Here is a 57,671-nt window from a genome sequence, read left to right on the forward strand (position 1 = left end):
AATTAAAGTTGGAAAAAAAATAAATGCTAAATTTTTAAAAGTCAAATCAAAAATGATAAAACCAAAAAGCAAAATTAAAGCATTAATTAGAAGAATAATTGGTACTATTTTCTTTCGAAAGTACGTTGTTTTACTAGATATTTTTTTCATAATATTAAAATTTAACTCCTATTTTGAATCCTTTTTCGCTGCCTATAAAATAAACTGGATTGTTAAGTACGCAAACATAAGGAGAATTTCTTCTAGAAATCTCCGCTAATAGGTCAATATTCATCCATGTATCAGTGCTTAGACATAATTACGTGCTCCATAGTTATAAAACATTCAGCTTTAACTCCTCTTGCAGTTGCATTTAATAACCTTTTGCTCGTTAAATCTTGGACAATTCATACCATCACGAACTTTGGAACACCATGTCGGATTTTTACTCATTTTAGTTCATTTAAGGCAATATTAAACCAAAAAAGATGAGCATTACTGCTCATCTTTAAATTATTTATTTCTGAAATTTATTCAATTTCAAGAGGTTAGAATTCTAAAATCTCATATCACTAACTTTGAAACACTACCAATCAATTGAAAGATTTAAAAAATTCTATTTCTTCCTTTGATAACGGAGGTATATCTTTATATCTGGCTAATTGTAAAATATAACAATACTTCAATAATAAATAACCGCTTTCGTTTTCGGAATGTCCTTTCAGAATATCTCTAAAAAAACTAAACTCTTTTTTTGAATCGTTAGACTTTAAAAAGGGAACAAAATAATGCCCTTTACTAGATTTAATCTTCTCAATTATCCAATATGTACCAGTATTTGTTCTAAAAAATTCATCCAAATAAAGGCTAATTGAAAATAAATCTTTTTCATTAAGTTTTTCTAATCCATACAAGTGAATTTTCTCATCAAATTTATCTAATGTAGAAACATTTTTATAATCCAGTTTTATATCGAATTTATTTTCTAATTCCTCCACATATAACTTAACAGTATTTGAAATATCAGAGATTCGCTCTTGTTCCAATTCTCTAATGTCATCTATATTCATATTTCGGTTATTATTTTCTTGACTATATCCATAAAAAAAAGAAAAAAATAATATAGTTACGGATATTTTTTTGGTTAGCATCATAGCTTAACGGGTTTTTTAAATTCATATACTGCAGGATTTAGAGGACCTGTCTTATAACCAAAATCCACCTGCATGTTACCACCATTCATCCTATATTGTGATACCCAGTGTTGGATTTGAACACCTTTTGATTGTGCATATACATATACTTCTGGACTTACATTACTATTACTCGTTGTTACTAAACATAAATAAGCCGCTCCCGTTTTTGTTGCTGAATGCTTAAACTCCTCGTATATTCCATCGATAAATCCTTTTATCTGCTTATCTAGTGAAATATTTTTGTTTCTAGCTTTTACTTCCCTCCAAACTGATTTATTATATCTAACCAACATTAGTCTGCTAAAATTAAAATGTAAGCCATCTGAATATGCATCTGGTCGAGATAAAGTTGAACGACCTGTTGCACCTTCAAAGTTGGCATCTTCTTCAAAGTTTTTTTCTCCAAATTTTACAAATGCATTTTCAAATAATTTTCCAGCAAAGTCTCCAATTTGTTTATCAGATATACCATATTTATTTTGAACATAACTATTAAAAATGTTGGCCGTTAATGGATTCCATTCTGAACTACTCGCTCCGTCTTCATCTTCTGAAACATTCGCTGTTGCTCCGTTACTCGCTGTTGCAGTACCATTATTAAAAGTCCATTTCGTTTCCGCATTATTATCAGACTTATTCCATAAATCTTGAATCACAGATTGCGATAGCATTCCATCTGGGTCAACATTAATTACAGGATTATTATAAGCATAATTATAAGGCGTCCAGCGTCTCGATACTTCTGCCAAAGGGTCAACATTCATCCATCGACCAAGTGCAGAGTCATAGTTCCTCGCTCCATAGTCGTACATCCCAAGCCTCAGCTCGTCTTGGCGCTCTTTTCCATTGTACTTATACTTATTCTCAACGCCAGTTTTTACAGTATTATACCCTTCCTGCTTCAATCCAAAAGGATAATAATTATTTTCTTCTTTAATAGCAAGAGTTTTATCATAACTGATTCTAATGTTGCCCAGATGATCTTTGTATTGGTAAATATATCTATAAGAACTTCCAGATGGTTCAGCATAACCTTCTGCAGTTGGGAAAAATTTTAATACGCCATTTTCATACTGATAACCTCCCAGATAATCTGTAGTTATAGCTGTTTTCCCTGTTTCGCTTACAGTCTTCTGGACCTTTTGTCCCGCTGCATTGTAAAGGTACACAATATTCCCAGCAGTGCCAAAGGTAATTTTTAACGGCAGATTTAAATGGTTATAGGTTATTGCCGTTATGTTTTTATTGGCATCAGAGATCATATTTCCGTTTAGGTCATAAGTATAATCATCTCCTGTGTTGGTACCATCTATAAATCCTATTGTTTTATTGCTGCTGTCGGCAACTTTTACCAGCTGGTTGCTTTTATTGGTATTGGAATAGGTATAAACTAAATTATCAATTGGAGTTACCGTTTCGCTGTTTCCGTTACGGTAAATTTCTTTCTATATTCATTTTCGATCCTCATTGCATTCACGAGCAAGATGCTCGCACCAGCCAGGGATTTCCTTTGCGGACACGGAAAGAATTTCCGCGCGATCGTTGCGGATATTCGAGCGATCGGGTTGTTTTTGCTACATAAATGCGAGAACTTTTTCTTTTCAATTCAGATTTACGACAGGCATTTATGCAACAAAAACAAGCACACTTACCAAAGTTTAAAACACAAAAAAAACCGCCGATTGGCGAGGTTTTCTTTTTTATATCTTTATCGATGATCTTTGCGTTCACGGAAAAAATTTCCGCGCTATCGCTGTCGATAGATCTGCGCGATCGGGTCTAATAACTAAGATACAAATAAATTTGCGCGATCAATAATCTTCCATAAATTATTCGTCTTTTTAAAAATTATTAAATCCGCTCTTTTACTATGCCCTACCGATTTAATTAAAACTAACATAATTTTATTTTCATACATTTTGAAATTACAAAGCTCGATTTCACCTACGAAGTTTGGTTTTTCAATCGAAGAATCAGTATAAATATTATATTTACCAATTGATTTAGGAAAATGTGAAGTTAATTGAAAATTTTCATATTTCCCCTTTCTTAGAATTTCACCATATAATTTATCTAATTTGGAATTTTTACTAAATAAATCATTTATATCTCTACTGATAATTTTATCATAAACAATTGAATCTACCAAGTTAACAGAAAATGGAACTTTAGGAATTATCTGTTTTTTATTAGAATCAAATTTTTCTTCTTCTATGAATGGTACAGGTATAAATGTTCCTGTTTTATAGGCAAACGTATCTACTAATTGTATAAAATTATCAGCAATCACAGCTTCTTTATTTATACTTTCTTTTTTACAGCTAAGTAAAAAACAGAAAGTTATTGTCATATAAAATATGAGTATTCTGTTAATCTTTAAAAATCCAACCTTTTCCATATTTTTTAAGTAGTTTATATGCGTTCTCATTGTCAATCATTTCGTAGGGACTAAATATTTGTTGTTCAAAACCATCCCCATATTCATACGGTGATTCACTCAATTTATTTTTCATCCTACCATAGTGAACAAATTCATGTAAAATTGTAATTGCTACTAAAAATGATGTTGCTTGAAGCCTTTCATTATTTTTAACAATTTCTAGACCATTTGCCCATTTTAGATTAACTTTCATTGTACCATCTGGAGCTGTTGTGCCAAATTTCGCTTTGATTACTTCCGTTAATAGAGTCCCTCCTTTACCATATTCTAGTTCTTCTAATACTTCCATAGTAGAAAACCCCGAATAGCGAGCTAGCCAATCAAGTATATTCGAATTACTTTTGACATACGCTTTAAGTTGTTTAACAGTCTTTGTGAATCGTGGTCTTGTCTTCTCATAATCTGAACCCTTTGGAAATTTTATACTATATTCATTATTTGTATTAGAGTCGTTGCTACTTTCTTGAGATTCATTATTTTCAGATTTTTCACTTCCATTCGGATTAAGCCCATAGCTAGCCATTGCATCTTCAAAACTTATAGTTTCGTTCTTACTGTTTATATAAGTTCCTGTTTTTTCATCATAATGCTCTCCTGCCATTCCACTAGGGTCTGCCCAATAAACAGGATTTTCATTAAACGCGCTATATGGAGATTGATTATGATGAACAATTGGGTCGTGAACAAGCCATCTAGCAATTGCTGGGTCATACTGACGTGCATCCATATCGTACATATTCAATGATAGCTCGTCCTGAAGCTCCTTTCCATTGTACTTATACTTATTCTCTACACCAGTTTTCACAGTATTATACCCTTCCTGTTTTAACCCAAAAGGATAATAATTACTTTCTTCTTTAATAGCAAGAGTTTTATCATAACTGATTCTAATGTTGCCCAGATGATCTTTGTACTGGTAAATATATCTAAAAGAACTTCCAGAAGGTTCAATATATCCTTCTGTCATTGGAAAAAATTTCAATGCACTGTTGTCATACTGATAACCTCCAAGATAATCGGTAGTTACTGCTGTTTTTCCTGTTTCGCTTACAATCTTCTGCACCTTCTGTCCCGCTGTATTGTAAAGATACACAATATTCCCAGCGGCGCCAAAGGTGATTTTTAACGGCAGGTTTAAATGGTTGTAAGTTATTGCTGTTATGTTTTTGTTATTGTCTTTTGTCATGTTGCCGTCTGCATCATAGCTGTAATCATCAACCGTATTAGCAGCACTGTCTGTAAAACCTTTTGCTTTATAAGCTGCAGGAGCATTATCGACTACCTTTGCCAGCTGGTTGCTTTTATTACTGTTTTGGTAACTGTAGACTAAATTATCAATCTGCTGCAGGGCATTGTTTCCGTTACGAGCAATCGACATGATATTTCCGTTTTTATCGTACGTCAGGGTCTCATCAAAAAAGTTGTTTACAGTGCCGTTTTGTTTAGAGATCCCGGTCTTTAAACGGTTAAGATTATCGTATCTATACCCGTAGCCTCGTATGATGCCGTTGTCTGAGTTGGTTGCCCAATAAGTCTCTGCTATGTTCCCGTTGTATAAAGGATTCACACCAGCTGTTGTACTTGTATTGTAATTAATTTTAAAAGCAAAGAGATCTTTAGGATCTCCTGCTTTTGTAAGTGAAGTCACATCATTAATCCCCGTAAGCCATCCTCGGATGTTATAGGTGTAATTGATGTTCTGCACGGCACCGCCTGTTTTTTTAGAAATAAGCTGTCCTAATTCGTCATAGGTATTGGTAAATAAAACTTCCGGTGCAGCCACATCGTTTATCTGGTGTGTCTGGCTTATTAAACGATCCTGAGGCGAGTAGGTAAAAGTATCTTTTGTTTTCAGCTCGGTATCTCCTGCCAGTCTTTTATGTCTGGTTATCGTATATTCTGTTTTACCCGGAAAATCAAGTTTGGTGTCGGTATAGGTATAGCCTCCCAGATGGTTTATGGTATAAATACGAATCGGTCTGGCTTTATCATCATAAAATGTAGCGGTGGTTTCTCCCATAACAGCCGTGCTGGCTGAAGGCACTCTTGTCCATGAAGCCGTCTGAAGTCCTTTTACCTCACTGGCAGAGAGAACTTTTTGTGTTTCGATAATTGCAGGCACTGCAATTGCAGGAGTGCTCGGGAAGGTATAATTGTCATAATAATTCACCGACAGAAGTTTAAAACTAGTCGGCGAAACTGTATTGGAGTAATAAGCCGGGATGCCGTCAAGAGTTCCGCTGGTTAGTTTTGTTTCGTTCAGTACAGTCAGCGACGGACTGTTCTGCGCTGTCTGCAGGGTGATCCTTCCTGATGCCGTGGCCGGGGAAGCTGTCGACCAGCCGGTATAAACCGGACGGCTGAAGGCATCGTATTTGGTAATAATCCACCCAGCAGTATTTAAATCAGAAAACGGGGAATTGGCAGGTCCTGCGGCCACGACTCTGTCGAGTTTGTCATATACGATAAATTCCCATTGTTTTCCAGGGAGTTTCTTTTCAGCTAATCTGTTTCTGTGATCGTATTTATACTGGTAGCACAAATCGTCAAGGATAGCTTTATTGGCATCAATAACGGCACTGAAGGTGCTTCCTGCCTTGGCATGAAAACCGTCAAGGAGCCTGATGGAATTTGATGCTGTTAAATGCAGGGTGCCTGCCGGTTCTACTTTGGCTGTAGAGGTTACATCTGACTGTGTGCTTGAAGAACCTCCAATTAAATCCACCGCTTTTGGAGGGATTACATAGGTAAGGTTTCCATAAATATCATAAACATAATAGGTGTCGTGTTCTATACCCGCATCAAAGGTTCTTTTAAGCACGATTTGTCCTTCTTTGTTTTTAAACTCCTGTGTTCCGGCTTTTACGGCCGGAGCGGTATTTTCATCATAAGTAACGGTTTTATAAAGCTGGTTTGCTTCATAAAAGCCGTTATTGTTAAAAGAAATAGTATACAAGCCGGATACAGCATCCCAGGATGTACTGGCAGTAAACAGCCTGACTTCATCTTTGGCATTACTCTGGTAGCTGATTTTGATCTCATGTCCTGATCCTGATCTCCAGTCATTACCCGGAGCGGCCTGCATAAGCACACGGTTAAGAGGTGATGCTTCAAGTTCTTTTCGGCTGAAAGGGAAATCGGTAATATCCATGGCGGAGTTTCCGGTAACGGCTTCGGATGCGGTTTTGTAATAATTCATTACTTTAGCTTTTCCCGAAGGTTCAAAAGCCATATTGGTGGTTTCTGCCTTAAAAGGAAGATAGTCTTCAACCTGTCTTCCTAAGCTGTCGTATTCGATATGCGTTACGATATCTTTTCCGGATTTGGACTGCTGGCCGTCTATTTTCTGTATGGGTCTCCCGAGTCCGTCAAAATAGGTGGTGCTCTGTGATGCCTGCGAAATTGAAGGCGACACTATCTTCTGTGTAACCGGCACTTTGTAGGTAACGGTTTTAACATAGTTTTCACTCTGGGTCTGGCTCATTACCATAACAGGGAACAAAACCAAAAGGAATTTGATTAGATTTTTCATGGTGCTTTTGGTTTTTTTTATTGTTTGTAACGGTACTGGTTTTCTGAAAGGATATTGCCTTTGGCATCTTTTACAACATCAAGACGGCCAAAATCATCATAGGTATAGGTTGTAGTCTGGCCTTTAGGATCTGTAACGGTGCTTACCCCGACAAGCGGTTTATAAGTATAGGTTGTAATCATGGCATTTGGCAGTGCTGTTCTAAACAGACCGAGGGCTTCTTTTAGTTCGGTTTCTGTTTTTGTATCTGATTTATCCTGTAAATTAGCTGCGTAAGAAGCAGCCTGGCTGTAAAGCGCATTTTCTATCTTGGCAATAGGCTGGGTTTTATTATAGCCCCAGATTATCGATACAGGCGTGCCGTTCTCCGGAGTATATTCAAGGATATTGCCTTTTTCATCATATTTGCCAAAGGTGATTTTTTTCTCTAATGATGCTGCAGCTTTGGCTGTATAAATAAATTTTGGCAGTAACAAATCTGCTGTTGAGGCATCTTTGCCAAAAACTGTTTTTTGCTCAGACTGTTTTACAGTTCCTCTGTAGGTTTCTGTTTTCAGCGGGGTATCGATTCGGTTCCCTGCAATCATTTCTGATACAAAAGGCTCCGAAAGAAGATCATGAGGATAATAATATCGGGTTTCCAGATTCTCTTTTAAAGATGATTTGGTGCTCTGCGAAGTAAGCTGGATATGGCTTGGATTACCGTATTTATAAACCGTTTGGGTTTCAACAGGGTTTAATCCGTCAAGATCGTATTTTTTTGAGATTGAGGATTCTAAATAAAACCAATGTCCTAATGTTTTGTATTCAACCATACTCATATTATCTACAGTCTGTACATTTGGGCACAATTCCGTATAATTTTTCCTTACTCTATAGGCAATAACTTCTTTAGAGTAAGCAGGATCTTCTTTATACTTGTTTTCAGTTTCTGCTATTGTTATAAAAGGGCCATTGGGTGTTTTTTTCTTAAATATTTCTGACTTTAATTCCAATCCATTATCCCAACCGGAATTGGTAAGCGGCGCACCTTTGATATCAGTACTAAAAAGAGAACTTCCATGCTCATCTCTGTTTACAATAAATTCTTTCATTTCTCCTCCATTTTCGAAGTTGTCTCCTCCTTCGCTGGTGGTAACATATTTATAAAAACAGTTACTGCTGCCGGTATCAAACAACGAGACCAAACTGCTGGAACTCAACGTTAGATAATAATTATCTACAAAAGCACACAATCCAACCCCCCATTCTGATGTACACATCGATCTAATCATAGTCTGATCAATGTAATAAGGATTCCTGCCTTTATCGCCAGATGAGTGATTAAGATCATGCTTAGGCCCATAATAGAATCTTTTATAAACAGGAGCTGCTGCTGCAGATGCAAAATCTTTGGTCGATTTAATACGCACTCCACCCGTTTCTATATTTGTGTCTTCAGTCTTGGGAACATCTGCATAATAGTAAAAATTTATTCCGGCAGAAGTACGAATTCCATTTTTTGTAAGTGTAATTATATACGTCTGTCCTGCTTTTGCGTCAAAATAAAAAGGCTCTGTTGCCATTTCTACAATAACATGAGGATCTGCAGATACTTTTGAGCCAAATTGACTCATTGTATAAAATTTCAAATAATTTGTTGGTGAAGCAGCTTTAGCCACTCGAACTCTGGCAGTATAATTTCCTTTGTCAAGCGGATCACGTACAGGACCATTGCCTCCTTCATGTGGAGCCTCTAAATCTGCATAATCAACAAAGCCGGAAAATGTAATTGTCTGATCCATCGGAGAAGTTATCGTGATAGTTTTTCCATTTTTATAATCCTCTATATTGTCGCCATTTTCATCTTCAAAAATATGATCAATTCTAGCCTGTACTTTTGCTGGATATGTCGTTTTTGAGCCCCAATACGTATTGCTTTCATAATCAAATTGGGTATATCCTTTTGTTGGATAAGTAATTTTACTTAACAAACCTATTTTAGCAAAATCGCCATCCGGTTCTTTATTTGCCCCTTGGTAATCAAGATTGTTTAATCCGTATTCTGTTATATTTTTAGGTACCAGATTGATATTGCTTTTGCCGTTATAATACCCCCAGTGATCCTGACTTTTTGAAAGTCTATTTGGAAAACTATCAGGGGCTATATATTCAAAACTGTATTTTTTTGAAGGATCGTTATACGTTATATTCTGTAAAAAAACACGCGAATTACCTGTTTTAAGATAATTCAAATTCAATTTTTCAATAATAGCTCCTGTAATATTATATTGCGTTATCGATTCTATTTTACTGTTGCCGGTAACCTCTGCATTAACTCCGTTTGCATAATAAGCAATTGTTACATATCCATCAGAGCTGTTACTGCTGCTTATTTTGGTTATTCTTTTTCCAATAACTTTCATATTGTACGAAGAAATACCGCTTAATATTGGTGCTGTAAACGCAGGACCGCTGCACGACAACTGGACTCCGTTTGACAACATTAATCTTTGGGAATTTGAAGCCGTATACTCCAGGTTAACAGGCTCTGGTTCGTAAGTAAAAACAATTGCCGAATTATTTGGATGCGCAATTTTTGTAAGATACCAGGCCGTTACACTGCCGCTTATTACTGAATGTCCTTCCCCCTGATTTCTAAAAGTAGTAGTTTCTTTTTCTGTAAAAAAGTATTGAACACCATTGGCGGCTGTTAATTTAAAATCTTCACCGTTGAGACCAATTCTTTCTATTTTAATTTTTTGATTGTTTACCAATACCGGAACATTATTTTTATCGTAAACAAATTTTCCTGAAATACCATTACAGTTAAAAGAATAGATATCACGCTCTGTATCAGCAAAGTCTTGTCCTGCTGCTTTATAAAACTGAAGCTGTTGTTCTGGTGTTGCAGTATATAAATTCGGAATATCGATACTTTGGTTTGAATCATCATTAAGATCCCTTACGGTACGGGTAATAACACCTCCCACATTAAGGTTCCACCCCAAACCTACGTTTGAAGCTACTTCGTCGACTTTAATTCCGTTTGAACCATACGAAAGTGACAATGGCGATTCTAAATTTTTTGTCTTAAAAGTAAGCAGTGAAACTGAAAGATTGGCCGATCCCGTAAATAATCCTACAGGGACATTTCCAAATTTACCTAACTCTCCGGCAACAGGAGACGGAGGTATTATATTGGGCAGAAAACCGCCTTCAGTATTCTGGGCATTAGAGGAAGATACTATACAGAGAAAGAACAGAGAGAACAAAAATCTAAATGAACTCTTTACAATTAAATTAAACATAGGAACTAACATTTTTTGTAATAGATTTTAAAAGGTATTTTTATGAGGTGTATATCGAGAATTTTACTACAAACATACTCATTAAGATTTTGATTCTTTTACGGAATCCCACATTTATCTACTACTATTTCGTAAAAAGCAGTATTTAAAAAAGATATAAATTATTTAAAATGCAACTAAAATATTCTTTAATAATTTTCTTTCAAAATATAAAAATAAAAACAAACAAAACTCGCAAATTTAAAAAATAAGATATATTTTAGTTTTTAAGATATTTAATAATATGAAATCATAAATAAGCCATGTGTCAAAAATACATTTGCGTTAACAATGATACTAATTATCTTAGAAACTACAGTATGTAAGAGATTGAAAGATTTGTTTTTTTATCGAAGTTATTTTCTACAGAATCGAAACATTAAGATTTATCTAAAAAAATCAAAAAAAATAACAATCAATAAAAAAAGCCGTTTCGGCACTTTTACAGTACCAAAACGGCTTTTCAATTTTATTTTATTAGTTTAATCCTGCTTTATAAAAACCAAATCTTCATTATAATTCGCAATACTTACTAAAGCATTATAAATATATTTCGAAACCAAAGCGCCGCCTTCAAAATTAATTAAATCAATATCATCTTCCGGAGTGTGGTACTGCGGATGTCCGCCGGTGTGTAAACCAATTACAGAAATTCCAGATTTATAAAAAGTAACGTGATCCGAACCTCCTACTTCGCCGGCGTGAACAACAGGATTTAGTCCGCTGTTTTGCCCGAGGTTTTTCATAAGTTCAACTCCGTTTGGGAAAGTTCCTGCGCCGCCCATATAGATTTGTTTTTCAGAATTTAATCTTCCTACCATATCCATGTTGAGCATGACTTTTACAGCTTCTTTTTTTACGGGAAGATGGTTTACAAAATATTTTGATCCCAGTAATCCTTCTTCTTCCCCGCTGAAAGAAACAAAAATAATGCTTCGTTTGGGTTTTATTTTAAGTTTTGAAACTTCTTCAAGAATACATAACAAGGCCGAAACGCCCGAAGCATTATCATCGGCTCCGTTATGAATCGCAATGGTGTCTTTCTTCTTGCTTCCGGATCCTGTTCCGCCCCAGCCCCAATGATCATAATGTGCGCCTATAACGATAAACTCATTTTTTAGTTTTTCATCAGAACCTTCAATAAACCCGAAAACGTTTTGGGTCGAAACGCTGTCGGATTTCATTTTGTTGATCCCTTCTTTTACAAATACCTTAAAAGGCTGGTAATAACCGCTGCTAAATGGCTGTAATCTGTATTTCTTAAAATGTTTTTTAATGTAAGCTGCTGCATCGTTATTTCCTTTTGTTCCCACAAAACGTCCTTCCATTTTATCTGATGAAAGGTATTTATCGTGTTTGTAAAAAGTCTGTGCCATGTTATTTTTTTGAGCATTTGCCATAATACTCAAAAGCAGCAAGCTTAAAACAATGCTGAAGTTTTGCCTAAATTTCATATTTTCTTATCTAAAAAATTAGACGCTGATTTTACTAATTCGCTTTGCGAAGACACCAATAAAACGAATTTTAAATCTGACTGTTTTTAAAAATCTATAAAAGTGCTCCGCAAAGCGAATCAGTTAATCAGCGTGTAAATACAAACTTATTTCAGTTCAAAAATCTTATCCATTAAAATCCATTTTTCGCCGGATTTTGCCTGTGGCAGTGCTTTTTGGAATTTCCACATCAGGGTTTCCCATTCCTGCACTTTTGGATTTTCGGCGTCCATTTTTCCTTTTTCTTCAAATGAGAAAGTATCATTGGCTTCGATTATCATAAACAAACGATCGCCTACATTGTAAATCTCTAAATTGGAAATTCCGGAATCTTTGATGCTTTTCTGTATTTCAGGCCAGACATTTTTATGATACTCAATGTATTGGGCAATCAAATCGGGATCGTTGTTTAAATCTAAGGCTAGGCAGTACTTTTGCATAATTTTGTTTTTTATTGTAAATCGAATGTGGTGTGTTTGATATACTTACGGTTATAGGTATACAAAACGTGTATTTTATTGTCTGATGTCTGAATAATGGCCGGATAACTGAATTCGCCTTCCTTTTGTTTTTCGAGATCGAACAGTTTTTTCCAGTTTACACCATCGTTAGAATATTCTACATCGAGAACGTTTCGTCCGTTAAACCAGTCTTTCCCCATTTTTAAAGGATTGTTGACCAATAAAAATGATTTATCTGATAAAGTTACGGCATCTACTCCTGAATTCGAATTTACAACATTTATACTATCCGTTTTCTGCCAGGTTTGTCCGTTGTCTTCAGACCAGGACGAGATTAATTTGTTGTGTCGGCTTCGGGATAAAATCTGGATTTTTTTATCAGAATGCACCAAAAACGTCGGCTGGATAATGTCAAAGTTTTTCTTATCATTAATATCGGCAATCGTCCAGCTGTCTTTATTTTCATTATAAGTTTCGATAAAAACCCTCCATTTGTTGTCGTCTACACTTTCGGTGCTGCTGCCGCATAAAATAATTCCGGAAGAAGTTTCGATTGGTTTATTTCTAATTGGTCCTAAAATTCCTTTTGGCAGGTATTTTGCTTCGCTCCATGTTTTTCCGTCATCTTTAGAAACGATCATAGCGCCAAACCACTCTCTTGGATTTTTCCCGACTTTGTAAAACAAATACAAATTCTCGGCTTTGCTTTTAAACAACACCGGATTCCAGCATGGCAGTGTATCGCCGTCTTTGATTAAAGGTTCTATCAGCTCTTTTGGAGCCGACCATTTTTTGTTTTTGTAAGATGAAACATAAATACCAACATCTTTTGCACCTTCGTAGGTACCGCCAAACCACGCTGCCAGAAGTTCATTATTTTCTAATTCGACCAATGTCGAAGCATGACTTGCTGCGGTAACCGGTTTATCGGCAATATAATTTTGGGTAATGTTTACAGCTTTTGGATCTTCTTTAACTGAATTGCAGGAAACAAAAACCGAAACCAGTAAAGCAGCCGGATAATATTTTTTTAATTTCATAATTTGACTGTTATATAAAACAAAAGGAGAGTTACCTCTCCTTTTGCTGTTTATAAGTAACGAATCTCGTTTTCTTTACTTAGTATTATTTAGTATCCCACCAAAGTCTTGTTCCTCCTGAATCAGGACCTCCAAGTTTTTTAATGGCATCTTCAACTGCTTCACCATTTGCAGAATATTCGTTTGTAACGTAAATAACACGTTTCATTAAACTTTTACCTACTCCTGGCTCAAGATTATCTGTATTGATTGGCTCATAAATAACTTTAGCATCACTTCTTCTTAAATCAGCCCATGCTTCCCATGACTCAGGGAAAACAGCTAAATATTTCTGAACTGCAATTTGTGTACGCTGGTTAGCTTCAGAAGATGACCATGCAACAGGAAGAGTTACAGGAACATTTTGCAAACCAATAGTAGGATAAGCTGTTGCTGCGTTTGGTATAGATGGAACAGATGTTCCGGCGATATAATTTGAAATTTCAGCCGCATCTGTAATACCCCACTGTCTTAATGATAATGTGATACCCTGCTCGTATAAAGTTTGTGCTGTACCAATCATATTCCATCCGTTTAAAGCACCTTCGGCTCTGCTTAGATAGTTTTCTGAGGCCATGAAAATTTCAATATTTTTAGTATCCATAAGGGTTCCATTTGCACCGCTTCCTAATACATCATTATTAAACATTGAGAATTTAGTTGTTCCAAACTGACCTTGTAATCCTCCAACCGGTCTTCCTTGATAAACACCTGTATCGATAGGAGAAAACCATTTAGCTAATCTTGGATCATCGTATCCTACAAGAAGACTTTCCATAGAAGCTGTCATGAAATATCCCCAAGCATTTACAATCATATTCAGGTTGTTTGGTGTAATGTTACTTACTTTAAAAGTAGCACTTTGCTCGTTAGTTTCGATCACACCGGCTGCTACTGCAGCTTCTGCCTGAGCTTTTGCTTTAGCAGGATCAATATCTGAAATTCTTAATGCTAGACGTAATCTAAGACTGTTTCCAAATCTTTTCCAGCTTTGTACATTTCCTCCGTACACTCGGTCGTTTGGCTGTAATGTTCCCACTGTTGTTGCAGCTGTAGCATTAAGTGTTGCGTTTGCTTCGTCTAACAATTTAAAAAAGTCTTCGTAAATAGATTCTACACTATCGTAAGGAACTTTTTCTTTATTGTTTCCTGCTTCTGTATAAGGAATCGGACCGTAGCAGTCTACCATTTGGTTGTACATAAATACTTTCCAGATTTTTAGTACTGCAAGTGCGTCTGCATTTCCTTCAGATGCTTTAATTGCATTGTTTAATGCCGGTACAGCTACAGTATAAAAACGTAACCATCCACGACCTTCATAACCATTAACAAATGCATTTCTTTCTGTTCCGTATCCACAGCTTAAGTAATGAGTAAATGTAGAAGGCAAAATACCTGTTGCAATACCCCATGTTCCCTGATCATCTACAGGAGAAGAATATGAACCATTGTGAATACCTGCATATAATGCCGAAGCAAATGCCGGTCCTGCAAGAGTTGGATCAAGCTGGTCTTCTGTAAGTGTATTTTTGTTCGTGTTTATTTCGTCAAAATCCTGTGTACAGCTTGAAAAAACAGCGAGCATCGATACGACAACTCCTATTGTTTTAATTTTATAACTATTTTTCATTTTATCTCTTTTTTAAATTAAAATCCAAACTTCACGTTTACACCATATTCTCTGGTAGAAGGAATATTGAAAGATTCAATACCTTGTAAGTTTCCTGTTCCCGCTCCAGCTTCAGGGTCAAAATATTTAGCTTTATTCATAAAGAAGAACAAGTTTCTTCCCACAATTGAGAAATCGATATTTGCAAATCCAGAGTTTTGTAATATACGTTTTGGTAATGAATATCCAAAAACAAGCTCTCTCAATCTAATGTTAGTAGCGTCATAAATAAATGGTTCTGCTACCGGAGTTCTTTGTCCTACTGACGTCCAGTATTGTTCTGCAGTAATACTTGTAGTGTTTGGAAGGAAAGTTCCATCAACAACTCCAGGAACAATAATACCGCCTTCTCTACCAGCCAGAGTAACATCACTTACCCCTAAACCTGCTTGTCTTGCTTGTGTATAAGAAATAACCTCACCACCAATTCTAAAATCAACTAAGAAGCTTAAAGAAAAATCTTTATATCTGAAATTGTTTTTGAAACCTGCTGTCCAGTCTGGGTTAAAGTTTCCTGCACGTACTACAAAATCATCTGTTGCTAATGGTATACCTGCAGCGTTTACAACGATTTGTCCGTCAAGTGTTCTTGAAAATCCTTTAATGTATAAATCTCCGTATTCACCACCTTTAACTACTTTACTTCTTACCATACGTCCGTCACCAATAACTAATTCTTCTCTGTTATCATAAATAGACGTGATTTTTGATTTATAAGAAGCGTAGTTAGCTGTAATATCCCAAGAGAAATTTTCTGTCTGCACAGGAGTAGCTGTAAGAGTTAACTCGATACCTTTGTTTTCGATATCACCACCATTTAATACTGCTCTTGATTTTGAAGAAGATTCAGGTGTATTTATGTAGAAAATCTGATCTGAAGTTTTGGTCTGGAAATAAGTAAAATCTAATCCTAAACGGCTTTTGAAAAATCTAATATCAGCACCAAACTCAGTAGAGCTTGACATTTCAGGCTTTAAATTAGGGTTTGCAGCTGTTGTTTGAGAATACAACATACCACCATTACCACCAATGTAAGATAACTGAGAACTTGTCTGGTAAGGATCTGTATCGTTACCCACTTTAGCATAAGATCCTCTAACTTTTGCAAAACTGATAACTTCAGGTAAAGTAACCATGTCCGAAACAACTGCAGAAAGTCCTACAGATGGATAGAAGAAAGATCTGTTTTGTGATGGTAAAGCAGATGACCAGTCATTTCTTGCTGTGATATCAAGGAAAAGGTAATTTCTGAAACCAATCTGAGAGAATCCATAAACTGAATTAACTTGTTTTTCTGACATTGTAGAAGTTGACTGAACTGTCGTTACGTTGATCAAAGAAAAATAATTTCTTTTACTTAAAACACCGCCTGATGTTAAAGATGAACTAGATTGTTTTAACAAGTTAGCACCGGCATTAAGTCCAACTGTGAAATCACCAAATGTTTCTTTATAAGAAAGTAAAGCATCTGTATTAAATTCACTTACCGTTTCGTAAAATTCGCTGTACTGACCTAAGTTATTATTGAATGCTTTTGTTGCATATCTGTTTCTAACAGTAGTGTTTGTCATTTGATCAAGACCTGATCTTACCTGTAAGCTAACATTTTTTGAGATGTCGTACTTAAGAGACGCAAGACCAATAAATCTGTTTCTTTTATCATCACGAGCATCACTTCTTAATGCTGACCAATAAGGGTTTCCACCTGGAGAACCTGCCTCGTCAATAAAGTAATTTTGTTGTAATTGTCCAGAACCGTCTCTGTATTCGAAATCACGGTACTCATTAAATTTGATACTACGAGGAAGTAAATAAGCAGATGTACCTATAGATTCTTCTCCTGTTCTTAATAAGTTATCAATTTTTTGTACAATGTAGTTTGTTTTTACATCTAATGATAATTTGTCTGTAAGCTTACTTGTCAATCTTAAGTTAAGATTGTGTCTGTCTAAAGCATTCCCCTGAACAATACCTTCTGCTCTTGTGTTAGTGTAAGAAAAATATCCTTGTGCTTTTTCATTTCCTGTAGTGATAGATAATGTATTAGCAAGGTTGTATCCTGTTTTCCAGAAATCACGAACGTTATTTGGCTGTGAACTGTAATCTGTTGTAGCTGGTCCTGCATAGTTAGGATTAGTTGCTAACTGCCAAGCTGAAACCTGACGTCCGTCTAATTTTCCTCCCCAGCTTGAAACTGAAATCGGATTGTAAGCTCCGCCGTCTCCCTGACCATACTGATTTTGGAAATTAGTCAAGTTATAAGCTGAAGATGCCATAAAGTTAGACGAAACCGAGATTGAAGTTTTTCCGGCTTTACCAGATTTAGTAGTAATAATGATAACACCATTACTCGCTCTGTTTCCGTAAAGAGCCGCTGCAGATGGTCCTTTAAGAACGGTCATCGAAGCGATATCTTCAGGGTTGATGTTCGAAATACCATCCGGCTGTGTAGTTCCTCCTGTATCAACATCAGAGTTACCTGTTGTAGTTCCGTTGCTGATTGGCACACCATCTACTACATATAATGGCTGGTTGTTTCCGTTAAGCGATCTGTTACCACGTAATGTAATTCTAGAAGAAGACCCAACACCATTTGAAGTTGTAGAGTAATTAAGACCTGCAACCTTACCTGAAAGTGAGTTGGCAACGTTTAATGATCTTGCTTCTGAAATCTCATCTACTGCAATGTTTTGTGCAGAGTAAGTAACTGCTTTTTTCTCTCTTTTAATACCAAGAGCTGTAACAACTACCTCTCCTAATTGTTGTGTTGCTGCACCCAGAGCGGCATTAATTGTAGTCTGAGTTCCTACGGTTACTTCTTTTGGAGCTGAACCAACATAAGAGAAAACCAAAACTGCTGATTGATTTGGAACTGTAATCGTGTACTTACCATCAAAATCCGATGATGTACTTGTTTTTGTTCCCTTAACAACAACGTTTGCCCCAGGGATCGGAATTCCGCTTTGAGCATCTGTTATCGTTCCTTTTACTGTTGTTTGTGCTTGTAGATTTTGGAATCCAAATAAGCATATCACAAACAGTAATTTTAGTACGTTCTTGATCATATTTAGTTGTTTTTTGAGTTAATAACATGTTAAACTTAAGAATACATTCTGTTAACAAAATATAATTTCGACAAATGACAATTTTGGAAAGGTGTTGGTATTACATTTATCTTTTTAGGGTACGAAAACGTTTTAAGTTGTAAGCTTAATCCTCTTTATTTACTGGACTCGCGCCGAATTAATCTAAACGTTTTATCCGTTCTTTGACACTATTCGTTTTAATACCCTAAAAACGTTAAAAATATTCTTAAATTAAACTTAAATTAGTTCGAAACTTTAAAATTGGTTTTTAGTAAATCTGTCGAATTTCCTCCTACCATTACTTCAAAATCGCCGGGCTCTACAACCCTTTTCATTTGTCTGTTCCAGATAGATAATTCATCTTGTGTAAGCGTGAATTCTACATTTTTAGTTTCTCCTTTTTTGATGTTTAGTCTTTTAAAGCCTTTTAATGTTTTTTCCGGCGTAGTTACAGAACTGTATACATCATTAATGTATAGCTGCACCACTTCGTCACCATCAAGGTTTCCTGTATTCTTAACATCAACAGAAACTTTAATTTCTCCGTTTGGTTTAATTTCTTTTGTATTTAACTTCAAATTTGAATAAGCAAAGGTTGTATAACTCAAACCGTGACCGAATGAATATAACGGGTGTTCACTTTCTGCCACGTATTTATGAATAGCAGATGGTTTTTGATTATAATATATAGGTAACTGTCCTACTGATTTTGGAACCGTGATTGGCAGTCTTCCACCCGGATTGTAATCTCCAAATAAAACATCAGCTACAGCTCTTCCTCCAAATTCTCCCGGGAACCAGCCTTCAATTACTGCCGGAATATTTTCGGCAATCCAGTTTGTAGAAAGCGGACGACCATTTAATAACACACAAACTACCGGAGTTCCTGTTTTTTGAATCGCTTCAATAAATTCCTGCTGCATTCCGTGTAAATTCAAATCAGCAACATCTCTGTTTTCTTCAACCAATTCATTTGATTCTCCTAAAACTACAATGGCAACATCTGCTTTTTTAGCTGCTTCGATTGCCGGCTGCATATCTACTTTTTCTAAGTTCCAACGCAAGTGAGCTCTGGCTCCCCAGCCTCCTTCCCACATTTCTATGCGGACTTTGTATTTTTTACCTGCTTCAATATTTTTTGGAGTAGTCACAATACTTGTTGCTCCTTTTGTCCAGTTGTCTATAACCAATTGATCATCGATCCACATTCTGATTCCGTCATCTGAACTTAAACCTAACCAGCCATCAAATGATTTATCTGACTGAATATAACCTGTCCAGCGAATAGAAAAATCATCCACATTCACACCATCTCCAGGTGCCCAAGGCCAGTCAAATTCTAATTGGCTGTCAATACGGGTTAAAGCCGGAGCTCCTTCTAAATTTCTGTTATTGAAATATTCTCCTTTTAATCCGTTTTGAGATCCGTCTGAAATAAATAAATATTTCGATGGGATAGCCTGTCCTTTTACAATCAGCGGTACACCTTCTTCATAAACCACATTAGCCGTTTTTCCCATTACTTGCTGTACGCCTTCAAAAACGGTTACTCCAACACTATTTTTAGGAGAATAACCTCCAAGCCTTGAAGCATTTGCATTTGGTCCGATAACAGCAATGTTTTTAAGATTTTTGCTTAATGGTAAAATATTGTTATCATTTTTCAGTAAAACCATTGATTTTTGAGCCGCTTCTAAAGCTACTGCCTGGTTTTCTTTGGTATGAAATCGCTCTTTAATCAGGTTTTTTTCTGTAAACGGATTTTCAAATAATCCTAATAAGAATTTCAAACGTAAAACGCCTCCCGCAGCACGGTCGATGTTTTCCATTGTCAGTTTCTTTTCGTTTACCAATTCAATGATGGTATTTTGCCAAAATTCATTTGAAAAATCATAAAACTGCATATCAACGCCCGAAGAAACCGCTTCTCTGATACTTTCTTTTGGAGAATCAGAAACTTTATGAGTTGTTTGAATGTATTTTATAGCTCCTAAATCTGAAACCACAATTCCTTTAAAACCCCATTCTTTTCTTAAAACATCTGTTAATAACCAGCTGTTTGCAGCACAAGGAATTCCGTCTAATTCTGAGTATGCACACATAGTTCCTAACGCACCGCCTTTTCTGAATGCTTTTTCGAATGAAGGAAGGTGATCTTCACGGGCCGAACGTTCCCCCACTAAAATTGGAGAAGAATTTCCTCCCGCTTGTGGAATACCGTGAACTGCAAAGTGTTTTGGTTCTGCAATAATAGAACGATCTGATTTTAAATCGTCTCCCTGCAATCCTTTGATGAATGCCAAACCTATTTCACTGTTTAAGAAAGCATCTTCTCCAAAAGTTTCAGCAACTCTTCCCCATCTTGGTTCGCGTCCTAAATCTAAGTTTGGTCCAAAACCAAAATGCACTCCATGCGCTCTGGCTTCCATACCAATTACTTTTCCTACTTTATCTAAAACAGAAGTATCCCAAGTCGCACCAAGTCCAATGTTCATTGGGAAAGTGGTACTTCCTTCGTCTAAATATCCGTGAAGCATTTCACACATAATCAAAGCCGGAATTCCCCAACGGTTTCCTTTAATAACGTTTGTTTGAAGGTCGTTGATCATTTTTGCCGAACGCGGATAAAGATCATGAATCGCTCCAATTCCTAATTTTCCAATTTTTTCAGCTGATTTACCTTTAGCAAAATCTTCTTTTTCTTTAAAAAAATCACCTCTGTACATATCCATCTGACGCACTTTTTCTTCAAGTGTCATACGGCTTAACAAGTCTTTTACTCTGTCTTCAACAGGCGCTTGCGCATCTTGATACAGATACTTTTTCTGGGCGTGGGTCTGGTTTAAAAAACCAACAGCCATTACAAAAATAATGGCCGTTTTTCTCATTCTTAATTGTAACATAGTTGTGTTTGTTTAGTTTTGAATCACTTTAAGCTTTGTTCCATTCACAAAATCATCGTGCGAAATAAAAAAGCTGTTAAGTGATTTTCCGTTTAGCTCAATCGAATTGATTTTTCCATCATTATTGATTTGTCTTTCAATTACAATGCTTTCTTTTTTATAATATCTTGGATCTAATTTGATCGTAATTCTATGAAACATTGGTGCTGTAATCGTGTAAACCGGATCTCCCGGAGAAATTGGGTAAATTCCCATCATCGAATACACTAACCAAGCCGACATTGTTCCGGTGTCGTCATTTCCTGGTAATCCTTTTGGTTCATTTTTGAAATGTTCTCTAACCAATCTTTTCACATGTTCTTGTGCTTTATATTCATCACCTTTCACATAATTAAACAAAAACGGATTGGCGATGTCTGGTTCATTTGCCATATCAAATTGATTAATGTCGAAGATTTTCTGCAATTGGGCTGAAAAAGCTTTTTCACCGCCCATTAATTTCATTAATCCTTTAATATCATGCGGAACCATAAAATTATACTGCCAGGCATTTCCTTCGATAAAACCAACATTTTCTTCAAAATTAGCCCCGGAAGCAGGATCAAAAGGTTCGTACCAATTTCCGTTTGCAATTCTTGGGCGAAGTAAATTTAGATTCTTATCAAATAATTTTCTGTAGGATAACGAACGTTCTTTAAAACGTTTTACATTGTCTTTGTCTCCAAATTCGTTGGCCATAAGCGAAATAGCATAATCTGAAATATTGTATTCCTGAGTCGTAGAAACGGGACCTTTGTTGTCAGTTGTCAAATATCCTTTTTTGATATAATCTTTCAATCCCGGACGAAGCGGATTATTTTCAATATTATCGGCGCCTTTCAACATCGCATAGTACGCTTTATTAACATCATAATCACGAATTCCTCTCATGTAAGTATCTGTAATAACAATACTTGCCGGATCTCCAACCATGGTAAAAGTTTCAGTCGAATTTAATTCCCATTTTGGTAACCAGCCGTTTTCATCAAACATCTCCAACATACTTTTTACCATATCAGATTGTTGTTTTGGATAAACCAATGACATTAACTGATGCACATTTCTGTAGGTATCCCACAATGAAAATACGGTATAACGAGTATCTTTGGTTTTAGCAATTTTACTTCTTTTGATTACCGGATATTCTCCGTTAATATCATTTAAAGTGTTCGGATGGATTAGTGTATGATACAAAGCCGTATAGAAAATCGTATTGTCATCTTTTGAACCTCCTTCAACCAAAATTTTAGATAATTCTTCGTTCCATTCGTTGTAGGTTTCTTTATAAATTGCGTCAAAAGATCTGTTACCCACTTCTTTTGCTAAGTTTTCACGGGCATTCTCGATACTTACGTACGAAATTCCGATCTTTACTTCAACCGTTTCTTGTTTGTCGAATTTATACGTAAAATAACTTCCAATACTATCACCTACAACAGTCTTAATGGTATTATCCATCATTCTTGCTTTTCCGTTGTAACCCATCCATTGCGCTTCAACACCGTTGTATTTCGCAGGCTTTTTCCAAACTCCGAATTTATCGGCAGGTTTAGAAAATTGAGCCACAAAATAAACTGGGTAAGCATCTTCCGGGCTGTTGTAACAAAACGAGCCAACCGAACGCATTCCTTCAATTTCTGTCGATGACACTACTTTTATCATTGCACCTTCTTCATTTGTTAAACCTAAACCAAGATTTAATAAAATATTAGACTGCCCTTTCGGGAAAGTGAATCTGCTGATCCCAACTCGTTTTGAAGCCGTGAATTCGCCTTTTACTTTGTACTTATCGATGTTTACACTGTAATAAGCCGCTTTTGCAACTTCATTAGAATAAGTAGAACCGTATTTTAAATGATCGATTTCTACTGCTCCAGTCGTTGGCATCAATAAAATTACGCCCAATTCCGGACAGCCAACTCCGCTTAAATTCACTTGGCTAAATCCAGTCAAAAAAGTATTTTCATTCACATACGGATTAGAAAGCCATTGACTGTCTTTTTCCATAGGAGTATTTTTTACTCCGGCCACATTAAACGGACTAATACTAGCCATTCCGCGCGGTGCAATTGGACCCGGAAAAGCAGCACCATAATTAGAAGTTCCAATAAGCGGATTAACAAAATCTGCAGGCTCCTGCGCAAAAATAGTGATGCTAAAAAACAGCATGTATAAAATACATGCTGTCTTAAATTTATATTTAGTATTTAAAACCATAGGTTTCCTTCTTATCTGTTGATCGCTTCAATTTTTAAAGTCCACGCTTCTTTTGCAGGAAGGTTGTTTCTTAAACTTTCTGGAATAATTACTTTAAATCCATTTCCTTCTTTTGTCCATTTTAAAGAAGTTTTAGAACCTAACATCGTAATTTTTGTTCCTTTTTTAGGGCTGATAGATTTTACTATAACTTCTGCAGGAATTTTATCTTCTCCTTCTTTAGCTAAATAAAATGCGAATACATTTCCTGCTTTATTTTGTGTAAAACAAATGTTTTCTTCTTTATAAGGCTCGATTGGTTTTGTGTTGTAAATCGCTGTACTGTTTACTTTCATCCAGTCTCCGTATGCTTGTAATAAATCGTAAGCGCCTTTATCCCATTCTCCTTCAGGGCTTGGAGCCACGTTTAATAACAAGTTTCCGCCTTTTGCCACAATATCAACTAACATGTGAATTCCTTGTCTTCCAGTCATGTACTCAGCTCCCGGAGAATAAGACCATCCTCCTCCGGCTGGAATACAAGATTCCCATGGGTAAGGCAAAGTTTTAGCAGGAACGCGTCCTTCCGGCGTTAAGTAGTTTTGGTTTTTACCATGAACTGCTCTGTCTACTACAATTAATCCTGGTTGTTTTTGACGTGCTTTTACAACCAATTCATCCATTTTCGGATCCTGATCTACCACTCTGTGTTTAATGAAACCGTTTTTAGATTCGTTTTCTGTAAACTTCTCATCGTAGTTTTCTTTTAGATTTTGCTGATCTCTTTTTCTAACCCATCCTCCATCTAACCATAAGATGTCTACTTTTCCGTAGTTCGTTAAGATTTCTAAGATTTGGTTGTGAGTAAAATCAACATATTTCTGCCATTTTTCAGGATATAAAGCAGGATCGTAGTTTACGTTTCTGTCGAATGGAGGAAAATACGGATCCCAGTAATTTTCGTTATGCCAGTCTGGTTTAGAGAAATAAGCTCCGGTTGAAATACCTTCACCTCTAAAAGAGTTGAAAATTTCTTTTAAAACGTCTGCTTTTGGATTTGTACTAAAAGGAACGTCTTTGTTCGTTATTTTATAATCAGAATATTTAGTATCATACATATTAAATCCGTCATGGTGTTTTGTTGTAAAAACCATGTATTTCATTCCGGCATATTTAGCAGCTTTTGCCCATTTAGCAGGATCGAATTTCACAGGATTAAATGTTTTTCTCAATCCTTCATAATCGGCAATATATTGATTGTAATTAGCAGGATTACTTCCTTTTTTACGCTCACACCAACCGTAATCTTCTGGACAGATTGACCAAGATTCTACAATTCCCCATTGGCTGTACGTTCCCCAGTGCATTAACAAACCAAATTTTTTGCCCTGCCACTCGTCTAAGTTTTTCAACACTAACGGATCTGTCTCTGGTACATAGCGCTCATCTTCATAAATGGCCTGCGAAAACATCTGAACCGAAAATAACATCGCGATTATGAATATTCCTTTTTTCATCTTTATTCTATTTATAGTTTTTGTTTTTGTTCTTTCTATTTAATTGTAAAACTTACATTTAACGAGTTGGACGTTTTGAGCCCAAATTCTCCTCATTTTTGTCATTTCGACGTAAGGAGAAATCTTCGTAAGTAACTCCTCAATCTTTGTCAATTCCCGAGTTTGATTTGCTTCGCTTATTCGCTATCGCCCGGGTCTCGTTCCTCTTAATTACAAACCGGGCGTAAAACTTTGACAAAGTTCATGCGGTATAATTAGTTCACGACAATCTCATCCACAAACAGCCATGAACTTTCTCCTTTAGGGCTTTTCTTTAAGTTGCCTGCAATTACTTTTACAAATCGTGCATTTTGTTTTTGAAAACTGATTTTAAAATCTTTCAATTCCGGAAGGGGATTTACAGCATACGGACGTGTAATTTTTCCAACCTGTTTGTATTTTATTCCGTCATTAGAAACCAATACTTTTACTTCAACCGGAAAATTAACTCCTGCTCCCTGACTTTCTAAAGTTCCTACTAAAACTTGTTCTACGCTTTCCTGTTTTTGAAAATCAATTACCAGTTCCATATCGTTTACAAGCCATGCCTGCCACTGTCCGTCATGGAAATTTTTACTTCCTCTAATTGTGTTTACCATTGTATTGGCATCACCTTTATAACTCTGATTAAAAGGAGTTAAATATTTTACTTTACTGGCAACTGCTTTATGGAAAATAATGGTATCGGTAAAGGTTTTTCCAACCGGTTTATCATCCTGAAACAAAGATGCTTTTAAGATTGTCGTTTCTGTAAACTCAATTGGACTTGTATATTTTACAGCGTGATGATCAATGTTTTTATCTCCTAAAACGTAACGGATATCCGGATTTGGAAACTCGTTTTTCAGCTCAACTTTGATTTTCTTATTTGCTAAATCAGCAGTTGAAGAAGCGGTTACCAAATACGCACTTTTTGCATAATTGATTCCTAAATAATCGTAACGTTTTAGTAATGAAAACAATCTTGTTGTAAAATCATCCCAGTTACGTTTTTCTTTCGGGCTCCATAACGTTTCTGATAAAGCGGCCAGTCTTGGAAAAATCATATATTCAGAATCTTTTGGCAAGGCTAAATGTTCTGCCCATAAATTGGCTTGTCCTCCTAATATGTGCGCTGCTTCCTGAGGCGACATAGTTGGAACCACAGGATCAAATTTATACACTTCGTTTAACGGATTATAAGCATCAAAAGCCAATGGTTCCTCGTTTTGCGGACCCTGATAAAAGTTGAAATAACAAGGAGATTCCGGAGTCATAATAACGTCATGTCCCTGATCTGCTGCTTCGATTCCGCCTTTCGTTCCTCTCCAGCTCATTACTGTTGCATCCGGAGCAAGACCGCCTTCTAAAATTTCATCCCAGCCAATAACTTTTTTACCTTTTGAGTTAATGTACTTTTCCATGCGTTTTACAAAGTAGCTTTGTAATTCTTCTACGCTTTTAAGGTTATTGTCTTTGATTCTTTTCTGGCAGTGCGGACATTTTGCCCAATTGGTTTTCGTAGCTTCATCACCTCCAATGTGAATGTATTTGGAAGGAAATATGGTCATTACCTCGTCTAACACATTCTGCAGAAACTCAAACGTAGTTTCCTTTCCTGCACAATAGATATCAGTAATAGGCCATAATCCTCCTGATGGCACTCCAATACGCTGATCAAAACAAGCCAGTTCAGGATACGATGCAATAGCACTGCTTACGTGTGCCGGCATTTCGATTTCCGGAATTACTTCGATGTTTTTTGATGCGGCATATTTTACGATTTCTTTTAATTCTTCCTGAGTAAAAAAGCCTCCGTACGTTCCTTTTTGATCTGCCGTTACAGGAAGCCTGGCGTTCCAGGATAAGTTTTCCTGATCGACTCTCCAGGCACCTACTTCTGTTAGTTTTGGGTATTTTTTAATTTCGATTCTCCAGCCCTGATCGTCTACTAAATGCAGGTGCAAAACATTCATTTTGTGCATCGCCAAACGATCAATTGTGGCCAGAATATAATTTTTATCGAAGAAATGACGCGATAAATCGAGCATTAAACCTCTCCATTTAAAACGCGGTTCATCGTTAATCGTTAAACTTGGAATCTGCCATTTTGCAGATGAAACAGTATACGTACTTTCGATGGCTTCGGGAAGTAATTGTCTAATACTTTCCAAACCATACATAAATCCGGTATTGCTTTTTGCCGAAATAACAATATTTGTTGGATTTACATCCAGAATATATGCTTCATTTTTTAGATTCGGATCTACTTTAAACTGAACAAAATTACTTGCAGGAGCTTTTGCTGTAATTTCCGGTTTCCATCCGGCTGCAATTTCAAATTTAGAAGCCAGAGCATTTGCCGCTTCTTTCTGAAAATCGCCGTTAACTACAAATTTTGTATTTTTTGTAAATTCAAAAACACCTGTTTTTATAAAAGTCTGAGTTGGTTTTGGGATGATGCGAATGTCTTTTTCCGTAAACACTTTCTGAGCATACGAAGAAGTTACAAGAGCAAGAAAACCAATTATCAAATAAGATTTTATAATTCTCATATCGTAATTATTTTAATGATGGTGTTATTTTAAATTTATAGTAATAATCTTTATCTCTTAAAAGGTATTTTTCCATTGGCCATGCCTGCCAGCTGTCAATTCCTCCTACTCCCATTTGTTTCGAATCGATTTTTAAACTTGTTAAATCTCTCTCTTTCAATTCGGCAGCGTGTCGCTGATCTTTTTCTAAACCATCATCTAAATCTTCGTTTAAATAATGTAAAGCGGTAATGGCTAATAAATTATCTGATGTTACGGTTAATTTCAATTTATCGCTTACTAATTCCAGGAAACGAACATCGGTTTTATTTCCGGTTTCCTGCGGACGGATGTACGGATAATATTGTTCGGCAACCGTTTGATTATACAATCCTACTTGTGAACTGTAATTTCTGTCGATATAATTTTCGTGCGGGCCTCTTCCGTAATAGGTTAAATTACTGAATTCTTTCGGAACAATTACTTCCATTCCAAATCTTGGCAGCATTGGCTGTTCTTTCGTTTTATCAATATTTAAAACTTCTTTTACGGCTAATTCTCCATTGCTGTTAAATTCGTAATTCAGCTCTAAAGTCGAATTTACCTGAGGCAGACTATACGTTGCTTTAACTGTAATTTTATTGTCTTTTGCCGGAACAAAAGTCCAGTTTACCAATGTTGGGTTTTCTGTTGCTTCTTTCCAGGCAGCTAAATTTTTCTGAAAGTTTGCTCCAAAATCATTGTCGTTTGGTGCTCTCCAGAAGTTAGGACGTAACTGATATCCTTCTTTTATAATTGGTAAATTATTGAATGAATAGCTGTTAATGAATCCTGTTTTTTTATCGAAAGTAATTTCGGCTTTATCGCTTTTGAAAACAGTCGCATTTGCTTTTTTCTCAACTGTAATTTTTCCTGCACCTTTTACCGTAATATCATTTTTCCATTCGCCTTTATAAGCCAATTGATCTGATGCGATTTCGAAACCTTTTGGTAAAAACGGTTCTTCTTCTTTTAGATGATAGGTTACATTGATAAAAGCTTCCTGAAATGGTTTGTCTCCCAGTTTAACCGGAAGTGTATAGGTTTTTGACTGATTTGGATCCACTGCCAAATAATCGATAACGCCTGTTGCTTCTGTAACGCCGTCCAGAACTAATTTCCAGTGAAGGGTTACGTTGCTTAAATCTTTAAACGAAAATTCGTTGTAAACTTTAATCGTTGCTGTTGCTGCATTTTCCCATGAAGTCAAAATATTCTGATGTACATTTTTTACTTCAAATGCATGCGGATTTGGTTTTCTGTCAACCGTGAAAACACCGTTGTTTACAAAGTTGTTATCACTTTTTACGTCTTTTGGTCCAAAATCTCCTCCATACGCTAAAATTGTAGTTCCATTGTCTAATTTCTTATAGACTGATTGATCGATCATATCCCAAATAAATCCTCCCTGAAAGTTTGGATATTTACGAATAACATCCCAATAATCTTTGAAATTCCCCATTGAGTTCCCCATTGCGTGTGCATATTCACACTGAATGTAAGGTCTCGAAGGATTTGGATTTGCCAGAATGTATTCTTCCATTTTATTTGGTGAACTGTACATTGGATCGATGATGTCAGAATCCCATTCGAATTTTAAATCTTTCCCGTCCCAGGCTCCTGCAGTTGCTCTTTCGTACTGAATTGGTCTTGATTTATCACGGTTTTTAATCCATAAATAACCTCTGTAGAAATTATAACCGTTTCCGGCTTCGTTACCCATACTCCAGATGATAATAGATGTGTGGTTTTTATCTCTTTCGATCATACGCTGCATACGCTGAATGTGCGCCAGTTCCCAGTCTGGTTTATTACCAAGGGTTTTGGTAATATCGTACCCCATTCCGTGCGATTCGATATTGGCTTCGTCCACAACATAAATTCCGTATTTATCACATAATTCATAGAAATATTCGTCGTTTGGATAATGCGACATTCTTACCGCATTGATATTAAACTCTTTCATTAGTTTAATATCCTGCTCCATTCTTTCTCTGGAAATCGTTTGTCCTGTAATTGGATCCACTTCGTGGCGGTTTACACCTTTTATGTAAATCGCTTTTCCGTTTACTAAAAGCTGTCCGCCCTTAATTTCAACTTTCCTGAAACCAACGTTGTGATTGATTACTTCAACAATACTTCCTTTTTTATCTTTTAAAATAAAACTTACCTGATATAAATTCGGGATTTCGGCACTCCATTTCTTCGGATTGTTTATTGCGAAATCAAAAGTTAATTTTTTAGCATCGCCTAAATTTGCTTTTTTAGTTTCGATAACTTTTCCGTTGTCTTTTAACTGTACTTCAAATGTATAAGCCTCTTTTTTATTTATATCCGAAAATTCAGTTGAAATTTTCAATGTTCCGTCTACATATTTTGCATCTAAATCCGGTATGATTTCGAAGTCTTTTAAATGCGCTTTGTTTCTGGCAACCAGGTAAGAATCCCTGGTAATACCACTCATTCTCCACATATCCTGACATTCCAGGTACGAACCGTCGTTCCATTTCATTACCTGCAAAACGATAAGGTTTTTTCCTGTTTTTACGTATTTGTTCAGATTGAATTCAGAAGGCAGTTTTCCGTCTTCTCCATATCCTACATAAACACCGTTTACCCAAACCGTTAAGTTTGATTTTGCTGTACCAATGTGAAGAAAAATGTCTTTTCCTTCCCAGGATTTATCGATCGTTACTTCTCTTCTGTAAACTCCTGTCGGGTTGTAATTTGTGGGTACAAACGGCGGATTTGGAGCCATTAAATAATCAAAATCATACGAAGTGTTTACATAAATTGGATATCCATATCCGTTTACGTCCCAGCTTGCCGGGATTTTGAAGTTATCCCATGATTTATCGTTAAAAGTGCTTTTTTCAAATTCTTTTGGAAGATCAGCCGGTTTTTCAACGTATTTGAATTTCCATGCTCCGTTGATATCTAAATAGTTTTTAGATTCTCTCCAGTTGTTTTTAACAGCAGCAGTTTCATTTTCAAAAACATAATAGGCAGCGTGCATAGGCTCTCTATTCTCTTCATTGATTTTTTCATTCTGCCAGAACGGAACTTTTTCCTGAGCATTAACAGATACTATCGAGGCGATCAGCAGGGATAATATGGATATTGTTTTTTTCATTCTTTGTTTTTGTTTGAACACATAGCCCCGATGAACATCGGGATAGATTGTGAGAGAAAAATCTATATTTCTATGTGTTTATTTTTTTTGTTTTTAGTTTGTCATTTCGGCCGAAGGGAAAAATCGCGCTAGAAACTCCTCTGTCAATTCGTAAATCTTTGTCGATTAACTTGTGTGATTTGCTTCGCCTGTTCGCTATCGTCCGGGCTCCTTACGTCGAAATAACAATATTGCGTAATCTATTTATCCCACGACATTTTAAATTTGGCATCTTCCATACGGTGTCCTTTTTCTTCGTCTGAAACAGCGAAATTGAAACCAGATCTCAGACTGTAACCTGCGTGTTCACCATTTTTGTTCAACGCAATAAAACCAACCTGAAGATATTCCATGTCTTTGTGGTTTTTGTGTTTTTTGTAAATACGTTCTGTGATTTCCTTACAGGCATCGTAAGGCGATTTTCCCTGACGCATTAATTCGACTACCATAGCACTTCCGGCAGTTCTGATTACGGCTTCGCCCAATCCTGTTGCCGCTGCAGCACCTACTTCGTTATCAAGAAAAAGACCCGCGCCGATTATTGGGGAGTCACCGACGCGGCCATGCATCTTCCAGGCAGCACCACTAGTGGTACACCCTCCCGAAAGATTTCCGTCTTTATCCAACATTAGCATGCTTATGGTATCGTGATTTTCTATATTAATAACCGGTTTGTATTTTGAATCTTCCAGCCATTTCTTCCAGTCTTTTTCAGACTCGGGAGTTAGTAAATTTTCTTCTTTAAAGCCTTCTGATAAGGCAAATTGCAAAGCGCCTTGCCCGGCTAACATAACGTGAGGCGTATTTTCAAGGACTCTTTTAGCAACCGAAATAGGGTGTTTGATTCCCTGAAGAAAACAAACAGAACCGCAGTTGCTGTTATGATCCATAATACAGGCGTCAAGCGTTACTTTTCCTTCGCGATCCGGATATCCTCCATAACCAACACTGCGGACATTCGGATCTGCTTCAGGAATTTTCATACCGGCTTCTATTGCTTCAAGAGCAGATTTTCCGGCTTGTAATTGTTTCCAGGTTTCCTGATTCGCGGGTAAGCCGTGATTCCATGTCGAAATTACGATTGGTTTTTTAACTTTTTTTGAAGGAATTTCTAATGCTTCTCCTTTTTCATCTTCTCTGTCTTTCGCAAATCCGCTAAAGCCAACAGAACTTACGGCTGCTGCGCCTAAAGCTGCTTTTTTGATAAAATCTCTTCTATTTGACATGCTGCTTACTTTTTAAATGGAATTCTGAGATTATTCTTTGTCTTGAATATTTCAACACGCAGTGACATAGTTTTTGAAATGGTAAAGTGTTTAGCTTTTATCAACAAACATGACTGTGTGTGGAAATTTGCTTATTCTTTTTCAACCTATAAAAACCTATTTTCTATGTGTTGAAAATACTATTTTAAACTGGCTTTTGTTTCTTTGATGGTTTTTAAATTGCTTTCTGTTAAAGCATTTCCGTCAAAGAAAGAAACTCCGACAGCTCCGTTTTCTTTTGCTTCTAAAATCGCCTGCTTTAGTTCTGCGTCGTTTTTAAGGCCCGGAATATAAATTCCTGTAATGATTTTTGTCTTTTTGTCTTCTAAATCATCAACGCCTTGTTTTGTTGCATAGCCAACCCAGTCAATTTCTTCATTGTAAAAACTGTGGTAAATCATTGGATAAACTTCGTCGATATTCCATTTATCCCAACGCTGACGTACCATGTGGTCTGACATTTCAGGATAAGGAAATACAGCTGCCGTTAATTGTTTGTTGTGTTTATGAACAATATCATAAGCATCATTAACCACGGCTTTTATGGCATTTAAACGGAAGTTTTTCCATTCCATGTCGATAGAAGTATTGTGGCTTTCTTTTGGATTTTTGTGGTGGATTTTTTCGAATGCTTTTACACATTCATCGCAGTAACAAAAGTCGAATTGAGGTAATTCTACATCCTGAACTAAGTTGTATTTAGGCAGAAGGCTGATTGGTAAAAAGATGTCCGGGAAACGAATGTAATCTAAATGTACACTTTCGATTCCTTCTACTTTTGCCAGTTCTTCAACTAAGGCCAAAACGTGTTCTCTTGATTCTTTTCTGGTTGGACATAACCATTGGTAGTAATCTACATACGGGCGGTGGTCAAAACAAGATTTTCCTTCTTTGCTTACCTGATACCACTCCGGATGCTGTAATGCGATTGAATCGCCAGGTCTGTTCATTGCCATAATCCAGGCATGCACTTTTAGACCTTCTTTTGTAGCCAGAGGCACTAATCTTTTTAAAAGCTTTGGGTCTGTGATGGTATTAATTAATACTTCATCGATACCGCCGTCTTTGTATTTTTTGAATTCTGCTGTGTAATCTGCATCCGATTTTTTTGGGTCGGCAGTTGTCCAGACACCAAATTTAAATGCAGTAGTTTTTTCTTCTTCTTTCTTCGCACATGAAAAAATGCTTAGTGCCAGTAAAATAAGGAGTAGTTTTGGTAGTTTCATAGTGGTTTATTTTGATATTATTTTGCCGTCCTGCCTTATAATCAACGTTTGGTTTGAAAAAGGGCTTTTTACAGAAATATTGTATCCGGAGGCATGATTTTCTAACACTGGTTTCAAAATTTTACCATCAACTTTGATCGGTTCTTTTGTGAGATCGGCCAATGATTTTGCCCAGCTTTTATTTTTTTGATTGTATTCTTTTTGAGCGCGGTACAAATTGTACAGTTCCCATCGCACTTTTTCGTCCTGCGGAATGGTAAAGGTATCTTTTCCTTCTTTTGTAGAAAAATAAACATAACCCCATTTTTCAGGTTCGTGCATATTGATTACGCCCATTGGCGACCAAACCCAGTTGTACTCAGGCAGAAACTTGCCGTCAGTTCCTTTTTTGCGTTCGTATTTGCCGTTTACAATAGAGTGATCCCAGTTTACTCTTGAGAAATTAACTCTCCAGAATTTATCGGCGGGAACGTTCTGATCGTAATAAGACGTTTTGTAAGCTTCCCAGGGAAGTGCCATTTCTAAAACCCATCCCTGATCGATATCGTCAGGATTATTAAGGGTTCCGTGAATTTTTACTGCTGATTTTAAACCCGGAATATTCCAGTCGTTTAAAACCACCAGGTCTTCTCTGTAAGGCTTTGATAAAAATAGATCCCAAGCAGTGTTCAAGGCGTTTATTTCTAATTCGTAATAGTTAAAAGTATCGCTGTCGGGATCTATAAAAACTTCAAAATCGTTATTATAAAAAATAATGGTGTCGCGTTGTTTTAGATTGGCCCAAACATGGGGTTCATCAATTTTTGCTAAAATATAAAAATTGGTTTCATCCCACAGCATTTTAACTTTTGTTGCATATTTTGGCTTAACGTCGTTTTCGATATCCTCAAAAAGGTCAGTCCATTCTGCTTTCTGCCAGGCTGGATCAGACTCATCGCCGTCAATTGTAATTGCTTTTGTAGTTTTTGTCGCTGTATAGGTTTTAGGCACAATAGTATTTTTCTTCGATTGTGAAAAAACAGCAATCGAAGAAAAAACTAAAACAATTGTTAACCATTGATTTTTTAAAAACATGCTTGTATTATAAACTGTTATCTTTTGTAAACTGAATTACTTCACTTAGTTTTCCAAATGCAATAGCAACTGCTGTATCTGCTGCACCATAATAAACTGCCAGTTTATCTTCTTCTGTATCGTGTAAAGCTGCGCAAGGGAAAACTACGTTTGGCACATCTCCAACCATTTCATAAATCTCTGCAGGTCCTAATAAATAAGGCTGTGTTCTGTATTTTACTTTATCCGGTGAGTCTACATCTAAAAGTGCAGATCCCATTGCGTAACGGAAACCGTTGCAGGTATTGATAACCCCGTGGTAGATCATTAACCAGCCTTCGTTAGTTAAAATCGGGATTGGTCCTGCTCCTACTTTTGTACACTGCCATGCGCTTTGTTCAAACGGACTTGGTTTCATTACTAATCTGTGTTCTCCCCAATATTTCATATCGGGGCTGTAGCTGATCCAGATATCTCCAAATGGTGTATGTCCGTTATCACTTGGACGGCTTAACATGGCGTATTTACCGTTTATTTTCTGCGGGAATAAAACTCCGTTTCTGTTGAATGGTAAAAAGGCATTTTCGCATTGGAAAAACTCTTTAAAATCAAAAGTATATCCAATTCCAATTGTTGGTCCGTTATACCCGTTACACCACGTAATCCAGTAACGGTCTTCGATAAAAACCACACGTGGATCGTATTTATAAGCAGATTCAATCATTTCTGTATTTCCGGATTTCATCTCAATTGGTTCATGGTTGATGTCCCAATTGATGCCATCTTTACTGAAACCAGCAAAAATATTCATTTGAACCGCTTTGTTATCACATCTGAAAACACCTGCATATCCGTCGCCAAAAGGCACAACTGCACTGTTAAAAATACTGTTTGAAGACGGAATCGCATATCTGTCGATAATTGGATTCTCAGAATATCTCCACATTACATCTTTACTGTTTTCGGGTCTGTCTTGCCAAGGAATACTGCTCATTTTTTTTATTTTTTGTTTACTGTTTTTATTTTTAAAGCTTTGCCAAAGTTTAAAACTTTGACAAAGCGAATTCAACTTTTTAAACACATAGAAACATAGTTTTTAAAATTTAAAAAAAGGGCATCAGTTTAATCCAAAAGGCATTGCTATATGTGTGGAACCTGTTTCTTTTTTTTATTACTGTATTTCTAAACATAAAAACTTATGTCTCTATGTGTTTGTTTTTTTGCACAATCTTGTCATTTCGACAAACTGCGGTGTTATTTTACTTAATCTGCTATTTTGCGAACTTTATCAAGCCACGTGAATTTTAATACTGTTGTGGTTACTAAAAACACGATTAATGCTGCAACTGCTTTTGGATAATCTCTGATGATGAAAAATATCGGAAGCAGAATCATACTCGACTGCCAGATAATTCCAATCGCACAGTTCATCATATCTATCCAGAAATCATTATTTTTTTCAAAAGCCTGATCTTCGGCTTTTAATTCTTTATAAACCGGATTCCAGAATCCCCAAGGTCTTACGTTTGAGTAGAAAGATTTTAAAACTTCCATTTCTGTCGGTTTGCTTAGGTAAGTCCCTAATAAACATCCTAAAATCGAGAATCCAAATATTAACGGGAACAAGTAAATGGCCTGAACTTGTGATAAATCGTATAAGAAAGAACCTTCGGTTAAATTTGCTTTGTTCATTCCTAAAATGAATTGTAACGAAGCGATGATTAATCCGGCAAACATTCCCCAGAAATACCCCCAGCCGTTAAAACGCCACCAGATCCATTTTAGGAAATTCGCGGCTACGTAACCTCCGTACAAAGCACTTGTAATCCATAAAGTCAAAGAATTAATAGAATCTGCAAAGAATCCCATGAAAACGCCTAATCCCACTACAAGGAAAGACGAAATCTGGCTTACCTTAATATAATGTGCATTTGAAGCAACTGGTTTGAAATATTTTTTATAAATATCATTTACAATATAAGCCGGACCAGCGTTTACGAATGCTGAAAATCCCGACATAAAAGCGGCCAATAAACCGGCTAAAAGGATTCCTTTAATTCCTACCGGAATATATAAATTCACCACTTTTGGCATTAATAATTCTAAATCGGCTCCTGTTAAACCTACGTTTGCATTTAATTCAGGTGCGAGGTTCACCAATGCAATTACCACGATTCCGGTAATTAATAAATATCTTGGAATAAACAAAATCAGGTTGGTAAAACCACTCATATATGCGGCTTCTTTTACTGATTTAGTCGAAAGAACTCTTTGTAAATCGTAACTTGGCGTTGGTCCTGCCACACTCGCAAAGAAACCTTTGAATAAAGTCATTCCAATAAAAGCGCCAAACATTTTGTAGCCTTCAGTATCAATTAAATTATTAAAGGTCTGGAATTTATCACTCCACTGGGTTTCAAACTGCCAGCCAAAGAAAACATTTTTCCATTCTTCGGTAATAACCGAATTAATCTGAATATCGGTATAATTGATAAAAGCGTAACCCGCAATTAAAACTCCGGCTACAATCATAATTAAATACTGCACCACTTCTGTCGCTACTACAGAGAACATACCGCCTTTTACGGTATAAATTGTAGTTAAGAAAATGATTAACAAAGCATAAGAACGCTCTGATGTTAATAATATCATATCGCCGTAGTGAAGCGTTAAATCCCACGGAAGAATAATGGTTACAAATTTCCCGATTCCTTCGAAGAAATAGGCGATAAAACCAATTGTTGAGATAATGGCAAAAATAGCTACAATAATATGAGATGCTTTTCCGGCTTTATCGCTCCCAAATCGCGTCAGGATCCATTCAGAACCTGTCATTACTTTGGATCTTCTAATCCAGACTGCGAGGAACATCATAACGAAAATCTGGTTCCATATCGGCCACAGCCACATAAACATGAAACTTTTTACTCCGTATAAAAACAGAACCCCAATCATCCAGGAAGTTCCTGAAACATCGAACATTCCGGATCCGTTACTTAGACCCAAAAAATACCATTTGATTGTTTTTCCTCCAAGAAAATAGTCATCAAGTCCTTTTTTTGCTTTTCTTGAAATCCAGATTCCGATACTTACCGAGAGCAGAATGTATGCTACGATTATCGATACGTCAATAATATCCATTTAATTTTTTGTTTGTTAGGTTTGTTAGTTACGTTTTTGTTTTTGTTTGTTTTTGTGATTTATTTTTTCGTCCCCCAGTTTTTATTTGGCTGCGGTCCCATTACAAAATGTAAAGTCCCTCCTTTTAAAATCTGTTGGTGCGTGATTGCTGTCTGGTTAAACTCAACTCCGTTTAATGTTACCGATTGTATGTAATAGTTTTTATCTGAAACATTTTCGGCTTCGATTACAAACGTTTTGCCGCCTTCAAGATTGATGGTTGCTTTTTCGAAAATCGGGCTTCCAATTTCATATTCGCCTGAAGCCGGGTTCATTGGATATAATCCCATTGAACTGAAAACGTACCATGCCGACATTTGACCGCAGTCTTCGTTTCCGCTTAATCCGTTCGGTGTTGTATTGTATTGTGTGTCTAAAATATGACGAACCCAATATTGTGTTCTCCAAGGCTGTCCCGCATGATTGAACATATAGGCAATGTGGTGGCTTGGTTCGTTTCCGTGTGCGTACTGCCCGATTAATCCTGAAATATCAGCCGAAACATTGTTTCCTGTAATTTCTGAACTTTCTGTAAACAACTGCTCTAAACGTTTGGTAAATAATTCGTTACTTCCGTGAAGTTTAATAAAATCGTTTACATCATGAGGTACAAACCAGCTGTGCTGCCAAGCATTTCCTTCGGTATAATCAGTGTGTTCTCTGTGATTTGAATGTTTGGGATCAAAGGGCTCATTCCATGATTTTCCATCTTCTGATTTTCCTCTCATAAATCCGGTTTTCGGATCAAATAAATGCTGGTAAGCCTGAGAACGTTTTAAGAAAAACTGGTAATCTTCTGTTTTTCCTAATGCTTTTGCCATTTGTGCCACACACCAGTCATCATAAGCATATTCTAAAGTTATGGTAACTGATTCGTCTAATAAGTTATAAGGAATATAGCCGTATTTTTTATAGAAGTTCAGTCCTCTTTCGTCCTGCATCATAGTGGTTTTCATGGCCTGATACGCTTTTTCGGCATCAAAACCTTTAATACCTTTTAAATACGCATCGACAATTACAGGAATAGAGTGATATCCTGTCATGGTATTGGTTTCATTAGCATACAATGTCCAGACCGGAAGTATTTTTTTAACGTCGTAGTAGGCCAGCATTGAGCTTACAATGTCTGAAGCTTTGTCCGGAGCCAGTAAAGTCAGCAAAGGATTTTCGGCTCTAAAAGTATCCCAAAGCGATAATGTCGAGTAGGCTGTGTAATTACCTGCTGTAACTATCTCATCGTTTTCTTGTCTAAACTGACCGTTTTTATCGCTGTACGTTACAGGCGCAACCTGAGCGTGATACAATGCAGTATAAAAAATCGTTTTTAACGAATCTATCGGTGTTTCAACTTTTATTTTGCTTAAAGCTTCATTCCAGATTGATGAGGCTTGTTTTTTAGTTTCGTCAAAATTGACTTTTGGATCGTCTAAATTTCCTTTTGCATTAGCCACACTTACAGACGAAAGCGCCACTTTTACAAATAATTCATTTGAGTTTTTGGCATCAAAAAAGAATTGTGCCGAAGTATTTTCTCCGTCGGTTTTCTTACCATTAACAATTTGTTTATCAGCAATTAAAACAGACTCTGAAATAGGTTTTGAGAATTTGGCAACGAAATATACTTTTTGATTTGGCGCCCAGCCTTTACTATATCGATAACCACTAATAGTATATTCATCTTCGATTGTAATGCCTGTTTTTAACGCTTTATCCCAGTTAATGGCAAATCCTAAATCGACCACAACAGATTGTTTGTCGTTTTTGGCAAATGTATATTTGTGGTAAGCTGTTCTTTGTGAAGAAGTTAATTCTACATTGATTTTAGGATCCTTAAGAAAAACCTGGTAAGAACCCGGTGCTGCTTTTTCGTTAACATGACTGTATGATGATTTATAAGGTAATTGATCGCGTGATGTTGTTTTGGTCGTTAAGTCGACTTTTTTATTGATTGGCATGAATAAAATATCTGCCAAATCTCCAATTCCGGTTCCGCTGAGATGTAAATGACTGAAACCAGACACAATAGAATCCGAATAATGATAACCGGAACACCAGTCCCAGCTCGAAATTCCGTTATCAGGACTCACCTGAAGCATCCCAAAAGGCACTGTAGCTCCCGGATACGTATGTCCATGTCCGCCAGTTCCAATAAAAGGATCTACATGGCTCACAAAAATATCTTTGTGATTCGTATTTTTGTTTACTTTTATTTTACAACTTGTAACCAGAATTACAAATAAAAGAGGCAGAAAAAATTTCTTCATATAATACAACCTTAATTTAACTTTAAATTTAAATAAACTGACTTTTTATTAAAACTTATTTAGACGGATAACATATAAACTTAGATAAACATCAAAAAAAGTCACAAAACACCCTCGGATTATGAATTTCAATTCTAGCAAATTATACCGTGTCCCATTGCATTATCATATTATTTTTTGGCTGACTTATTTCTTATTTAATACTTTTAGATGGGGAAGCTATTTTAATGATTATCTCTATTCGCTTAAGACAAATTTGATAGGTTTTCCTATTCACATGAGCTTGTGTTACCTGAATATCCTGATTTTTATGCCGTATCTGGTATACCGAAAAAAATATGTTTTGTATGTACTTTCGGTACTCTCCGTCATTTTTATAATGGTGGTGCTGAAATTCAATCTTACCTATTTATTTATTACGCACGAGGTCTGGCCGGAAGGTCCTGAAACAATCGACAAGCTGACTCTGAATTATACTATAGATATGATGATGGGCGAATTGTATGTTATAACTTTTGTAACTGCCATTAAAATCACACTGGATTTCCTGAAGGAACAAAAACGTGTTACGGATCTTGAAAAATCGCAGTTGGAAACCGAACTTCTTTTCCTGAAATCCCAGATTTCACCTCATTTTTTCTTTAACACCTTAAATAATATCTATTCGCTTTCTGTCGAAAAATCGAATAAGACACCAAAAATAGTCCTGAAACTTTCCGAATTAATGCGTTATATGCTTTATGACACAAGCGGAAAGAAACAGACTCTTGAAAATGAGATACTCTGCATTCAGAACTATCTGGATCTGGAACGTATTCGAAATGATGAAAGACTGGAGGTAAATATGGAAATTTCGGGAGATATTCACGATAAGGAAATCTCTCCGGTTATCCTGCTCACTTTTATCGAAAATGCTTTTAAGCATGGTGTAAACAAGAATACAGGAAAAGTAACCATCGATATAAGCTTTAAAGTAAAGGGTGATTACCTGCATTTTTCGATCTCAAATCCAACGCCAGAAATTACGCAGCATACCGATTATTTTAACAAGTCAAGTGGTATAGGTATCGAGAATGTCAAAAAAAGACTGGAATTGGGCTATAATAAAAATGACTACAGGCTTTCTTTTAAAAATAAAAAGAATATTTTTGTCGTGAAGCTTGTGATTAAAGTCACGTAATATATCCTGCTCCCTATTTAATTTTACCTACGAAATTTATTTCGCTCAAAAATAACTAAGATTAAAGAAATGAAAATAAAATGTTTGATTATAGATGATGAGCCATTGGCAATCAACGTTATAAAAAGTTACTTAGAACCGCTTGAGAATTTTGAGGTAATAGACACTTTCAGCAATCCTATCGAGGGACTGAATTTCCTAAAAAACAATACAGTCGATGTTATTTTCCTGGATATTAACATGCCGGTTCTGGACGGAATCAATTTTATAAAAAGCCTTGAAAATCCGCCTTTACTAGTTATTACAAGTGCTTACAGCCAGTTTGCTCTTGAGACTTATGAATTGGACGTTTTGGATTATCTGGTAAAACCAATTGAGTTTCCAAGGTTAATGAAAACGTTGAATAAAATAAGTAAAAGGCTTGAAAACAAAGGCAGTTCGCCTCAGGAAAACAGCGCCGACAATCCTTTTATCTTTGTAAAGATTGACAAAAAGAGAATGAAGAAGATTTTCTTCAACGAAATTTTGGTGATCGAAAGCTTAAAAGATTATTTAAAAATCAACACCACAACCGGTAAATACATAATACACAGCACTTTGTCTGACTTTACAGATTTACTGCCGGAAAAAAACTTTTTAAGAATCCACAGATCGTACACAATCGCGATTGACAAAATCGATGCTGTTGAAGGAAACAGTATCGAGATTGAAGGTTTGCGTTATGTGATAGGCAGATCGTATATCGATCATGTGAAACAACGAATTTTGAATTCTTCTATATAGTATTTAACCGCTAAGAGCGCTAAGATTTACGCAAGGTTCGCAAAGTTTTATTCACAAAGCTTTGCGAACTTTTTTTTAAAAGACCAAGCAAAAAAACTTTGCGAACCTTGCGGTTAAAATTCTTAACCGCCAAAAAATAAAGCACAAAAAAATGCAGCCAACCACGGCTGCATTTCAAAACTTGGTAACTAACCAAATAAACCACATGAAATAGTTTATTATATTTTAAAGATTTTCTTAAAAGAAATATCTCTTGAAAGCTTCGATTGCCGAATAGTCAGCAAGACCTAAAGCGTGATATTTTTCTGCAGTTAATCTGTTTCTGTCTTCTGCTCTAATCCAGAATTCTCTACTGTCATCGCCCTGGAACATTACACCGTCTTTTTGTGACTGGTGAAAGAAAATTGCATGACGTTTTTTAAGAACCTGATCCGGACTCATAGGAACTGCCATTTCAATTTGGTAAGGTTCCCATTCGTGCCAAGCCCCTCTGTACAACCAAACCCAGCAGTCATCCATAAATGATTTGTGTTTTAATCTTTTTAAAGCTTCAAACAAACTGTCCAGACAAACTTTGTGTGTTCCGTGCGGATCTGCTAAATCTCCGGCTGCATAAATCTGGTGCGGTTTGATTCTTTCGATAATGTCGCACATAATCTGGATATCAGCTTCGCCAAGATTATTTTTCTTAACGGTTCCTGTTTCGTAAAACGGCAGGTCAAGAAAATTTACATTCGAATCCGGCACGCTTAAATATCGTGTTGCTCCTAAAGATTCGCTTCTTCTGATCAAACCTTTCAGTTTTCTCACTTCCAGCAAATCGATATCGTTGCTTTTTTTATTTTTTAAGAAGTTGATAATAGTATCCGCTTCTGCTGATTCAGGATTTAAGGCTTTTGTAATTTCAGCAAATTTTAAAGTTTCTTCATTCGAAACTGCAATATTTCCCGAAGTCTGATACGCGATATGCACATCATGCCCCTGCTCTACTAATCTGTCAAAAGTTCCTCCCATTGAGATAACGTCATCATCAGGGTGCGGACTAAAGATGATGATTCTCTTTTTCTCCGGAGTTGCACGTTCCGGTCTGTAGGTATCATCAGCATTTGGTTTTCCGCCCGGCCATCCTGTAATGGTTTGCTGCATTTTGTTGAACATTTTAATATTCAAGTCGTATGCGGTTCCTTCTTCAGACAAAACGCTTGACATTCCGTTATCGTTGTAATCTTTATCCGTTAATTTCAGGAAAGGTTTTTTCGTTAACTCGCTTAACCAAACCACTGCTTTCAATTTTAACTCTTCTGTCCAGATTACTGATTTTACTAACCAAGGTGTTTTTACTCTCGTTAATTCTGATGAAGCTTCTGTATCTAAAACAAACGTTGTGTTGCTGTGCTGTTGTAAATACGTAGCCGGAACTCTCGATGAAATTTCACCTTCGATTGTTTTCTTTATAATAGACGCTTTGCTGATTCCCCATCCAAGAAGTACAATTCTTTTGGCATTTTTTACAGTACCAATTCCCATTGTAATGGCTTTTCTAGGCACATTATCAATTCCTAAGAAAGATGATGCCGCATCAACACGCGTTAAATGATCTAACGTAATACTTCTGGTCCCTGAATTAACGTGAGATCCCGGTTCGTTGAAACCGATGTGTCCTGTTCTTCCAATTCCAAGAAGCTGAAAATCCAATCCGCCGTATGCTTTGATTTTCATTTCATAATCGATACAATATTGCTGAAGATCTTCACTGCTTACGTTTCCGTCAGGAATATTAATATTTTGAGGCAGAATGTCAACATGATTAAAAAGATGCTCGTGCATGAAGTACCAGTAACTCTGAATATCGTTTTTATCCATTGGATAATACTCATCTAAGTTAAACGTAACAACATTTGCAAAGCTCAATCCTTCTTCTTTATGAAGGCGGACTAATTCTTCGTATACTTTTATAGGAGAAGATCCGGTTGCCAGACCTAAAACGCAAGGCTCGTTCAATTCTTCTTTTCGCTGAATGATGTTGGCGATTTCCTGAGCGACTAAAACCGAAGCTTCTTTAGATGAATCGAAAATTACATTATGTATCTTTTCAAAACGCGTTTCCTCGAACTTTCCTGCTTCTTTAAAATTTATACTTTCTTTAATCATTTGCCTGTTGTTCTAATTATTTAGTATAAAATTAAATATTAGATAATGTAAATAATCAAAAATTCGACTAATAACCTGTAAGCTTCGCTATAAGACAAGATTTGAAACTTTAAGCAAAATCATTCCAGATTTTAAAGTCTGTTTATGGCGTTTCGATTACATTAATTTCTGCGATAGAAACCGTCGATTCCTTTGCCACTGCTGACGTCGCTCTGAAACGAATATATCTTGCCTTAACTTTTTTAAAGGTTTTAACCTGCTCGATCGGGTTGTGTTTTATATTCGAAAATTCGCCTTTTGACTCCAGTTTCCATTTCACATTATCAGGGCTGGTGTAAAACTCATAATTGGAAATTAAGTTCAAATTATGACCAACTTGCTGCGGTAAATACGTAAATCCGTTTATAGTTAAAAAAGCCCCCATATCAATTATGATTTCCTGTGGTAATTTATTTTGATCATTACCAAAAGCCCATTCCGTATTTGGATTTCCGTCGATGATTCGATCCGCTGATTTTATATCACCGCTTGACACTTTAATGATTTTCCAGTTTTCTTTTGAAGCACCATATTTTGCCGTTTTTACAGCGCTTCTTATTTTTTCTGAATCGTTAAAAGCAATTGCTTTTATCTGAACGGCTTTATTGTATCTAAAAACTCCTTTATATAAAGTGCTTTTTTCTGTTGGATTGGTTCCGTCGACAGTATAATAAACAGGGTTTCCTTCTTCTGATTTAATAGTTACATCGCCGTTTTTATCACGGCTGATTTCCGGCATACGCACAAAAGTGGGCGCATTGTAAGCCTGGATATTCGAGATTACAATACTCGCTTTCGAATCTGTAATATTGATTCTGATGGCTGATGCTTCAACTCTTTCGATTCTTAGGATTCTTTTGTAACCAATTGTCGTTTCTGTTGCAGCGGTTTTCCATTTTCCATCCACTTTAACCTCAACATTAAACGCTTTTACTCTTTGTCCAAGAGCAATATTTTCTTGTAACAAAATTCGATCTACAGCGGTTGGTTTATCAAATTCAAAAGTAATAGAAGCTGTTTTGACATTATCATCTGTTGCCCAGTACGTTTTTTTATTTCCGTCGGTTACATTTTTTGCAGCAAATTCTAAGCTGTTTCCTCTAACATTATCGGCAGAAATTTTAGTTCCGGCTAATAACTCGGTTTTAAAATCGGCTTTTATGGTTGAAACCAGTTCTTTTAATCGGGCTTCATCATTTTCATGAACCAGACCTCTTCTGTCAACCGGAAGGTTCAGTAATAAAGTGGCATTTCGTCCAATTGATTCATAATAAATATCGACCATTTCATCCAGCGGACGTACTTTATCGTCTTCTGCAGCATGATAAAACCATCCCGGTCGTATTGAAACATCGGCTTCGCCCGGAACCCATTTTTCGCCATCTTCATGCCCCGACATAAATTCGGTATAATGCACTTTTCCGGCTAATTCATCTTTTTGGCGTAAAAGCGACCAGTTTGTTTTTCCGGCGCGTCCTTCTTCGTTTCCAATCCATCTTGCTTCTGATGGGCCGACTCCCCAAACCAACGTTTTAGGTGCGGTTTGGTAAATTAGTTTATAAGTTTCATCCCAATTGTAATATTCAAGTGTATTGATTTTTCTGGTTTCGTTTGCTCCGCCATAATAACCGTCTCCGCCATTCGCGCCGTCAAACCACATTTCGAAAACATCTCCGTAATTTGAAAGCAGTTCTTTCAACTGGTTTCTGAAATACGTTATATATTCCGGTCTTCCGTATTCAGCATGGTTTCTGTCCCATGGAGAAAGGTATAAACCCAATTTTAAATCATATTCTTTACAGGCTTCTGCCAGTTCTTTTACCACGTCGCCTTTACCGTTTTTCCAAGGTGAATTTTTCACAGAACGCTCTGTATACGCCGATGGCCATAAACAGAATCCGTCGTGGTGTTTGGCAACGAGAATTATTCCTTTCATTCCGGCCGCTTTTACAATGCGCGCCCACTGACGAACATCTAAATTCGTCGGGTTAAATAAGGCCGGAGATTCATCGCCATAACCCCATTCTTTATTGGTGAAAGTGTTTAATGAAAAATGCACAAAAGCATAAAATTCCATTTCCTGCCAGTCAAGCTGTTTCTGCGTAGGAAGCGGTCCAAAAGGCTCCGGAGCTTTTACAATCTTTTGACTATTCATAGAAAATATGATGCAGAACAAACACAAATAAAGAAAAATATTTTTCATCGCACGGTGATTAATAACATATTATTAAAATAGGAACAACACAATATTAAGGTAAATTACTATTTTAATTGTCATTATTTCGACCAACAACGGGTTTTAATTGTTGATTGTAAGATGAGGAAAGTTTCAGGTTTCAGGTTTCAGGTTTCATGTTTCAGGTTTAAAGTTTAAAGTTTCAGGTTTCAGGTTTCAGGTTCTGGGTGGCAACTTGAAACCTGAAACTTGAAACAAAAAAAACTATTTCACATTCAGAAACTGAAAACTGGCCGGATCTGCCACAATTTTTCCATTTTTGAATTCTATTGAAATCATTCCGGCTTTTCTTGGAGAAACACCGCTTGTGCTGTAATGAGTATGCAGTACATAATGCATTTTATTATTTTTATCCCAGAAAACATCGCCGTGTCCTATTCCGTTTTGATTGGTATTTTTTCTGCTGATGATTGGGCTGTCTGTCGCTTTTTCCCAAGGTCCAAGCGGACTTTTACTTGTAGCATAACCAACAGCATAATCAATATTCCTGAAATCATTAGCCGAATAAATCATGTAATACAAACCATTGTGTTTTATAACCGTTGGTCCTTCTGTAACCGGCCAGCTTACGTTTTGTGTGTTTTCCCAAGGCTGAGTTCCCGAAATACATTCGGTTAAAGTTTCCGATTTTATGCTTTGAAAATCGTCGTTTATTTCTACTGCAAAAATTCGGTTTCCGTTTGTTAAACGAACATAATACAGGTATTTTTTTCCGTCTTCATCAATAAATATAAAAGGATCGATCTGGTTTCCGGTTTTGATAATCGGTTCTTTTGATTCGTTTTTAAATGGTCCTAACGGACTATTACTCGTTGCGAAAGCAATGTTTTCATTCGCCGTATAAATCATGTAAAATTTATTTTGATACTGAAGAATCTGCGGCGCCCAGAAACCTTTGTCTCCAAAAGCATCTCCTTTTTTTAAAGCCAGCCCGCTTTGTGCTCCCACAGGTCCCTTCCAGTCTTTTAAATCTGATGAGGTATATACCTGAAATCCTTCGCCGTTTGGGAAATCGCCGCTTGTCGTTCCGTATAAATAATACAATCCGTTGTTGTAGAAGATTGTTGGATCTGCTAACAAAATTGTACTGGCTTTTGCTTCTTTTGGTTTGTCTGTGCTTTTTTCCTGAGAACAGGCAGCGAAAACACAAAGTAATGTTATTAAGGATAGTGTTTTTTTCATTTTTTATTGATTTTGATGGTGTGTTTTTTAACCGCAAAGAGCGCAATGGTTTCGCAAAGAGCCCAAGGATTAATTCTTTAGCGTCCTTTGCGTTCCCGATAGCTATCGGGATTGCGTGCTTTGTGGTTAAACTCGTTAAACTATTACTTTTTCACAGAAAACTGATAATACGAAACCGTATGGTATTTCTCTCCTGGTTTTAAAACAATCGGAGCGAATTTTGGCTGATTTATCGCATCCGGAAAATGCTGCGTTTCTAAAGCAAAGGCTGTTCTGAAATCGTCTTTTGCACCACTTTTAAAAGTGTTTTTAGACTGCATGAAATTACCGCTGTAAAATTGCAATCCCGGTTCTTGAGTATAAATATCCAAAGTGATTCCTGATTTATCTCCTGAAATCGTTGCGGCATGATTTAGTCCGTTTTTCTTGGTTCCGTTTAGAGCGTAATTGTGATCGTAACCTTTTCCGAATGTTAATTGCTCATCTTTGGTTTCGATTCTTTCACCAATAGTATGTTTTGAAGTAAAATCAAATACGGTGTTTTTTACCGGTTTTAATTCACCGCTCGGAATCAAGCCTTCATCAACCGGAGTAAATTCATTGGCATAAATTTGTAATTCGTGGTTTAAGATCGTACCGCTTCCTTCTCCGTTTAAATTAAAAAAGGCGTGATTGGTTAAATTGACAATCGTAGTTTTATCGGTTGTCGCTTCGTATTCCATTTTAACCGAATTATCATCAGTAAGCGTATAGGTTACTTTTACCGATAAATTCCCCGGAAAACCTTGTTCACCGTCTGGTGAAACATACGTAAATACTAATGTTTTCTCATCGGTTTTTTCGGCATTCCAAACCACATCCTGAAAGCCTTTTATGCCACCGTGCAAAGCATTTTTTCCATTATTCAGCGGCACCTGATATTGTTTTCCTTCTAAAGTAAATTTTCCTTTTCCAATTCGGTTTCCAACTCTTCCAATTGTAGCTCCAAAATAAGGTTCTGTTGAAGTTTTAAAACCTTTTGTGCTGTTCATTCCCACAACAACATCGGTTTGTTTTCCATTTTTATCCGCAACCCAAAGTCCGATTAATCTTCCTCCGTAATTGGTGAAAGCGGCTTTTATGCCTTTGTTTTCAATCCAGTATAAATTGACTTTTTTACCATCGATTAGGGTATCGAAATTTTTAGTTTCTAAAACTGTTTTTACAGAATCTGAAACCTTTTCAGTGCTTTCTTTTGAAACGGTATTTTCCTTTTTGGCGTCTTTACAATTAAACTGAAAAAGAGCCAGCATTACAACCGCAGCGATTTGAATATTTTTCATTTTTTATGTCATTGCGAGAAACGAAGCAATCATCCTCTGATTAACTCTTTTTCTATTTTATTTCGACGGAATTGCCAATTTAGTTCCTTCGCTAACCGGTTCACCTAAAACCGGAAACCCGTTGGCATCCCATTCTATTTTCTGCATTCTTGGTGATCTTTTATTACCGCATCCTTCCCCAGGATTTGAATTAGCGTGGTATAAAATCCAGTCTTCTTTTTCGTCTGGAGATTTAAAAAAGGAATTGTGTCCCGGAGCGTATACTTTATTTTTATCGGATTGTTTAAAAATGGGTTCAGGTGATTTTTTCCACGCCGAAGCATCTAGTAAATTATCGCTTCCGTTAAATGTCAATAATCCTAAAGAATAAAAATCTGTCCAGCATCCGCTTGCCGAAAACACGATGAATACTTTCCCGTTTCTTTCTAAAAACTGAGGTCCTTCGTTCACATTTACCTGTGGCGGATTTACATCGTCGTGCAAGGCACCGTGCGTTTCCCAATCGTTTGTAGGCGAAGAAATTAGAACACGATCTCCTTCAATTTCCAGCGGATTTTTCATTTTGGCGATGTAGATATTCTGCTGTCCGTTAGTATCGCCTTCCCAGCCGGCCCAAATCATGTACAATTGTTTTTTGTGTTCGAATACATTTCCGTCAATTGCCCATTTATCGGTTTTAGCAGCTATTTTTCCTTTAAATTCAAAATTACCTTTAAACGGATCTGATGATTTATTTTCTAAAACATACATTCTGTGATTGTTGTTATCGCCGTTATCTGCAGCGAAATAACAATACCATTTTCCGTTGATGATATGAAATTCCGGCGCCCAGATTTCTGCCGAATAATCAGTTCCTTTTGGCGGTGTCCAAATGACTTTGCTTTCTGCATTTTTAATATCAGATAAGTCTTTTGTTTTCCATAAAGTCAGTTTATTACCCAGTGTATTCGTGTAATAGTAATACCCTTTGTAATAGGTGCTGTAAGGATCTGCTCCTGACGGCAGTATTGGATTTGTGAAGGTTTTTTGCTGGGCAAAACCTATTGTTGTGAGCAGCAAAAGGATTAGGTATTTTTTCATTTTATTTTGCTTGATTTTTTTTTTAACACATAGAGACATAGATTTTGTTTGTCTATAAAAAAGGCGTTTCACTTTTTTAAATAAACATAGAAAATACTCTCAATTTTGTCATTTCGACGTAAGGAGAAATCACACTCGGAAATCGACAAATATTAGCGACTATTGTACAAGATTAAAAACCTATATTTCTATGTGTTTAAAAATTATTTATTTAGTGTATTAATAACCTCAGTATTAATCTTATTTACAGCTTTGAAATCCATTTTATCAACTTTTCTGTCGTAGGTCATAAAACCGTTTACTTCGCCTTCAACATCGGTTGTTTGTGTGTAAACTGCTGCCGAAAATCCGGTTTTAACGTAGTTTTTAAGAATTTGAGCGTATTTGGTATATTCTGCAGTTACCTCATCAGAATTTTTAAATTTGATGTAACCCCAGTTATCATTTGCTCTCCATAAATGACTTTCTAACGGAAGACCAATTCCGCCGTATTCACCTAAAACGGTAACTCTTCTGGCATCATAAAGAAACATTTCCGGGCCCGGATAATTGTGTAAATCCAGAATATCTCCGGTTTGGAAATGATTTCCGCCGCTTGATGAATTTGTTAATCGGCTTGGGTCGTGGTTTTTTGTCCATTCTGTAATTTCAACCGTTTTAAATTGTCCCCAGGCTTCGTTAAACGGAACCCAAACCACAATACTTGGATACGAATACAAATGATCCATAATTTCTCTCCATTCTTTTCTATAGATTTCTTCTGATTTTGGCGAACGCTGCAATTCTGTTCCGTCGAAGTATTTTTTATTCTGCCAGATTGGCTGCTCGTCTCCGCTTGGCATATCCTGCCAAACCAAAATTCCTAACTGGTCGCAATGCGTGTACCAGCGTTCCGGCTCAACTTTTACGTGTTTACGAATCATATTAAAACCTAATTCTTTGGTTTTAATGATATCATATTTTAAAGCTTCATCGGTTGGTGCCGTGTACAATCCATCAGGCCACCATCCTTGATCTAAAGGTCCGAACTGGAAATAATCTTTGTTATTTAACTGCATTCTCATAATGCCGTTTTCATCTCTTTTAGATGAAATTTTACGCATGGCGAAATAACTTTTTACCTCATCAACTATTTTATTTTTGCTGATTAATCGAACTTTTGTCTGATACAAAAAGGGATTTTCCGGGCTCCATAATTTTGGAGCATTGATAACAATATCGTTGCTTTCGCCAACAACTGCTTTTTCTTTTGCAATTTCTTTTCCGTTATCAAAAACCGAAATTTCTACTAAATCTCCTTTTTCTGCTCCAGGCACATCTGCTTTTATACTGATGGTATTTTGGTCGATATTTGGAGTGGTGTGTAATGAAGTTATGCTTTTAGCATTAACAGGTTCAATCCAGACCGTCTGCCAGATTCCCGTAACTGGCGTGTACCAGATTCCTTCCGGATTTTTAACTTGTTTACCTCTTGGCTGAGGTCCGTCGTTTGAAGGATCCCAAACTTTTACAACCAGTTTTTGGCTGTTCCCTTTTTTGATAAAAGGTGTAATATCAAATGAAAACGGGGTGTAACCGCCAGTATGCGAACCCACTTTTATATCGTTGATAAAAACTTCTGTTTTCCAGTCTACGGCTCCAAAATGCAAAAGGATATTTTTACCGTTCCAGCCGGATTCAATTGAAAAATTGGTTTCGTACCAAAGCTCGTTTTTAGAACCTACTTCTTTCATAACACCAGACAAACTGGATTCTGCTGCAAACGGAACCAGAATCTGCCCGTCATATTTTGAAGTTGCTGCTTTTCCAGCTTCCTGAATAGCATAATTCCATAAGCCATTCAGATTTTTCCATTGGCTTCGCTCCATAATCGGACGGGGATATTCTGGTAATGGTTTCTTCACATCGACCTGCTCTGCCCATTTTGTTTTGATTTTATCACCCTGCGGTTTCCATTGTGCATTTGCAGCAAACAATGAAAACAGGGCTAAAAAAAGGATACTATTTCTTTTCATGCTTTACATTTTTATACTTGTAAGTTTTTAAACCATGTAAGTCATATAAGTTCATTTTAGTTTAACTCGCTTAAAAAAATGCCAAGAGCATATGAGTTTTTACTTTTATTTAAGGCAAGATTTAATATGAACTTAAATGACTTATATGGTGAAAATATTTGCGATAATGTTTCTTCTAAATCAAAATTGAATTACCAGACTTATTGCCACACAAGTCTGGTAATTTCAAACACTTAAACTAACTAACCATATTTTTTAGTTATGAGTTTTGAGTTAGAAGTTATGAGTTGGGTTATTAATTATTTTATTTCCGATTAAATAATCTTGTTTTATTAACTCAAAAAACTTACGACCTCAACTCATAACTCATAATTTATAACTTATAACTTTTTTGTGATGCCAAATTTCTTAACCAGACTGTCGTATTCTTTTTTAGAGATTGTAATCATGCAGCCGTGGCGTACTTTTTCCGGAAGACTGTATTTGTCCCAATCGGAGAAAAAAGTGTAGCCTGAGGCTTGATACCAAGGTCCGTTTAGGTTATCTGCGATGGATAATCCGTAGGAAACTCCCGGATATTGTTCGTAATACATGTACCATATTTTATCATCTGGAGAAGGGATCAGCATTGGGGCTTCTCTAAAGTTTGGACTGATAGATTGCTGGGGCAAAGAATAAGGTCCTAAAAGGGATTTTGATTTGGCAATCCGGATGGTTTTTCCGGTTGTCCAATACAAAGTTGGGTACGTTTCGTCTTTAATCACGGCGTAGTAGGAATCGCCGACTTTTCGAATAAAAACATCGATGGTTCCCATATTCCAATCGAATAAACGTTTTGGCGTTCCTTCGAATGTTTTTAAATCTTTAGACAAAACATACAATGTACGCTGACTTGCCCAATAACGTTCCCCATCTTCTTTTGTTCCTTCAAGATGCGGCGTATGCCAGGTCATGATGAACTTTTGAGAAGGCTCATCATAATATAATTTTGGCGCACCAATTCGCTGTAAAGCATTTGAATAATCAGGCGTGCTTTTTAAATCGGGCGTATAATCGGAATGTTTTTTCCAGGTAATTAAATCATCGGAAACCCAGATATTGATGCTTTTTGCATCGTCTCCGGTATTCCCCGCGATGTAATATTTTCCGTCAGGGCCTTTGCAGATATCGGGATGTCCTTTATATTCTTCGAAAACGCGTTTGCCGCTGTTGAGGTTTTCCCAATGCAAACCATCTAAACTCACAGAATAATACAATCTGCCGTAATCGTTGTGCGTCATGTGCGCAAAAAGATAGGCTTCGTTTTTTGGTTTTTCGTTTCCTTTTACCTGTCCCGGCGGATCCGGCTGTTGTGCTTTCGCATAAAATCCAACTAAAAATGCTGCCAGAAAAAATAAGTTCTTTACTGTTTTCATAAGCTCTTTTTTTAAATGTGCCAATTAGTCAATTTGATAATTAAATAATGAAAAAATGTGACAATTAAATAATTAGTCAATTAAAGCATTTTTAAAAATTATCTAATTGACACATTATCTAATTTTCTAATTCTTTTTATTCGCCTCAGCTGTCATTTTTTTGATTAAATCAGTTTCGGCTTTTATGTATGGTGTTCCGTCTGTGTGCAATACATCATGAAACCATAGTTTTGGTTCTGCTGTGTAGGTTTTTGTCCAGCTGTCCCAAGCATATTTGGTTTGTGTTTTTCCGTCAACAAATCCCCAGTTTATCATACCCACATTGTATTTTCTTGCTAATGGTAAAAATCCTTCGAAAGTACTTCCGTTCGGTCTTGCCATATATTCTGTACAGATTAATGGTTTTCCGTAACGCTGTAATTGTTTTACGACTCTTTCAAAATCCTGCGGTTTGTCATAATTATGGAAAGAAACAATATCAGACTGCTCGATCTGCATTTTGTGCATTGGTTTCATTTTAGCTTCGTCGCTCCAGTCTCCAACCCAAACTCCGGAAGTCAACGGCTGCGATGGATTACTTTCTCTAGCCCAGCCAAAAACATCTTTTAAAAGCGGCAGTATTAAATCGACTTTGTTTTTAATTTCTACTTTTTCGTAAGATGGCCCGGTCATGTTATCTGGTTCGTTCCAAACGTCCCATCCTAAAATACGGTTGTCGTCTTTGAATTTGGCTACTGTTTCTTTTACATATTTCTCTAAACGAGGGTATTGTGTTTTGTCCTGTAATGCTTTTTGTCCCGGACTCTGCATCCAGCCTGAATTGTGTGTATGTGGTTTTGGAGCACGTTGTTTTCCTAAAGCAGGAAACGGGTCCCAGCAGGAATCAAACAAAACAAAAAGGGTTTTGATATGATGTTTATCAGCGATTCCTAAAAAAGTATCCATTCTTTTGTAAAGCCCTTCTGCATCTTGTTGGTGCAATAAATCATGCAAATAAACGCGCATAACATTCATACCTAAATCTTCTGCCCAGCCCAATTCCTGATCAATTCTTTTGGGATCAAAAGTATCCTCCTGCCACATCTCTAACTGATTTACAGCTGTGCTGGGAGAATAATTTGCCCCTACTAACCAAGGCTGTTCTGCGTACCATGTATTGGCTTGTTCTTTTGTCCAGATTTCTCTTTTTTCTACAGAGGCGGTTTCGCTTTTCTTTTCTTCGGGATTGCTTTTTTTGTTGTTGCAGCTAAGCAATACGAGTCCTGCTAACATAAATGTCAGACACAATTTTACTTTCTTCATTTTATTTGTTTTTTTGAAAAATCGATCTTTATGATAAGGGAATCAGACTTGTACATCTGATTCCCTTAAAAATTCAGTTTTAATATCCGGAGTTTTGGTCCAGATTTGGGTTATTATCTACATCACTTTGAGGAATTGGCATTCTATGGTTTTTACCTACTGTAAAGTTTTTGAAATCAGGATCTCGAAGTGCAATTTTATCAACCGAAGCCTGAGTATTTAAGTCTCCCCAGCGTTTCAGATCTTCCCAGCGAACACTTTCGCCGCATAATTCCAGAACTCTTTCCATTTTCAAACGCTCTAAGAACTTGTCATGATCATTTCCAATCTCAGGATGTGCAGCAGCCAATGTGTTCATGTTTACACGAGCTCTTACAAGGTCAACATATTGGTAAGCTGCTGCCGTGTTTCCTAATTCGTTCAGCACTTCTGCATAGCGCAGTAAAATATCACCGTAACGAACTAATCTGTAATTTACCTGGTTGTAATAATCCTCATTATTTCTGTAATAGTCACGGCTTCCTTTTCTAAACCAGGCTTCGTCATTGTTCCATTCCCAGTTTCTATCGTAAGTTTTGTCTCCAAAATCAGCCAATAACTGTGGATAGTACAAAGTCCATCTTAAACGAACATCCAGATTACCGTCTTTGTTCTTTTCTTCTTTAAAAGCATTTACTAACCAAAGACGTGCCTGACCATCTGACCATCCAATTCCTCTTGGGGCAAAAAATTGAGAACGGTTGCTTGAAACTGCTGCATTTTGTGCTTCATCAGTTCCTCCTTTTCTCTGATCTCCAAACTGGATTTCAAAGACAGACTCGCTGTTGTTTTCATTTACATCTGTAAAATTGTCTCTGTAGTTAGATACCAGGCTGTACTTTGCTCCTGCTCCTGTTATCAGATATTCCAAAGCTGCTTTGGCTTCAGGCCATTTGTGCTGCTGCATATAGGTTTTGGCAAGAAAAGCTTTTGCGGCACCTTTATCCGGTCTTCCCAGCTGATCTGCTGCCCAGTCTCTTGGCAGGTCTTCATAAGCTTCGTTCAAATCTTTTTCTATTTGCGCCCAGATTTCATCTACCTTTTTCTGCTGTGGTAAATCTGCCGGTGTAGATGGGTCTAAAACTAACGGAACATCTTCCCATATTACGGCTGCATAGTAGTAATGTAAGGCTCTGAAAAATTTAGCCTGTGCTATAATTTTCTTTTTATCCTCTTCATTTTGAAAAGTAATATTAGGCACATTGGCTAAAACCTGATTGCATCTAAAAATAGCTTTGTACGTATCTCTCCAGGTTACGGCATTTCCTTCCCAAAAATTATAATTGATGTAATTAAATCGTGTCCAGTCTGCTAATTCTGTCCACGGACTTACGCTGTAGCCTTCGTCAGAAGTAAGGTCTAAACGAAAATAAATCCATCTTGCCCACAATCCATCTTTGTAAAACATGGCATAAATTGAGTTTACACCGGCTTGCGCATCACTTTCGGTTTTCCAATACTGGTCTGTTGTTATATCATTTGGGCTGTTCAGATCTAATTCGTTTTCACAAGCTGTAAAAACAAGACCTAAAAAAGCTGCTGTTATTATTATTATTTTTTTCATTACGCTGTTTTTTTAATTAAAAGCTAAACTCTACACCAAAAGAATACGTCTTAAGATTTGGGAAAGAACCATTATCTACCCCTCTTTCAAAAATCCTGTTGTCGCCTGTATTACTAAACTCAGGATCTAAACCTTTGTATTTTGTAATCGTGATAATGTTTTGTGCTGATAAGGTTAATCTTGCTCTTGTGATTCCTGAATTTTTTAAAACACTGTCCGGCAGATTATAACCAATACCAATATATTTTAGTCTGATAAAATCGCCGCTTTCCAAGAAACGGTCACTATCTCCTCTTGAGTTTAAAGTTGAACCTTTTGTAACTCTAGGAAAATCAGTATTTGGATTTTCAGGTGTCCAGGGCTGAATACCTGCTCTGTAATTACTGTTATCATCAAAACGATCTACAACACTTCTAAATCCGTTGTAAACAGTCGCTCCGTGAGAAGCAATCCAGTTCATAGAAAAATCAAAACCTTTGTATTCTGCTCCAGCGTTTAATCCCATTTCAAATTCCGGCCACGGGCTTCCTACGATAGATTTGTCTTCGTTAGTAATTTGTCCGTCACCATTAACATCTTTAAAACGAATATCTCCGGGAACGGCATTTGGCATAATTACTTTTCCATCGGCATTTTTGTAGTTGTTAATTTCATCCTGAGACTGGAATAATCCATCTGTTTGCAGTACATACCACATCCCTACCGGATTTCCGCTTCGGGTCATGGTGTTTCCAATAATGTTTTCGTTTTGACCGTTACCTAAAGAAACCAGTTTGTTGTTTACTTTCGTAAAGTTTACAGAAGCATTAAAAGAGAATTCATTGATTTTTTTGCTGTAAGCCAGTTCAAGTTCAAACCCTTTATTTTCAACCGTTGCAGCATTAGAAATTGGGTTTCCGCCATCATTTCCGGTAGTCAATAAAATTGGGAAACCAAATAATACATCTTCTGTGCGCGCAATAAAATAATCAGCCGTTAAACGTAAATCATTATTTAAAACTCCTAAATCTAACCCAACATTGGTTTGTTTTAATTTCTCCCAGCGCAATTGCGAATTGGATAGTTTTACCTGCGTGGCAGAAGGATATAAATTTTGATCTCTGCCTAATACGATCTGTCCAAAATTATTAACGAAGCTTCTGGATTCATACTCTCTGATATTTCCAGACCCCAGTTCTCCATAACTCGCTCTTAGTTTTAAATCTTTAATAAATTCTGATTTAAAGAATGATTCGTTGCTTATTCTCCATCCTGCTGAAAGTGACGGGAAATTACCCCATTTATTTCCATCGCTGAATTTTGATGAACCATCTCGTCTAAGTACCGCATTAAACAAATAACGATTATCGTAGTTGTACTCCAGTCTTCCTAAATAAGAGGCCAGAGCAGCTTCGTTTATAAATCCGCCTACTACCGGTGAATCTCCCTGATTTAAAACTTCGTAATACTGGCCTGTTCCGGAATTCATAGGCAGGTTTCTTTTTGTACCGTAAATTTGATTGTAATTATCCTTTTGATACGTCTGGCCTAATAAAACGGTAATATCATGTTTTCCAAATTCTTTTTTGAAAGTCAGCGTATTTTCAAATAATATTGTTTCTGATCTTCCTTTATTCTGATCGGTCTGAGATGGATCTTCCGGCTGATTTAAGGTCCAGCTTCCTTTTTTTCTCATGTATTTATACGAATCAAA

Annotated in this window: 34 protein-coding genes (2 of these 34 running past the window's edge); 2 read left to right on the top strand and 32 right to left on the bottom strand. The window is 36.5% G+C overall.

Features of this window, described 5'->3' with window-relative positions:
- The 22 genes from OZP11_RS09130 to OZP11_RS09235 form a co-directional block, all read right to left on the bottom strand.
- Nucleotides 1–150, bottom strand: the 5' portion of a protein-coding gene (locus tag OZP11_RS09130) for a hypothetical protein (RefSeq protein ID WP_281234907.1). It extends 249 nt beyond the left edge of the window; 150 of the gene's 399 nt are visible here — the first part of the coding sequence; it begins with the start codon at nucleotides 148–150; its stop codon lies beyond the left edge, outside the window.
- Nucleotides 151–572: 422 nt separating this feature from the next.
- The gene (locus tag OZP11_RS09135) at nucleotides 573–1,133 is read right to left on the bottom strand and encodes a hypothetical protein (RefSeq protein WP_281234908.1); all 561 of its coding nucleotides are present in this window, start codon (nucleotides 1,131–1,133) and stop codon (nucleotides 573–575) included.
- Nucleotides 1,130–2,437, bottom strand: coding sequence for an RHS repeat domain-containing protein (locus OZP11_RS09140; protein ID WP_281234909.1), 1,308 nt, complete (start codon nucleotides 2,435–2,437; stop codon nucleotides 1,130–1,132). The genes OZP11_RS09135 and OZP11_RS09140 overlap by 4 nt, the downstream gene beginning before the upstream one ends.
- Nucleotides 2,438–2,961: 524 nt before the next feature.
- Nucleotides 2,962–3,573, bottom strand: a complete 612-nt coding sequence (locus tag OZP11_RS09145) for a glycosyltransferase family protein (RefSeq protein ID WP_281234910.1) — start codon at nucleotides 3,571–3,573, stop codon at nucleotides 2,962–2,964.
- The gene (locus OZP11_RS09150) at nucleotides 3,545–7,147 is read right to left on the bottom strand and encodes a DUF6443 domain-containing protein (protein ID WP_281234911.1); all 3,603 of its coding nucleotides are present in this window, start codon (nucleotides 7,145–7,147) and stop codon (nucleotides 3,545–3,547) included. Before OZP11_RS09150 ends, OZP11_RS09145 begins: the two co-directional genes overlap by 29 nt.
- A gap of 17 nt (nucleotides 7,148–7,164) precedes the next feature.
- Nucleotides 7,165–10,437, bottom strand: coding sequence for an RHS repeat domain-containing protein (locus OZP11_RS09155; RefSeq protein WP_281234912.1), 3,273 nt, complete (start codon nucleotides 10,435–10,437; stop codon nucleotides 7,165–7,167).
- A 521-nt stretch (nucleotides 10,438–10,958) separates the two neighbouring features.
- Complete coding sequence (locus OZP11_RS09160) at nucleotides 10,959–11,930, bottom strand: M20/M25/M40 family metallo-hydrolase (RefSeq protein WP_281234913.1); 972 nt, start codon at nucleotides 11,928–11,930, stop codon at nucleotides 10,959–10,961.
- A gap of 146 nt (nucleotides 11,931–12,076) precedes the next feature.
- On the bottom strand, nucleotides 12,077–12,409 hold the full coding sequence (locus OZP11_RS09165) for an L-rhamnose mutarotase (protein WP_281234914.1): 333 nt from the start codon (nucleotides 12,407–12,409) through the stop codon (nucleotides 12,077–12,079).
- 11 nt (nucleotides 12,410–12,420) lie between these two features.
- A complete protein-coding gene (locus OZP11_RS09170) occupies nucleotides 12,421–13,470 on the bottom strand; it encodes a sialidase family protein (protein ID WP_281234915.1) in 1,050 nt (349 codons plus the stop codon).
- Between the two features lie 85 nt (nucleotides 13,471–13,555).
- A complete protein-coding gene (locus OZP11_RS09175) occupies nucleotides 13,556–15,139 on the bottom strand; it encodes a SusD/RagB family nutrient-binding outer membrane lipoprotein (RefSeq protein ID WP_281234916.1) in 1,584 nt (527 codons plus the stop codon).
- Between the two features lie 17 nt (nucleotides 15,140–15,156).
- A complete protein-coding gene (locus OZP11_RS09180) occupies nucleotides 15,157–18,243 on the bottom strand; it encodes a SusC/RagA family TonB-linked outer membrane protein (protein WP_281234917.1) in 3,087 nt (1,028 codons plus the stop codon).
- A 263-nt stretch (nucleotides 18,244–18,506) separates the two neighbouring features.
- Nucleotides 18,507–21,167, bottom strand: coding sequence for a glycoside hydrolase family 3 N-terminal domain-containing protein (locus OZP11_RS09185; RefSeq protein ID WP_281234918.1), 2,661 nt, complete (start codon nucleotides 21,165–21,167; stop codon nucleotides 18,507–18,509).
- 12 nt (nucleotides 21,168–21,179) lie between these two features.
- Nucleotides 21,180–23,423, bottom strand: coding sequence for a GH92 family glycosyl hydrolase (locus tag OZP11_RS09190; RefSeq protein ID WP_281234919.1), 2,244 nt, complete (start codon nucleotides 23,421–23,423; stop codon nucleotides 21,180–21,182).
- Between the two features lie 11 nt (nucleotides 23,424–23,434).
- Nucleotides 23,435–24,919: an alpha-L-fucosidase gene (locus tag OZP11_RS09195; RefSeq protein WP_281234920.1), complete on the bottom strand. Its 1,485-nt coding sequence runs from the start codon at nucleotides 24,917–24,919 to the stop codon at nucleotides 23,435–23,437.
- A gap of 254 nt (nucleotides 24,920–25,173) precedes the next feature.
- A complete protein-coding gene (locus OZP11_RS09200; protein ID WP_281234921.1) occupies nucleotides 25,174–27,492 on the bottom strand; it encodes a glycoside hydrolase family 20 protein in 2,319 nt (772 codons plus the stop codon).
- 7 nt (nucleotides 27,493–27,499) lie between these two features.
- Nucleotides 27,500–30,643, bottom strand: a complete 3,144-nt coding sequence (gene lacZ / locus OZP11_RS09205) for a beta-galactosidase, LacZ type (RefSeq protein WP_281234922.1) — start codon at nucleotides 30,641–30,643, stop codon at nucleotides 27,500–27,502.
- A 239-nt stretch (nucleotides 30,644–30,882) separates the two neighbouring features.
- A complete protein-coding gene (locus OZP11_RS09210) occupies nucleotides 30,883–31,908 on the bottom strand; it encodes an isoaspartyl peptidase/L-asparaginase family protein (protein ID WP_281234923.1) in 1,026 nt (341 codons plus the stop codon).
- 179 nt (nucleotides 31,909–32,087) lie between these two features.
- On the bottom strand, nucleotides 32,088–33,173 hold the full coding sequence (locus OZP11_RS09215) for a putative glycoside hydrolase (protein WP_281234924.1): 1,086 nt from the start codon (nucleotides 33,171–33,173) through the stop codon (nucleotides 32,088–32,090).
- A 6-nt stretch (nucleotides 33,174–33,179) separates the two neighbouring features.
- A complete protein-coding gene (locus OZP11_RS09220) occupies nucleotides 33,180–34,247 on the bottom strand; it encodes a carbohydrate-binding family 9-like protein (protein WP_281234925.1) in 1,068 nt (355 codons plus the stop codon).
- Between the two features lie 7 nt (nucleotides 34,248–34,254).
- Nucleotides 34,255–35,220, bottom strand: coding sequence for a glycoside hydrolase family 130 protein (locus OZP11_RS09225; protein ID WP_281234926.1), 966 nt, complete (start codon nucleotides 35,218–35,220; stop codon nucleotides 34,255–34,257).
- Nucleotides 35,221–35,489: 269 nt separating this feature from the next.
- Nucleotides 35,490–37,367: a sodium:solute symporter family protein gene (locus OZP11_RS09230; RefSeq protein WP_281234927.1), complete on the bottom strand. Its 1,878-nt coding sequence runs from the start codon at nucleotides 37,365–37,367 to the stop codon at nucleotides 35,490–35,492.
- A gap of 59 nt (nucleotides 37,368–37,426) precedes the next feature.
- Complete coding sequence (locus OZP11_RS09235; protein WP_281234928.1) at nucleotides 37,427–39,670, bottom strand: GH92 family glycosyl hydrolase; 2,244 nt, start codon at nucleotides 39,668–39,670, stop codon at nucleotides 37,427–37,429.
- A gap of 121 nt (nucleotides 39,671–39,791) precedes the next feature.
- Here OZP11_RS09235 and OZP11_RS09240 point away from each other — a divergent pair, with 121 nt between their 5' ends.
- Nucleotides 39,792–40,850 carry a sensor histidine kinase gene (locus OZP11_RS09240; RefSeq protein ID WP_281234929.1) on the top strand — a complete coding sequence of 353 codons (1,059 nt, stop codon included), beginning with the start codon at nucleotides 39,792–39,794 and terminating at the stop codon, nucleotides 40,848–40,850.
- 69 nt (nucleotides 40,851–40,919) lie between these two features.
- Complete coding sequence (locus OZP11_RS09245) at nucleotides 40,920–41,633, top strand: LytR/AlgR family response regulator transcription factor (RefSeq protein ID WP_281234930.1); 714 nt, start codon at nucleotides 40,920–40,922, stop codon at nucleotides 41,631–41,633.
- A 237-nt stretch (nucleotides 41,634–41,870) separates the two neighbouring features.
- On the opposite strand, the gene nagB is transcribed toward OZP11_RS09245, so the two are convergent.
- The 10 genes from nagB to OZP11_RS09295 all read right to left on the bottom strand — a co-directional run.
- Nucleotides 41,871–43,784, bottom strand: a complete 1,914-nt coding sequence (nagB, locus tag OZP11_RS09250; protein WP_281234931.1) for a glucosamine-6-phosphate deaminase — start codon at nucleotides 43,782–43,784, stop codon at nucleotides 41,871–41,873.
- Nucleotides 43,785–43,926: 142 nt separating this feature from the next.
- Nucleotides 43,927–46,026 carry an alpha-L-fucosidase gene (locus tag OZP11_RS09255; RefSeq protein WP_281234932.1) on the bottom strand — a complete coding sequence of 700 codons (2,100 nt, stop codon included), beginning with the start codon at nucleotides 46,024–46,026 and terminating at the stop codon, nucleotides 43,927–43,929.
- Between the two features lie 237 nt (nucleotides 46,027–46,263).
- Nucleotides 46,264–47,241 carry a glycoside hydrolase family 43 protein gene (locus OZP11_RS09260; protein WP_281234933.1) on the bottom strand — a complete coding sequence of 326 codons (978 nt, stop codon included), beginning with the start codon at nucleotides 47,239–47,241 and terminating at the stop codon, nucleotides 46,264–46,266.
- A gap of 143 nt (nucleotides 47,242–47,384) precedes the next feature.
- The gene (locus OZP11_RS09265; protein ID WP_281234934.1) at nucleotides 47,385–48,563 is read right to left on the bottom strand and encodes an aldose epimerase family protein; all 1,179 of its coding nucleotides are present in this window, start codon (nucleotides 48,561–48,563) and stop codon (nucleotides 47,385–47,387) included.
- 57 nt (nucleotides 48,564–48,620) lie between these two features.
- Nucleotides 48,621–49,643: a glycoside hydrolase family 43 protein gene (locus tag OZP11_RS09270; protein ID WP_281234935.1), complete on the bottom strand. Its 1,023-nt coding sequence runs from the start codon at nucleotides 49,641–49,643 to the stop codon at nucleotides 48,621–48,623.
- 203 nt (nucleotides 49,644–49,846) lie between these two features.
- Nucleotides 49,847–51,658 (bottom strand): glycoside hydrolase family 2 protein, encoded by a 1,812-nt coding sequence (locus OZP11_RS09275; protein ID WP_281234936.1) that lies wholly within the window; start codon nucleotides 51,656–51,658, stop codon nucleotides 49,847–49,849.
- A 380-nt stretch (nucleotides 51,659–52,038) separates the two neighbouring features.
- Entirely contained in the window at nucleotides 52,039–53,073 is a 1,035-nt protein-coding gene (locus OZP11_RS09280) for a glycoside hydrolase family 43 protein (RefSeq protein WP_281234937.1), read from the bottom strand.
- Between the two features lie 126 nt (nucleotides 53,074–53,199).
- Nucleotides 53,200–54,375 carry a cellulase family glycosylhydrolase gene (locus tag OZP11_RS09285; RefSeq protein WP_281234938.1) on the bottom strand — a complete coding sequence of 392 codons (1,176 nt, stop codon included), beginning with the start codon at nucleotides 54,373–54,375 and terminating at the stop codon, nucleotides 53,200–53,202.
- Nucleotides 54,376–54,454: 79 nt separating this feature from the next.
- A complete protein-coding gene (locus tag OZP11_RS09290) occupies nucleotides 54,455–55,978 on the bottom strand; it encodes a RagB/SusD family nutrient uptake outer membrane protein (protein WP_281234939.1) in 1,524 nt (507 codons plus the stop codon).
- Nucleotides 55,979–55,994: 16 nt separating this feature from the next.
- Nucleotides 55,995–57,671, bottom strand: the 3' portion of a protein-coding gene (locus tag OZP11_RS09295; RefSeq protein WP_281234940.1) for a SusC/RagA family TonB-linked outer membrane protein. It continues 1,338 nt past the right edge of the window; only the last 1,677 of its 3,015 coding nucleotides appear in the window; the start codon falls outside the window, past its right edge — the gene reads right to left on this strand; it ends in the stop codon at nucleotides 55,995–55,997.

The sequence above is a fragment of the Flavobacterium gelatinilyticum genome (assembly GCF_027111295.1).
GTDB lineage: Bacteria > Bacteroidota > Bacteroidia > Flavobacteriales > Flavobacteriaceae > Flavobacterium > Flavobacterium gelatinilyticum.

Bases quoted from the DNA above. Each gene is read 5' to 3' on its own strand.
- OZP11_RS09135 (WP_281234908.1), bottom strand. From the start codon at position 1,133: ATGATGCTAACCAAAAAAATATCCGTAACTATATTATTTTTTTCTTTT.
- OZP11_RS09140 (WP_281234909.1), bottom strand. From the start codon at position 2,437: ATGATCTCTGATGCCAATAAAAACATAACGGCAATAACCTATAACCAT.
- OZP11_RS09145 (WP_281234910.1), bottom strand. From the start codon at position 3,573: ATGGAAAAGGTTGGATTTTTAAAGATTAACAGAATACTCATATTTTAT.
- OZP11_RS09150 (WP_281234911.1), bottom strand. From the start codon at position 7,147: ATGAAAAATCTAATCAAATTCCTTTTGGTTTTGTTCCCTGTTATGGTA.
- OZP11_RS09155 (WP_281234912.1), bottom strand. From the start codon at position 10,437: ATGTTTAATTTAATTGTAAAGAGTTCATTTAGATTTTTGTTCTCTCTG.
- OZP11_RS09160 (WP_281234913.1), bottom strand. From the start codon at position 11,930: ATGAAATTTAGGCAAAACTTCAGCATTGTTTTAAGCTTGCTGCTTTTG.
- OZP11_RS09165 (WP_281234914.1), bottom strand. From the start codon at position 12,409: ATGCAAAAGTACTGCCTAGCCTTAGATTTAAACAACGATCCCGATTTG.
- OZP11_RS09170 (WP_281234915.1), bottom strand. From the start codon at position 13,470: ATGAAATTAAAAAAATATTATCCGGCTGCTTTACTGGTTTCGGTTTTT.
- OZP11_RS09175 (WP_281234916.1), bottom strand. From the start codon at position 15,139: ATGAAAAATAGTTATAAAATTAAAACAATAGGAGTTGTCGTATCGATG.
- OZP11_RS09180 (WP_281234917.1), bottom strand. From the start codon at position 18,243: ATGATCAAGAACGTACTAAAATTACTGTTTGTGATATGCTTATTTGGA.
- OZP11_RS09185 (WP_281234918.1), bottom strand. From the start codon at position 21,167: ATGTTACAATTAAGAATGAGAAAAACGGCCATTATTTTTGTAATGGCT.
- OZP11_RS09190 (WP_281234919.1), bottom strand. From the start codon at position 23,423: ATGGTTTTAAATACTAAATATAAATTTAAGACAGCATGTATTTTATAC.
- OZP11_RS09195 (WP_281234920.1), bottom strand. From the start codon at position 24,919: ATGAAAAAAGGAATATTCATAATCGCGATGTTATTTTCGGTTCAGATG.
- OZP11_RS09200 (WP_281234921.1), bottom strand. From the start codon at position 27,492: ATGAGAATTATAAAATCTTATTTGATAATTGGTTTTCTTGCTCTTGTA.
- lacZ (WP_281234922.1), bottom strand. From the start codon at position 30,643: ATGAAAAAAACAATATCCATATTATCCCTGCTGATCGCCTCGATAGTA.
- OZP11_RS09210 (WP_281234923.1), bottom strand. From the start codon at position 31,908: ATGTCAAATAGAAGAGATTTTATCAAAAAAGCAGCTTTAGGCGCAGCA.
- OZP11_RS09215 (WP_281234924.1), bottom strand. From the start codon at position 33,173: ATGAAACTACCAAAACTACTCCTTATTTTACTGGCACTAAGCATTTTT.
- OZP11_RS09220 (WP_281234925.1), bottom strand. From the start codon at position 34,247: ATGTTTTTAAAAAATCAATGGTTAACAATTGTTTTAGTTTTTTCTTCG.
- OZP11_RS09225 (WP_281234926.1), bottom strand. From the start codon at position 35,220: ATGAGCAGTATTCCTTGGCAAGACAGACCCGAAAACAGTAAAGATGTA.
- OZP11_RS09230 (WP_281234927.1), bottom strand. From the start codon at position 37,367: ATGGATATTATTGACGTATCGATAATCGTAGCATACATTCTGCTCTCG.
- OZP11_RS09235 (WP_281234928.1), bottom strand. From the start codon at position 39,670: ATGAAGAAATTTTTTCTGCCTCTTTTATTTGTAATTCTGGTTACAAGT.
- OZP11_RS09240 (WP_281234929.1), top strand. From the start codon at position 39,792: ATGAATTTCAATTCTAGCAAATTATACCGTGTCCCATTGCATTATCAT.
- OZP11_RS09245 (WP_281234930.1), top strand. From the start codon at position 40,920: ATGAAAATAAAATGTTTGATTATAGATGATGAGCCATTGGCAATCAAC.
- nagB (WP_281234931.1), bottom strand. From the start codon at position 43,784: ATGATTAAAGAAAGTATAAATTTTAAAGAAGCAGGAAAGTTCGAGGAA.
- OZP11_RS09255 (WP_281234932.1), bottom strand. From the start codon at position 46,026: ATGAAAAATATTTTTCTTTATTTGTGTTTGTTCTGCATCATATTTTCT.
- OZP11_RS09260 (WP_281234933.1), bottom strand. From the start codon at position 47,241: ATGAAAAAAACACTATCCTTAATAACATTACTTTGTGTTTTCGCTGCC.
- OZP11_RS09265 (WP_281234934.1), bottom strand. From the start codon at position 48,563: ATGAAAAATATTCAAATCGCTGCGGTTGTAATGCTGGCTCTTTTTCAG.
- OZP11_RS09270 (WP_281234935.1), bottom strand. From the start codon at position 49,643: ATGAAAAAATACCTAATCCTTTTGCTGCTCACAACAATAGGTTTTGCC.
- OZP11_RS09275 (WP_281234936.1), bottom strand. From the start codon at position 51,658: ATGAAAAGAAATAGTATCCTTTTTTTAGCCCTGTTTTCATTGTTTGCT.
- OZP11_RS09280 (WP_281234937.1), bottom strand. From the start codon at position 53,073: ATGAAAACAGTAAAGAACTTATTTTTTCTGGCAGCATTTTTAGTTGGA.
- OZP11_RS09285 (WP_281234938.1), bottom strand. From the start codon at position 54,375: ATGAAGAAAGTAAAATTGTGTCTGACATTTATGTTAGCAGGACTCGTA.
- OZP11_RS09290 (WP_281234939.1), bottom strand. From the start codon at position 55,978: ATGAAAAAAATAATAATAATAACAGCAGCTTTTTTAGGTCTTGTTTTT.